A 55,841-nucleotide genomic window follows, 5' to 3' on the forward strand; every position below is an offset into this window, starting at 1 on the left:
AATCTGGGGCCGGGGCAGGTAGCGCCGGGCACCCAGCAGGAATTCCTCGTGACCATCGGCGATCGGGTTTTCTTTGAAACCGACAGTTCGTCGCTGACCGCGGAGGCCCAGGCCACGCTCGGCAAGCAGGCCGTCTGGCTCAACCGCTATCCGCAGTATTCGGTACAGATCGAAGGCCATGCCGACGAACGCGGCACCCGAGAATACAACATCGCCTTGAGCGCACGGCGCGCATCGGCGGTCGTCAACTTCCTGGTCTCGCAGGGTGTTGCCTCACAGCGCATCTCTTCGAAGGCCTATGGCAAGGAACGCCCGGTCGCGGTGTGTAACGATATTTCGTGCTGGTCGCAGAACCGGCGCGCAGTCACGGTGTTGGGCGGCAGGTAACGCCACCCCATCGAACTGGAGGCCTGGCGCCGGGTTCCAAATTGGGGCCCGGCGCTTTTTTGTCCAAATTCGCGTCTATCGACAGGGCTCCGGTGCGCGCATGTGCCTGGAAGCTGATTTGCGCGGCAAGTGATATGCGGGAAATGACGAGCGGGGGTCTTGCGATGACCGTGGGCATCAAAAGTGGCTGTTGGACCGGCCTGAGGCGGGTGGCGATGGTGCTGGCGCTCGCCGGGCCGCTGGCAGCCGTGCCGGTATGGGCACAGACCCGGGACCTGTCAGCGCTGCAAGGCGAATGGCAGGCGCTCAGCCAGCAAATGACCGACGCCACCCGCCAGCTCGAAGGCATCACCGGCCTGCATGCGGATTTGACCGCACAGATGCATGGCAATTCCCGGCTGGCCCAAAGCCAGGAAGGGGCGGCGATCAATGTCGGGCTCGACCAGCTTGGCGAGGAATTGCGACAACTGACCGGGACCATCGAGCAGATGCAGTTCCGCTTGCGCCAGCTCGAAACCCAGCTTGGCGAAGGCGCGGGGGGATCGGCTCCGGATCAATCCGCACCCGCTGAACCCGCGCCTGCTGAGCCCGGAATTACCGAGTCCGCACCTGCCGAGCCTGCGGATGATGATCCGGCCATTGACGAGAATGCGGGGCTTGCCCCCGACCGGCTTGAGCCGATCGACAATTCAGACGAACCACCTGCGCCCGACCAGCCGGCAATCGATCAGCCCGGATCCCAGGACAACCCTGCGCGGCTGAATGCCGGGCAGGTGATCGAGCCGCAATTCGATACGGCACCGCCGTCCCCAGACCCGCTCCTTGCCGAAGACCTGCCCGAAGACGATATCGAAGGCGATTTCGGCGCCCTGCTGCCCGACACGCTCGATGCGATCTTTGGTGCGGATTCGCTATCGACATCCGATCCGCTTTCCCTGCCGTCGGGCAATAGCGACATCATCCAGGAGGCGGATGCCGATGCCCAGTTCAATGCCGGCACCGAGGCGATTTCACGGCGCGACTATGCGTTCGCCGCCGATCAGTTCCGCCAGTTCATAGAATTGTTTCCTGCCGACCGGCGCGCGCCCCGCGCGACCAGCCTTCTGGGCGAGGCCCTGCTGCAGCGCGGCGAATATGCCGATGCGGCGCAGGTCTTTGTCGACGGGTACGAGACCTATCCGCAATCGGCGGAAGCCCCTTATCTGCTGGTCGGGGTGGGTGAGGCCCTGGCTGGTGCCGGACAGCGGGAAACCGCCTGCCGGACCTTCGAGGAAGTGCGGCGGCGATATCCTCAGCAACCCGATGCCCTCGCCGAGCGTTTAAGCGCAGCGCAGCGATCGAACAGCTGCTGAGAGGCCAAACAGGGAGGCAGGCATGGCGGGGTCTGCACAGACATCCAATCAACCGGACGACGATGCCCTGGCCGCGCTGTTTGCGCCGGTCGCGGATGAAGGCGTCCTGGCGCTTGCCGTATCCGGGGGTGCCGACAGCCTGGCGCTGATGATCCTGGCTGCGCGATGGCGCGACACAAGGCCTGAACCGCCAGCGATATTCGTGTTCACCGTGGATCACGGGTTGCGGGCCGAGGCGGCTGCGGAATGCGCCATGGTGCTGGGGAGGGCCGCCGAACTCGGTCTCGAGGCGGAGACGCTGCACTGGGAGGAGGGCGCTGCCACCAGCACGGGAATCCAGGCCAAGGCCCGCAAGGCCCGCTATGCCCTGATGAAGCAGGCCATGGCCGTGCGCGGTATCTCTCATTTGATGACCGGGCATCATTTCGATGACCAGGCCGAAACGGTGCTGATGCGGCTGGCGCGGGGGAGCGGATTGACCGGTGTGTCCGGCATGCGCGGCTTTGCCGAAGTCGAGGGCGTGAGCCTGTTCCGGCCTCTGCTGGGCCTGCGGCGTGACGAGCTCGAAGCCATCGTCAGGCAAAAAGGCTGGTTGCCCGCCGCAGACCCTTCGAATGAAGACGAGCATTACGAGAGGGTGCGCTGGCGCAAGGCGATGCCGGGATTTGCCGAAACGGGTCTTACACCGGAGCGGCTGGTGCTGTTCGCCGGGCGCGCGGCGCGGGCTGACGAAGCGCTCGATTTTTACACCGAGCGGGCCTTCACCGAATTGGTGGCCGTTGACGGGTTCGGCTGTGCAGCCATCGAACGTGAGGCGCTGTCGGCGCTGCCCAAGGAGACTTGCCTGAGACTGATCGCACGAGTGTGCGCAGAGGCGGGAGGTGTTGCCAATGCGCCGGACCTCTCCCAGATCGAGGCGCTTTGCGCCAGCCTTTGTGCCGGGGTTGAGTTCGCTGGCGAAACCCTGGGCGGCTGCCAGATCCTCGAAAAGGATCGCTGGGTCCTGATCCATCGCGAAGCGGGCCGGGTGTCCGGTGAAGAGATTACCGTTTCGCCCGGCGACAGGCTGGTCTGGGACGGGCGGTTCATGATCGCCCTCGAAGGCGAGGGTGCGCTCACCCTGCGATCCGGGCAGAATGTGACCCGCAGCGAGGCGGAAATGCTCGCCGGTCGCGGAATTGTGACAGCCATCGGTGCGCTGCAGGCGGCACCTGCCGCGTATAGGGGAGACACGTTGGTCGGGATCGGGCCGATCTCGAGCGACCCTGCGCTGACGATGCAGACCCTGATGGGCGCGCATCACGGGCCGCGGCAGTGACCGTCGGGTTTGAACGGACCAGTCTCAGGCGTTAACCCCTTGCCGGTGCAATGGCTTGGCGGGGGTGCGCCGATCGGTCATCTTCGCCGCCCTTGTAACGCTCGGGGCAGGGACTTACATTCGGAGCTAATCTGGCCATCCCCGGCCTTATGCGGGGTGGCGCACCGGTTCGGGAAGAACACATATGAACGGTAATCTGCGCAACTTCGCCATCTGGCTCGTCATCCTGGTTCTGTTGATGGGCCTGTTCAACGTTTTCCAGAACTCGGCGGGGCGCACACAAGCGGTCGAGAAATCCTACTCGCAGTTCATCCAGGAGGTGAATGCGGGGAATGTTTCCACCGTCACCATCACCGAGAACAAGGTCGCCGGCACGCTCGACAATGGCGACCGGTTCCAGACTATCCTGCCTGACAATGTCGACGTGGTGAGCCGGCTCGAGGCCCGCAACGTGCAGATCCGCGCGGCGGAGCCGGAATCGAGCCCGTTCTGGTCTATCCTTTTGTCGTCCTGGCTGCCTTTCATCGTCATTATCGCGGTGTGGTTCTTCTTCATCCGCCAGATGCAGGGCGGTGGCCGCGGCGGCGCGATGGGCTTTGGCAAATCGCGCGCCAAGATGCTCACCGAGGCTCAGGGCAGGGTGACCTTCGAGGACGTGGCCGGTGTCGACGAAGCCAAGCAGGACCTCGAGGAAATCGTCGACTTTCTGCGCGATCCTGGCAAGTTCCAGCGGCTGGGCGGTCGTATCCCGCGCGGCGTGTTGCTGGTGGGCCCTCCGGGTACCGGTAAGACGCTTCTGGCGCGGGCCGTGGCCGGTGAGGCCAATGTGCCGTTCTTCACCATTTCGGGTTCGGACTTCGTTGAAATGTTCGTCGGTGTCGGCGCCAGCCGGGTGCGCGACATGTTCGAACAGGCCAAGAAGAATGCCCCCTGTATCGTGTTCATCGACGAAATCGACGCCGTTGGCCGCCATCGTGGTGCTGGCCTTGGCGGCGGCAATGATGAACGCGAACAGACCCTCAACCAGCTGCTGGTCGAGATGGACGGGTTCGAGGCCAATGAAGGCATCATCCTGATCGCCGCGACCAACCGTCCGGACGTGCTCGACCCGGCGCTTTTGCGCCCGGGCCGTTTCGACCGTCAGGTCGTGGTGCCCAATCCGGACGTAACCGGCCGCGAACGCATCCTCAAGGTGCATGTGCGCAAAGTGCCGCTGGCCCCGGATGTGGACCTCAAGACCCTGGCGCGCGGGACCCCCGGTTTCTCCGGTGCGGATCTCATGAACCTCGTCAACGAGGCGGCGCTTCTGGCAGCGCGGCGCAACAAGCGCTTTGTCACCATGGCCGAGTTCGAGGACGCCAAGGACAAGCTGATGATGGGCTCGGAGCGCCGCACCCTGGTGCTGACCGAGGAAGAAAAGAAACTGACTGCCTATCACGAGGCCGGGCACGCCCTGCTTGCGCTGCACATGCCGGCGTCCGATCCGATCCACAAGGCGACGATCATTCCGCGCGGCCGTGCGCTGGGTATGGTGATGCGCCTGCCCGAACGCGACCAGGTCTCGCTGACCCGTGAGAAGTGCTATGCCGACCTCGCCGTTGCCATGGGTGGCCGTGTGGCTGAAGAAGAGATCTTCGGCGACGAAAAGGTGACCTCGGGCGCTTCCGCCGACATCAAGATGGCGACCGGGCTGGCCCGGGCCATGGCCACCGAATACGGCATGTCGGACAAGCTGGGGCCGCTGCTTTATGGCGATGCGCAGGACGAAGTGTTCCTGGGCCGCTCGATGATGCAGCGCAACACCCATCTGAGTGATGAAACCCAGAAGGTCGTCGATGCGGAGATCAAGCGCTTCGTGGAAGACGGTTACGACACAGCCCAGCGCGTGATCCGCGAAAATATTGATCAGCTGCACGCCATCGCCAAGGCGCTGCTGGAATTCGAAACCCTCAGCGGTACCGAAATCCGTGACCTGCTCGATGGCAAGCCGCCGGTTCGCGAGACCGAGGTCGAGGCCAAATCCTCGAAGTCCTCAGGCGTGCCTTCCGCAGGCAAGGGCGGGCGCAAGCCGGCCGAAGACAAAAAACCGGCGGGCGATGATGGCATGGAGCCGCAGCCCGAAGGCTGATACCGCCACCATTTTGATGATTGGAAAAGCCGTCCTTTGGGGCGGCTTTTCTTTTGTCACGCTGCATGCCATTGCCTAAGGTCCGGCGGAGCCGATGCAGGGGGGTATGAAGTTGTCCAAGACACTGAGTGGCGAATGCGCTTGTGGCGAAGTGCAATATGAGCTTGGCCGGGTGCCGATGTTTACCCATTGCTGCCATTGCCTCGAGTGCCAGCGGCAGACGGGCAGCGCCTTTGTGATCAACGGCCTGATCGAGACCGATCAGATCACCGTCAGCGGATTGGAGCCCGTGCCAGTGCCGGTACCCACGAGCTCGGGGCGGCAGCACGATGTCTATCGATGCCCGCGCTGCCAGACGGCGCTGTGGAGTGACTATGGCGGACGGTCCTGGCTGCGCTTCGTGCGGATAGGTACGCTTCACGACCCGTCCAGCGTCTCGCCGGACGTGCATGTTTTCGCCCGGTCCAAGCGGGATTGGGTGGGGCTGCCCGAAGATGTGCCAGTCTTCGACGTTTTCTATGACATGAAAGAGCTGTGGCCGTCCGAGGCCCTTGCGCGCCGGCAGGCGGCATCCGATGCCGCCAACGCAAATCACACGGACTGAGCGGACGGATTATCCATGGGCAAGCGCCTCGACACCAGGCACAAGGGGCTCGATGCCTATGCGCATCTGGCCAAGGTCTTCGGCGACACGCCATGGCTGCATTACGGGCTTTGGGAGCCCGGCGAAAATGTCAGCTTCCCCAATCTCAGGGCCGCTCAGGAGCGATATGTCGAGAGACTGATGGCGCTTTTGCCGCCAGCCCCGGCAAGGGTGCTCGATATCGGCGGCGGGACGGGCGAACTGGCGCTTCGGCTTATCGAGGCGGGCTATCAGGTCGATATGCTCACGCCGAGCGAGGTTCAGGCCGACATGGCGCGCGAAAAGCTCGGTGACCGGGCGCGGGTGTTCACCACCACGTTTCAGGGTTTCACCGAGCCGGGACCCTATGATGTGTGCCTGTTCTCGGAGAGTTTCCAGTATATCCCGCTTGAGGATGCCTTTGCAGGCATCGGCAGGGTGCTTGCGCCACGGGGCCATGTGGTGATCGCCGATTGCTTTCGCACCGAAGCCTATCGGGGTGGACGGGAACCGGGCGGCGGACATCGCTATTCGGCGTTCGAGGCCGGCGCCGAACAGGCGGGTTATCGCTTCCTCGCCAATGAGGATGTGACGGAGATGGCCGCGCAGACCATGGCACTCGACCAGAAATTCTATCGCGAGCTGGTTTCGCCTCTGCTGGGCCAGATCAATGAGGATCTCGAGGCACGCCGGCCAATCGTTCACGCCTTCATGTGGCTCGGGATCAAGCTGTTCATGCCCAAATCCGAACGCGAGAACTTTGCTGCCCGGATGAAGGCGGATTACCGATCACCTGAAAGGTTCAAGGCCGTGACGAGCTATCGCTTCGTCTCGCTCTCGCGGACCGGGTGAGCCTCGGTGGTGACACCGGTGATCAGTCGCGCACCCTTGCGGCGGGTGAGATAGGTCCAGAACCACTGCAACAACACCAGGGACGCTGCCCGCACACCGATGAGGAAGTAGATATGGGCGAGGCCCCAGAACCACCAGGCAGGCCAGCCGGTCAGTTTGAAGCGGTCGAGATCGACCACGGCGGAATGCCGGCCGATAGTCGCCAGGTTCCCGGCATGGCGGTATTTGAACGGTTTTGAGGGCTTGCCCGAAATGGTGGCCAGAATTGCCTTGGCGACGTACTTGCCCTCCTGCTTGGCGGCCGGGGCGATGCCGGGCACGGTTGCGTTCTCGCCGGGGCCTTGAGGCCAGGCGACAGCAGCAGCGTCACCGATGACGCGAATTTCCGGATGATCGGGCAGGGTGAGGTCGGCGCCGACCGCGATGCGGCCGCCACGCTCGGGCTTAGTATCCAGCCATTCAGCGGTGCCGTGGACGCCGACACCGGCCCCCCAGATGACCGTGGCTGCCGGAATGCGCGCACCACCGACGGTAACACCTTCGGCATCGATGTTTTCGACCATGGTGCCGGTGTGAACCTCGACCCCGAGCTTTTCGAGCGCTTGTCGGGCATAGGCGGAGAGGTCGTCCGACAGAGCCGGCAGGATACGCGGCCCGCCTTCGACCAGCACCACATTGGCGGCGCGCGGGTCGATCTGGCGGAAGTCGCGGGCCAGGGCCACCCGGGCCAGTTCGGCAATGGCGCCCGCCATTTCCACCCCGGTCGGCCCGCCGCCGATAATCACAAAGGTCAATTGGCGGTGGCGTTCGGCCTCGTCCGCCGCGGTCTCGGCGCGCTCGAACGCCAGAAGGATGTTGCGCCTGACGGTGGTGGCGTCGACCACAGTCTTGAGGCCCGGGGCATGGACCGGCCAGTCATCATGTCCGAAATAGGCATTGCCTGCGCCATTGGCGATGATCAGATGATCGTAGGGCACCGGCCCTTCGCTGGTCTCGACCGACTGGCTTGCCTCGTCGATGCCGGTGACCTTGCCCAGCACCACGCGAATATTGGCGGCATCGCGGAAGATCGAGCGGATCGGCCAGGCGATGTCGGCGGGGGACAGGTCGGCTGTCGCAACCTGATACAGGAGCGGCTGGAACAGATGGTAGTTCCGCTTGTCGATCAGGGTCACATCCACCGGCTTGCCGGCAAACTCCCGCGCAGCGGCGAGACCGCCGAAACCGGCCCCGATGATCACGATCTTCGGGCGCGCTGCTGTCGCGGTGTCGGTCATAAACTGTCCTCAGGGCGTCATGCGGGGCTGTGGGGAAGCTAACACCGCACAATGGTTCCGTCTCGTGCGCCTGATGCATAACGGGATTACCGTTTACGAAAAACCCAAGAGGCCCCTGCATTGCCGTATTCGCGGCGTTATAGTGGCGCGAATCACGGGAGCAGTGGCACCGGAGGCCGGTGCTCTCAACGAGTATGCGCGCGCGGGCCAGTCGCCGGCGCAAGCGGGGCAAATCAATGGGCAAATATTTCGGCACCGACGGCATTCGGGGACTGGTCAATGGCGGCAAGCTGACCCCCGAACTGGCCATGAAAACCGGCATGGCGGCCGGTCTCGTGTTCACCAATGGCGGGCGGCGCCATCGCGTGGTGATCGGCAAGGACACCAGACGGTCGGGCTATCTGCTCGAAAACGCGATGACGGCCGGTTTCACGGCAGCGGGTATGGATGTCTATCTGCTGGGCCCGATGCCGACACCGGCGGTGGCGATGCTGACGCGCTCGTTGCGCGCGGATCTGGGTGTGATGATTTCGGCCTCGCACAACCCGTTTGCCGATAATGGCATCAAGCTGTTCCGGCCCGATGGCTACAAGCTCGACGATGCGATGGAGAGCCGGATCGAGGCGATGATCGATCAGGACCTCGGACCCAAGCTGGCGCGCGGGCGCGAGATCGGGCGGGCCAAGCGGATCGAGGAAGCGCGCACCCGCTACACCGAATACGCCAAACGCACGCTGCCGCGGAACATCGATTTTACCGGGCTGCGCGTGGTGGTCGATTGCGCCAATGGTGCCGCTTACAAGACGGCTCCTGAAGCTCTGTGGGAACTCGGTGCCGAGGTGATCACCATCGGGGTGAACCCGGACGGGTTCAATATCAATGAGGAATGCGGCTCGACCGCACCCGAGGCGCTGCAGGCCAAGGTTCAGGAAGTGCGGGCCGATATCGGTATCGCACTCGATGGCGATGCGGACCGGGTGATCATCGTCGACGAAAACGGCGAAGTGGTCGATGGCGACCAGTTCATGGCTGCGGTAGCGCAGTTCTGGCACGAGCGCGACATGCTTTCAGGCGGCGGGATCGTGGCGACCGTGATGTCCAATCTCGGTCTCGAGCGCTATATCGAAGGCATCGGGTTGACCCTCGAACGCACAAAGGTCGGAGACCGGCACGTGCTCGAACGTATGCGCGAAGGCGGGTTCAATGTCGGCGGCGAGCAGTCCGGCCACATCATCCTCACCGATTTTACCACGACCGGCGACGGGCTGGTTGCCGCGCTGCAGCTGATGGCGCTCGTTCAGCAAAAGGCGCGGCCCGTATCGGAGGTCTGCCGGCTGTTCGAGAAGGTGCCGCAGCTCCTGCATAATGTGCGCTACGGCGCGGGCAGCCCGCTCGAGGATGACGGCGTGATCGCCGCAATTTCCGCTGGCGAGGACAAGCTCAAGGGGCACGGCCGGCTGGTCGTGCGCGCATCGGGCACCGAGCCACTGATCCGGGTGATGGGCGAAGGCGACGACGAGGACATGGTGGCCGCCATCGTGCGCGACATTGCGGGCGCGATCAGCGCCGCGGGCCGCGACGCGGCGGAGTAGGCAGGATCACGAGGGCGGACCACCCTCGACGTCCCGGACATATTCAATCTCCTCAAGCGGCAAGCTCGAATAGAAGAGCTCGCCTTGGTAACGTACACGCATGGCGAGGCTCGTCATGCCGGCATCACGGAACCGCTTGGCGGTGTCGAGGAAATAGTCGAGGCTCTCGATATCGTAGAGATCGACCCGGTCGATGATCATGCCGGGCACAAGCCAGTCGGCGCGCCGTTTGGCGCCTGCCGCAAGCCCGATGATCATCACGCCCTGCCTGGGATTGCCGAAACGGTCGCGAAGCAGTTGCGGCAGGTCTGTGACGCTGGCCACCTGGACCAGCCGTCCAGGATGCCAGCCGATATCGGGATAATGGGCACGAATGGCCTCGATATCATCGACCCGGCGCGAAAGGCTGGCAAGGCGCAGCTCTTCGGCCTCGGTCATTGATCCCAGTGCAAGCGACACTGAAACCGACGAGCCGCGGTCGACGTTGATGACGACCCGGTCTCCTGCCCGGAGCATGCTGAATATCGCCTCGAGGTCTGTCGGGTCAGAAACCGGAGTACCGTTGATTTCCGTCAGCACGTCACCGATGCGCAATTTGCCGTTCGCGGGGCCATCCCGCCGCACAGCCGTCACGACGACACCCTCCGACCCGCTTGTGGGGCGCAGATAGCCCGGAACCGCCCTCAACTTGGCGAGCTGCACGCCCATCCAGGGCGCCGTGGCGTTGGCGGTGTCGGCTCCCGGTGTGAGGCTGGCGGTTTGGGTTTCTTTTGCCGCGTCCTGTTTGGCCCAGATGTCGAGCGCGCGATCGAAAACCTGCCGGCCTTCGGTGCCAAGGCCCAGGGTCAGTATGGCCCGGTCGCCCGAACCGTAGATCAGCGGCACGTCAATCCAGTCGCGGTTCGCCAACAATGCCAGGTTTGCCGCGCCTTGTTCCGCCTCTGCCGTGAGCGCAAAGATCATGATGTTGTCGGTCACGGTGGCTGCTGCTCCGGCAAGGCTTTCGCCGACGGCGCTGGCCTCGTTCTTAAGGAGTATGCCGGGCATTTTGCGGACTGATCGACCGGCAAAATCGTCAGGGGGACTGATCCGGAAATCGACAAGCAGGTCTGCGGGCAGATCGGGGTCGACATTTCGGGAAAAGCGCAGTTCGGCCGTCAGTTTCCGGGCCGGTATGGCGATGTTGCCGGTGACGGAAGGATTGCCGTTTACGTCAATGCGGTAGGTCCATTCGAGCGTTCCGGCATAGGATGTGCCCGGTTCGTCGCCGGATGCCGTTTCCTCCAGCAGGAGGGCGCGGGGCGTTGCCGTGGCGTCAGGTGAAACCAGTTCCGCCAGCGCATCCGGGTTCAGTGCGGCGGTTTGAGCATCGATCTCTTCAGGCGCTTCTGCTACGGCCGGTGGCGGCACGACCAGCACCAATGGCGCCGTCAGGTCCTGCCGCGCGATTTCGGGGTTCTGGTCGGCGCCGGTCTCTTCGGCAACGGCGAGCCGGACCCGGGTGAAACTGTCGATCACGCGCTGGCCGGGTTCGGCCATATGGGCAGCAAAGGCGCGGGCAAAAGGACTGCCTTTGCCTGGCTCGCCATCGCTTGCGGTATCACCGAGCCGAGTGGAAAGACCCACAAAGACTGCATTGCCCAGGCCGCCGGGCAGGGGCGCCAGGCCCCTGCCGCTGCCCGCGCCGGCACGCACGCGCGGATCGTTTCGGCAGGCGTCGACGAAGATCAGGCTGGTTCTGGCGCTGGTCGACAGGCTCGTTACGATCTCGTCGAGCGGAATGCCCCCGGCACGGATGACCCGGTCAGAGCGCGAAGTGACATCCGCCGACGTCGACATCAGATAGTTGCGGACATTGATGCCGTCATTTACCGCAAAGCCGTGACCGGCAAAGTAGAAGGCGGCGATGTCGGCGCCCTCGGCCTTTTGTTCGAATTCGCGCAATGTCCTGTCGAACGTGGCGAGGTCGACATCGGTGACGGTGGTCACCTCGAAACCCATGCGTTCGAAAGCGGGCGCAACCAGTGCCGCGTCGGTTGCCGGGTTGGACAGCGGCGCCGCTTGATAAGCCGAGTTGGCGACAATCAGCGCCACGCGTCCGGCCGCAAAGGCGGGCGCGCATGCCAGCGCGATCAGCGCGGCGGCCAGCCATATGACAAAGATCCGGCCGAGCCTCATGGTCCCTCCATGCCCCTCCACTCGAGAGGCTAGGACAGGGCGCGGGCAGGGACAAGGGCCAGAACGTGCGAGGGGTTGGCGTCCGTCGACTATTCGCCGCCGGTCCACGAGGCGATGGCGTCATCGAACAGGGCCCGGCCTTCCGTGCCCATCCCCAGGGTCAGCACGGCGCGGCGGCTGGTGGCATAGACCAGCGGCAGGTCGATCCAGTCGAGCGTCGAGAGGCGCTCGATATTGGTGGCGTCGTCTTCCTCGAGCGCAGTCAGGGCATAGAGAAAGTCATTGTCGGCAATTGTTGCCGCCGCACCGGTCAGCGGCTTGCCCACGCCCAGCACATCGGGCTTGAGCAGGATCGCGGGCAGGGTGCTGATGGCTTCGTCCGCGAAGCCCTCCCCGATCTCGAACTCGATGTTGAAGATGAAGCGCGCGGGCAGGGACTCATCGGTGTTTTTCGACAGCCGCATGGTGCCGCTGATGCCGCGATCCGGCAGGTCGAATGCCCCGCTAATGACCGGGTTTCCGTCCGCATCGTCAAAGGACGTCCATTCGAGGTTGCCGACAAAGGCGGAGCGGGTTTCGGCATCAGCGTCTGGCTCTTCGATCAAGAGCGAGTGCACGCCGTCCAGTGCGCCGGATTGGGCAAGCTCCTCGACTTCCTGGCGCGGCGTGACGCCTGCCGAATTGGAGACAACGCCTGCCTGCTCGTCCTGTGCGAAGGCCGGTGCAGCGGCAAGTGAAAGAGCGGTGATGACTGCCAAAGCCGGGAGCTGGCGAAAACGCATAATGACCTCCAAATGCCCCGTGCGCGAAGCTAGGCCAGCAAGGGCCCGCATACAAGTGACGGTGTGTCTCACGCGGGAGGCGGGGGTATGATCTTCCTGCGCCGGAAAATGTTCTCTGCAATGGCAACCCCGCCCAGGATGACCAGAAAGCCCACATATTGCAGCGGATGCAGGCGCTCGCCGAGCATGATCGCCCCCAGCACGATGGCCGTGGCCGGGACCAGATAGTTGGACTGGGCGACAAAACCGGCGCTGGTACGTGCCACCAGCCAGAACAGGATGAGATAGGCGAGGAAGGTCGAGAAGGACCCCAGATAAAGCGCGCCGAACAGGGCCGGCCAGCCGATCGGTCCCGGCAGCGGCGCGATCAGTGCCGCGGCGATGGTGGTGGCGATGGTCGCGACGATGAGGATGCCAAACACCCGGGTCATGGGCGGGATCGTGCGCACCATGCGCCCCCCAATGGCATTGGCGGCATAGCCGGCGGAGCCGAGCAGCAGGGCGATAAACGGCGCCAGGCCGCCTCCCAGAGCATCGAGCGGGATTGGCTCGCGGGCGATGATGACCAGGCTGACACCGGCAAAACCCAGCAGAAAGCCGGTGAGCCTGAGGGGCGTGACCTTCTCCTCGGGCAGCAGGATGATCGAGGCCATCAGCACCAGGATGGGGTTGAAGGCCATCATCAGCCCGGCAATGCCGGAGGGGACATGCTGGGTGGCCCAGCCGATCAGAATAAACGGCGCCGCGGTACCGAGCAGGCCGACAGCGGTCAGCTGTCCCCATTCCCGGCTTCCCCTGGGCAAACGGATGCCAGCGACGAGCGCGAAGCCGATCATCAACGCTGTCGCGATACCCAGTCGGGCAGCCGCCAGCCAGTAGGGGCCGAAATCGCCAACGGCGAGTTTGATGCCGGCAAACGAGCCGCCCCAACACAGAACCAGCCCGGCAAAACCGAGCCAGTCGAGGGGACCACGATTGGCGGCGGGTGACGGCAGAGGGGATTCGGGCGCTTTGATCTTTGTCATTTTATTCAATTAATTCAATGAATTGACAGTGCATTAGGGTTAATTGTTTAGGTTAAGCGGCTTTTAACACAATCAAACGATAATTCCTGCAGGTTCAATTGCCCGATTGACCGAAAGGGACAGTAACATGCGTAAAATTCTGGCCATTGTGGCCTTGATCTTAGCGGCCGGCCTGGCCAGTGCCGCCCATGCGGCGGATATGCCCGAGCCGCCGGTCTACACCCCTCCGCCGCCCGATTATGGCTATGAGGGAAATTTCTATCTGCGGGGCTCGAAAGCGGTCAACGTGATGTGGGCCCGCTCAATCGACGACTGCTGCAGCTACGATGTCACCGAGCACGGATTTGGCTATTCGTTCGGCGCCGGCTTCGGTTATGAAACCGGTACCGGGCTGCGGTTTGACGCCACGGTCGACTATCTTACCAATTCCGGCCTGACCAGCTCCGACGGTCACGTCTTCACGCTGCGTTCGGCGCTCGTCCTGGCCAACGTCTATTATGACTTCGGTCTCGGCGGCGGTGGCGGCGGCTATGACGGCTATGGCTATTCCGAGCACTCTGCCGCTGCTGGCGGCTGGAACGGCTATATCGGTGCCGGTATCGGCAAGGCCTATCAGACGCTCGACGTCGAACATGGCGTGACCACCTTCCCCACCGGCACCCAGTGGTCCTGGGCCGCGGCCGGTATGGCGGGCGTGGCCTATGATTCAGGTAATTGGGTCACCGACCTCGGTTATCGCATGGTCTATATGCGCGGTGCCGCCTCGGGCGTGCCCGCTGACCCGAACGACCAGGTGTTCATCAACCATGCCTTCGCGCACGAACTTCGCGCGAGCCTGCGTTATCGCATCTACTGATTGTCAGGACCCTTTCCCGACAGAAAACGGCGCCTTCGGGCGCCGTTTTTCGTTGTGGGGGAAATTGTTGGTCTTTGACGTTGATCAAAACCCCCGTCGCACCGACATATTAGCAGTTGATGCAGCGCAGGAGGGTGCGATGGAAAGAAATGTGAAGGTGACCCAGAACGTATCTCTGGGTGTTCTTTGGATGATCGGGTGGCTTTTCTCGATCGGCTATCTGAAGCTCGGTTTCTGGATGGGCGTGCTGGCGATTTTCGTCTGGCCCTATTTCCTCGGCAGCCATTTCGCCGAAATCGCGCCGGGCTAACACCGGCGTTACTACCCTTTTGGCGGATGCGCCAAACTGCCGCTTGCCAAAGCGGGGCGACAGGCGTATCCCCGCCAGTGGGACACGCCTCCCCAACGAGGCGCGCCTATCTGAAAGGGTAGTCACATGACAGATCTTACGAAGCCGGACATCCGTCCGGCCAATCCCAATTTCTCTTCCGGTCCTTGCTCGAAGCGTCCTGGCTGGACGCCCGAATTCCTAACCCATGCGCTGCTTGGCCGTTCTCATCGCGCCAAGCCCGCCAAGGCCCGCATCCAATATGCCATCGATCTGACCCGCGAGCTTCTGGCGCTGCCCGAAGGCTATCGCGTGGGCATCGTGCCGGCGTCTGACACCGGCGCGGTCGAGATGGCGTTGTGGTCGATGCTCGGCGCCCGCGGCGTCGACATGTTGGCGTGGGAAAGCTTCGGTTCGGGCTGGGTGACCGATGTGGTCAAGCAGCTCAAGCTTGACGATGTGCGCACGCTTGAGGCGGGCTATGGCGAATTGCCGGACCTTGCCGCGGTCGATTGGACCCGCGACGTGGTCTTCACCTGGAACGGCACGACCTCTGGCGTGCGGGTGCCGAACGCCGACTGGATCCCCGCCGACCGCGAAGGTCTCGCCATCTGCGATGCGACCTCGGGCGTGTTCGCGCAGGACCTCGATTTCACCAAGCTCGATGTTGTGACCTTCTCCTGGCAAAAGGTGCTGGGCGGTGAAGGCGCGCATGGCGTGATCATCCTGTCGCCCCGGGCCGTGGAACGGCTCGAAAGCTATGCGCCGGACCGGCCGCTGCCGAAGATCTTCCGTCTGACCAAGGGCGGCAAGCTGATCGAGGGCATTTTCGAGGCTGCAACCATCAACACCCCGTCGATCATGGTCATCGAAGATGCGATCGACGCGATGGAGTGGGCCAAGACCATTGGCGGGCTCAAGGGTCTGCAAGCGCGGGCCAACGCGAACTTCAAGGCGCTCAACGACTGGGTCGAGAAGACCGATTGGGTCGCCAATCTGGCTGCCGATCCGGCAACGCGGTCGAACACCTCGGTGTGTCTCAAGATCGTCGACCCGGCGATTACGGCACTCGATGGCGATGCCCAGGCTGCCTTTGCCAAGGCCCTGGCCTCCCGGCTCGACAAGGAAGGCGTCGCCTACGATATCGGCGCCTATCGCGACGCGCCGGCGGGTCTCAGGATCTGGACCGGTTCGACGGTCGAGACATCCGATGTCGTCGCCTTGACCGGCTGGCTCGACTACGCCTTCGCCGCAGAGAAAGCCGCGCTCTAACCCTTTTGTCTTGTCGCGTTTCCGAACTGCAAAACGGGCGACCGCTTTTGCTGGAAACGCTCCATCTTTCATTCCAACCCCATCCTTCGACAAGCTCAGGATGAGGTTTGGTGTCAGCCCTCATCCTGAGCTCGTCGAAGGGCGAGGGCTGAGCACCGGCAAATGAGGAAAACTCCAATGCCCAAAGTTCTCGTTTCCGACAAACTCAGTGAAACCGCCGTCCAGATCTTCCGCGACCATGGGGTCGATGTGGATTTCCTGCCCGATGTGGGCAAGGACAAGGACAAGCTGCTTGAAATCATCGGCCAGTATGACGGCCTGGCGATCCGTTCCGCGACCCGGGTGACCGAGAAGGTCATCGAAGCGGCGACCAATCTCAAGGTGATCGGGCGCGCCGGCATCGGGGTCGACAATGTCGACATTCCGAAAGCCACCGCCAAGGGCATTATCGTGATGAATACCCCGTTCGGGAATTCGATCACGACCGCCGAACACGCGATCACCATGATGCTGGCGCTGGCCCGCCAGATTCCCGCGGCCGACGCCTCGACCCGCGCCTCGAAGTGGGAAAAGTCCAAGTTCATGGGTGTTGAGGTCACCAGCAAGGTGCTCGGCATTATCGGTTGCGGCAATATCGGTTCGATCGTGGCCGACCGCGCCCAGGGGCTGAAGATGAAGGTCATCGCCTTCGATCCGTTCCTGACCCCGGAACGCGCCCTCGATATCGGTGTCGAGAAAGTCGATCTCGACGAGCTGCTCAAGCGCGCCGACTTCATTTCGCTGCACACCCCGCTGACCGACGCGACCCGGAATATCATCTCGGCTGAAGCCATCGCCAAGATGAAGGACGGGGCCCGCGTCATCAACTGCGCCCGCGGCGGACTGGTCGATGAGGTTGCACTTAAAGATGCGCTCGAAAGCGGCAAGCTTGCCGGCGCGGCCATTGACGTGTTCCTCGAAGAGCCGGCCAAGGACAACCCGCTGTTCGATGCGCCGAATGTGATCTGCACTCCGCATCTTGGCGCTTCGACACAGGAAGCGCAGGAAAACGTCGCGCTGCAAGTGGCCGAGCAGATGTCGGACTATCTGATGAATGGCGGTGTCACCAACGCGCTCAACTTCCCCTCCATCACCGCGGAAGAAGCGCCCAAGCTGACCCCGTTCGTCAAGCTTGCCGAAATCCTCGGCAGCTTTGCCGGGCAGCTCACCGAGACCGCGATCTCCGAAATCCGGATCGAATATGAAGGCGCGGTGGCGGATCTCAACACCCGCCCGATTACGGCTGCGGCGGTGACAGGTCTTTTGAAGCCGCTGCTGGGCGATGTGAACATGGTCTCGGCCCCGGTGATCGCCAAGGATCGCGGCATGCATGTCGAGACCACCTCGCGTGAACAGCAGGGCGCCTATGAGAACTATGTGCGCCTGACCGTTGTCACCGAGCGCGGCGAGCGTTCGGTCGCCGGCACGGTGTTCTCTGACGGCAAGCCGCGCCTCATCCAGGTGAAGGGCATCAATATGGAAGCCGAGGTCACCCCGGACATGCTCTACATCACCAATGAGGACAAGCCGGGCTTCATCGGGCGGCTGGGCACGCTTCTGGGCGATGAGGACGTCAATATCGCGAACTTCAACCTCGGCCGTCTCGAGGCCGGCAAGGATGCGATCGCGCTTATCAATCTCGACAGCCCGCTGTCAGATTCCCAGCTCAAGTCGATCGAAGCCATTCCCGGGGTCAAGCAGGCCAAGCGGCTCACCTTCCCGGTCTAGTTCAACCTTCTCTCCCTCTCTCCCTTGATGGAGCGCGGTGACGGCCTGTCCGTCCCGCGCTCTTTTTTTGGGGGGCTGCGGTTGTCGTGGCCAGGGCATGGTTAACCAATGGTTACTTTGTGATTGCCCGCCGCCGCACGAATAGGCTAGTCAGAGTGACCTTAGAAGTTGGAGGACGCTATGAGGGCTTTGAAACTTGCAATCGTGACCGCACTCGGTCTGGGTGTCGCCGCCTGCCAGCCGGGCGACCCGTGCTATGACAATGAAGAAATCTGCGCGCTGCTCGCCGCCAAGGTGCTGATCGGTGGTGCACTGATCGTCGCCAATCATGAAGACGACAAGTATTCGTGAGCTGAAGCCGAATTCATCGCGCTTCACCAAGCCCCCGGTTTTCCGGGGGCTTTTTTATTCTCGAGGCCAGGGCTGTTGAAACGGCACAACAGGTACGAACGGAATGCCTTCGCGCCCTTGCGTGCCGGCCTGTTTTGGAGTTGGCTTGCATCCAGAACACCTCGGGAGGACGTCATGAGGGCATTGAAGCTAGCGGTGATCACCGCGATGGGTTTGGGGGTGGCAGCCTGCCAGCCCGGCGAACCCTGTTATGAAAAAGAAGAGATCTGTGCGCTGCTCGCGGCCAAGGTGATCATTGGTGGCATCCTGATTTCGTCGGCCGGCGATGAGGACGACGGTCCCTCCGAGGTCATCGTTATTGAATCGCCCGAAAACTGATTGAATCGACACTGTATCTCAGTAATTTGCCCCGACGATCTCGCCGGGGCATTTCTTTTGTGTCGCTTTAATTAATCGATCGGTTTTTCGTGTCTTGTCAGGATTTTGTTGGCGCTCTCTTGCAGCATAAGTTCAAATCCGGTAGTGGCGGACTGAGCCAATCAACTGGAGGACGCAATGAGGGCTTTGAAACTCGCCATCGTGACGGCACTTGGGCTTGGGGTGGCTGCCTGTCAGCCGGGCGATCCGTGTTACGACAATGAAGAAATCTGCGCTCTGCTGGCCGCTAAGGTCATCGTGGGCGGCATTCTGATTTCTTCGGCCAATGACGAAGAAGGGCAGGACAAGCTTCCGCCCCAGACGCAGGGGTGAGGCTGACCGGCCCCTGACATTTGCGACCCCCGGAACGATGTTCCGGGGGTTTTTGTTGCCCGGCGGCGGGCCAAAACTTGCGTATCACTCGTTCTCGGCAGGCGCGGCGGCGGGGCGGCGTGCGCCGGTCTTTCGGCTCGCAGCATACTCGGCCAGCACGATGCCAATCACGACCAGCACGAAGGCAAGGTAGTGATAGCTCTGCAGCACTTCACCGATGACAATGACCGACAAGATTGTGCCCATGACCGGAATGAGGTTAATGAACAGGCTTGCCCGGTTGGCGCCGATCCGCTCGACGCTCCAGGCGTAGCAGAGCTGTGACAGGATCGATGGGAAGATTGCGGTATAGACAACGATCATCCAGCCCTTCGGCGTGACCCGCGACAGGGAATCCGCCATCCCGGCGGTGCCGCCCCCGAAGCCGAGTTGATAGGCCAGGGCGGCGATCATGGCACCGAATGAACAAACCGCCAGAAAACTCATCCAGTGGATCGAGGGGCGGAACCTGAGCGCCAGCGAATAAAGCGTATAAACGACACAGGCGGCCAGGACCAGCGCATCGCCCTGGTTGACCGACAGGGTCAACAACCGGCCGAGGTCTCCGTGGCTGGCCACGAACAGAACGCCCAGAATGGTGATGAACACCCCGGCGATCTGCAAGAGGCGCGCGCGGACCCGGAAGACCAGGAAATTGCCCAGCATCACCATCACCGGGATCGAGGCCTGTTCGATCGAGACATTGAGGGCCGTGGTGAACAGCGGTGCCGTGTAGAGCAAGGCGTTGAAGGTGGCGAACCCGATGGCCCCGAACAGCAGCAGCATGATCAGCGTGCGCCGGATTTCGGGCCAGTCCTTGCGCAAATGCGGCCATGCCAGTGCGAATGTGACCAGCACGGCGCCGACGAAACGGGCGGAGGCCAGCATCAGGGGGTCGATCTCGCCGACGGCGAGTTTGCCCGCTACCGCATTGCCGCTCCAGAACAGTGGAGCGAGCATCAGGATGAGATAGGTGCCGGAGCTGATTTTGAGGCTGTCGGATGGGGTATGAGACATGGCATAGGCGTTTTGTCACAACAGCGCTTTTGGTGTACAGCCCTTTGGGCAAATCGGGCACAAACACCGGGTTGCAGGAATCGCACGGATAATGGCTATCCCGCTGGGATAAGAAGTTATCCGGACGGATAAATTCGGATCGCGTGAGGACTAAATGGCGAATGTGGTGGTTGTCGGCTCGCAGTGGGGCGACGAAGGCAAGGGCAAGTTCGTTGACTGGCTGTCGGAACGGGCCGATGTCGTGGTGCGCTATCAGGGCGGCCACAATGCCGGCCATACGCTCGTCATCGACGGGGTCGTCTACAAGCTCAGCCTGCTGCCCTCCGGTGTTGTTCGCGGTCAGCTGTCGGTCATTGGCAATGGCGTGGTGGTCGATCCGCATTTCCTTGTCGACGAGATCAACCGGCTGCGTGGGCAGGGGGTCACAATCACCCCGGACAATCTACGCCTTGCGGAGAATGCCCCTCTCATTCTGAGCCTGCACCGCGATCTCGACGCGTTCCGCGAGAATGCCAATTCGGGCCTCAAGATCGGTACCACCAAACGCGGCATCGGCCCGGCCTATGAAGACAAGGTCGGCCGGCGCTCGATCCGGGTGATGGATCTGGCCGAGCCCGAAACGCTGATGACCAAGATCGAACGCCTGCTGACCCACCACAATGCGCTCAGGCGCGGCATGGGACTGCCCGAGGTCGAGGCGCAGGTGATCTATGACGAGCTGATGGCGGTTGCCGACGACCTGCTGCCATTCATGGATCGGGTCTGGCATCTTCTCGATGCAAAGCGGCGCCAGGGCGCGCGAATCCTGTTCGAAGGGGCGCAGGGCGCACTGCTTGATAATGACCACGGCACCTATCCATTCGTAACCTCCTCGAATACGGTGGCCGGGCAGGCGGCGACCGGCTCCGGGCTGGGGCCAGGCTCGATCGATTATGTGCTCGGAATTACAAAGGCTTACACGACCCGGGTCGGGGAAGGGCCATTTCCGAGCGAACAGGATAACGAAACCGGTCAGTTTTTAGGCGAACGCGGCCATGAATTCGGCACAGTTACCAGTAGAAAACGACGGTGCGGGTGGTTTGATGCGGTGCTGGTTCGCCAGACTGTGAAGACCTCGGGCATTTCGGGGATCGCCTTGACGAAGATCGACGTGCTCGACGGTCTCGATGAGATCAAGGTCTGTGTCGCCTACGAACTCGATGGCGAACGGATCGACTATCTGCCTGCATCCATGGGAGCCCAGGCGAGGGTCAAACCGATCTACGAGACCCTTGAGGGGTGGAGCGAAACCAGCGCCGGGGCACGGAGCTGGGCGGATTTGCCGGCGCAGGCAGTCAAATATGTGCGCCATATTGAGGAGTTGATCGGGTGCCCTGTCGCGCTGTTGTCCACCAGCCCCGAGCGCGAAGATACCATTTTGGTACAAGACCCGTTTCAAGACTGATGAGAATTCGATAGAATTCCAACGGAACCAGTATCGAGTAGCTGATGGCGGATTACAAAGAGTTGTTGCGACGGGCCATAGCGGCCCTGCCGGAAAACAACGGGGCAGCGCGTCGAACTGTTTACGAAAAAGCCCGCGGAGCGCTGGTCGCACAGTTGCGCGCCATCGAGCCGCCTCTTCCTGCGCGCGATATCACGCAGCACCGGCTTAACCTTGAAGATTGTATTCGCCAAGTCGAGCAGGAAGCAACACAGTCGCTGCTGCGGCACCACGATAGTGACCCGGATGCAACGGAGCCGGATCTGGCCGAGGAACTGGTGCCCGAGCCGCAGCCGGTCCGCAATGTGCTGCATACGCGGCCCTCGGAAGTGGCCGAAGAGGCAGAAACCGGCGGCCACCCGGCATCCAACGGGCATGACCAGCATTCCGAACTGAAGTCTCAGCCGCCTGCGCCAAAGCCGGCGCCCAAACCGGCTCCGCAGCCTGCGCCGAAATCCGCGCCAAAGCCTCAGGCTGCGCCGCGCCCGGCACCCACGCCGGCGCCGGCCAAGGTTGCGACGGCCAATGCCCCGCGCCCCGCGCCCCAGCCCGCCCCGCAGTCAGGGGCGGCGACCGCCTCTGCGGTCCGGCTGGCGGAAGTGCCGGTTGTCGATTCCATCGAAGCGGTGATCGCCCAGTCCGAGATCGAGGATGAACCCCGTGCACGGGCCAAGCCGGCGCCGCGTCCGGCAGGGAATGACGAGGAGCCGCCCTCCGAACTGACTGCTGCGATCAGCGCCGCCATGTCGAGTGTGCGTGAAGTGGAGGTCGAGGATTCGCCGGTCGAGCGCGCCGAAACGCTTGATGACGACGACAATCCACAAGCTGCAATCGACCGGGCCATCGCAGCGCTTGACCGCGAGGCCAATTCGCCGACGCCGGACGAGCTCGAAGAAGAGGACGAGCCGGTTTACGACTATGAACCGGAGCCCGAGCCGGAGCCCGAGCCTGTGCGCCGGCCGGCTGCCGCACCGCAGCAGCAAGCCCAGCACACGCACCGGGTCGAAGAGCCTGAACCGCCGCGGCTCAATGAGCCGGTGGCCAGCGATCCGGGGCCGTCTGTTGAAGATTCCATATTTGCCGCCTTCCAGGAGGCACCTGAACCCCGGCGCGCGCCCGTCCAACGCGACGACGACCGGTTCGAAGCCTCGGTTGGTGCAGAATTCGCGGCTCAGGCCGATACCCAGGAAGGGGGCGGCCGCAACGGGCTGACGATCTTCCTTGTGGTCGTGGTCCTGTTGCTGGTTGGTGCTGGTGGCGCGGGCTTCTGGGCCTGGCGCGAAGGCATGGTCGATATTTCAGGGCTGATGGCCCAGGTGGCGGGTGGCGACGACTCCGGCGTCACCACGACCAGCGAACCCGAACCCGAGCCGACGACCCAGCAGGCCGAGACGCCGGTTCCCGCGAACACCCAGCCCTCGGGTAATACCAACCAGCAGGGCACCACCCAGGATGTCGCCGACCAGACCGCCGGTCCCAATACCGGTAGTGGCAAGACTGACGAGCGCCTGCCGGCTCAGGAGAGCGGCGTGCGGGTGATCGGGGAGTCAGCGCCGCAGGTGACCGACCCGGCCGAGGGCAATACCCAGGTGGGCCAGAACCCTGGCGAAGATACCGAAGTGGCCGATCTCGGCGACAGCGCCGATACGGCAGGCTTGCCGGACCCGGCGCTCTCAGTCGGCAGCCAGTCGATCCTGCTCGAAGAGCAAGGTGGCAGCGCCGGGCGTTCGACGCCATTCTCGGGCACGGTTGAATGGACGCGCGATGTCGATGAACTCGGCGAGCCAGTCATTCGCGGGGTTGCCAGCATTCCGGCGCGGAACCTGACCGTCGACCTCCTGATCCGCAAGAACTCCGATGATGCGCTGCCCGCCAGCCATCTCATGGAGATCAACTTCAATGTGCAGGAGAGCTTTGTGGGTGGCGGCATCGCCAGCCTGCCGGGCGTGCTGCTCAAGGATCAGGAACTGGCGCAGGGCAAGCCCCTTGTGGGCGCCTCGGCGCGGGTGTTCGACAATTCCTTCCTGTTCGCGCTCAGCGCCGACCAGGCCGACGAAACGCGCAATCTCGAATTGCTGTCCGGCCAGGAATGGGTCGATCTGCCGCTTGTCTACTCAACCGGCCGGCGCGCCATCATCACGCTCGAAAAAGGCGAAGAAGGTCAGTCGGTCTTTGATGGTGTGATGACGGCCTGGGGGAACGGCGGCTAGGCCGGCTTTCGCGACACCCCATCACTTTCAGCTTCGATAGCGGCCGGCACCAGCCGGCCGTTTTCCATTTCAAGGGTGCTGTCGGCGAGGGCGGCGATATCGTCCGTGTCGTGGGAGACAAGAATGGTGTGCCAGCCTCGTGTGCTCACCTTGTCACGAATGAGTGCGCGCATGTCCGCCGCGGTCTCCGGATCGAGCCCGGTGAGGGGTTCGTCAAGCAACAGGATCGGCTTGTCGCGGATGAGGGTGCGGGCCAGTGCTACGCGCTGCTGTTGACCGCCGGAGAGGCGCGAAGCGCGTCGATCCGCCAGGCCGCCGAGCCCGACCTCTTCGAGCGCCGCCTCGATACGCGCCCGGCCCTCGGGGCCGCGCAGTTCACCGGCAGGCAGGCCGAGGGCAATGTTGCGCGCGGCACTCAGATGATCGAACAGATTGCCGGACTGGAACAGGATCGACACCGGGCGGGCCTCGGGTGCGCGCGGCAGCAGATCTGCGCCGTCGAGGGTCAGGTTGCCCGATTTCGGCGTCCTGAAACCGGCGATCAGATCGAGCAGGGTCGATTTGCCAGAACCCGACCGGCCGATGATGCCGAGGATCTCGCCCGGCCCCACCGAGAGGTCGAAGGTGAAGGCAGGACCGCCGGGATAGGCAAATTCAAGGGCATCAAGCGCGAGCATGGGAGCGTCCTGCGATCAGGCGGGGAAGAACAAGGAAGACGAAGAGGGTCAACACCAGAAGCGCCATGGCGATGACCGCGGCGAGATCTGTGCGATAGGACCCCATGGCGCGGTACATCAGCCAGGGCAGGGTGGCGAAATCGGAGGTGCCGAACAAGGCGATCACGCCGAGGTCGCCGAGGGAGAAACAAAATGCAATGGCCGCGGCATAGCCGAGATCGGGGCGGATATAGGGCCATTCGACCGCGCGGAAGCGGCGCCAGCCGCTCAGACCGAGGCTCACCTGCAGCCGGGCGGTGCGGCGGGTGAGTTTTTCGAGCGCCGGGGCGATGGCCGAGGCGGAGAGCGGCAGGGCCAGAAGCGCATTGGCGAGAATGAGGACCGGCACCGCGAGTGTCTGCGGCGGGAAGCCGGCCAGGCGGGCAATCAGGAAGAAGCCAAGCGAGAGCACGACCGCGGGCATGGCGAGATAGGCGAAGCCCGGCAGGTTGATGAACAGTTTCATCAAGGAGCGGGTCTTGCCGGTGATGGTCTCGACAAGCGCAACATTGGCGCGAGCCAGGCCGAGGCACAGCGCCAGGGCGAGGCACAACACCGTGCTCAGCGTTGCGATGGCGAGGCTGGTCACCAGCGCGGTGATGAAGGCGGGGCTGACAAGGGCGGGCAATGTCTCCGGTCCGATGCCGCGCCACATGATGGCAAGCAGCGGCAGACCGAAACCGAGCCCGGCAAGGACGAGCACACTGCGCTGTAGCCAGCGCAGCGCGGCAGGATCGCGCCAGCGCCGAGGGGCGTCGCCCACCCCGATCATGGCACTGCCAACGGGAAAGGCATTCACGGGCACGATGACGATAAGACAGACGACGAGTTGGATGAGCGCCAGCCGGGCCGCGAGGGCGAGATCGAACTCGATCTTGGCGGCTTCATAGATCGCCACTTCGAACGTGGCGTTGGCCGGTCCGCCGCCCAGCACCAGCACGATGGCGAAGGATGTGAAACAGACCAGGAAGATGATGGCGGTCAGCCCGGGCAGGGCCGGCAGCATGGCCGGAAGGTCGAGGGTGACGAAGCGGCGCCAGGGGCTCAAACCCAGCGACTGGCCGAGCCGGAGTTGCGGGGACGGCAAGGCGTCGAGCCGGTTGGAGAAAATACGGGCGGCAAAGGATCCGTTGAGTACGACGTGGGCCACGAGGATGCCGTGCAGCCCGAATATGGTGCCGGGAAGGCCGAGCCCCATCGGGTCCAGCGCATGATTAACCCAGCCATTGCGGCCCCAGATGGCGATGACGCCGAACGCGATCACCAGGGCCGGGAGCACAAGGCCGGTCGAAAGGAAGGCGAGGAATAGCCGCCGGCCCGGAAAGGCGAGCCGGTTGAGCGCCCAGGCGATGGCCATGCCGACCGCAAGCGAGAAGACGACAGAGAGACCAGCCTGAACGAGGTTGCCGGCCAGGAGCCGCCATATGCCCGCATCCGCACTTGCCGTGATGGCGAAGCGCTCTGCCGCGGCGTAAAGGCTCCCCAGCACCGCCGCGATCAGGATGGCGATCGCGGCGGCGAGGGCTAGGCCGGCAGAGATGCGCAGGAATGCGCGGGTCATCTGGAACCTCTTGTCCGGGTGGTCCGGTGCTTATGGCTGATCAGCGAATACTGGCGAGGAATTCGTCAATATAGGCGTCGGCCTGTGCGTCGACCACATCGTCGGGCAGCATCAGCGCGTCCTCCGCAGGCAGCGGCTTAGGGAAGCCCTCGGGCAGGCCGCCGGCCGGCGTGGTCACCGGGAACATCCAGTTGGTGGTCGGTATTGCGGCCTGGCCTTCGGGCGATGTCAGATAGGCCATGAACTCGCGCGCCAGGTCCTTGTTGGGGGAGGAATTGAGAATGCCGGCCAGCTCGAGCTGGACATAATGGCCTTCCTCGAAGGTCGCGGCTTTGAAGCGGTCGTCCTGTTCGGCAATCAGGTGATAGGCCGGGGAGGTCGTGTAGGAGAGGACCATATCCGCCTCGCCGTCGAGGAACAGGGAATAGGATTCCGACCAGTCCTTGGTGACGGTGACGATATGCGGGCCGATTTCGTTCCAGGCTTGATTGGCTTCATCGCCATAGGCGGCCTTCACCCAAAGCACCAGACCAAGGCCGGGGGTTGAAGAGCGCGGATCCTGGATCACGATCTTGAGGTCAGGATCATCCTTGGCCAGTTCCTCGAAAGAGCCCGGCGGGTTCGGCATTTCTTCCGCGTTGTAGACAAAGGCGAAATAGCCATAGTCGAAGGGCACGAAATCCGGGCTCTGATAGTCGATCGGCAGGTCGAGGCTTGTCAGGTCAAGCCCGTGTGGCGCGAACAGGCCGGTTTTGAGGGCTTCGCCGGCGATCGAGGTGTCGAGGCCGAGCACGATATCGGCGGGGGTCGCTTCGCCTTCGAGTTGCACCTTGCGCAGCGCCCCGATCGAGGAATCGGCGCCGACGAAGCTGATGGTGCATTCGCAGGTCTTCTCGAAGCCTTGCTTGAGCGGCGCAGCAGGCCCCCAGTCGGCGGCAAAGGCGTCATAGGTATAGACGGTGAGGACCGGCTGATCCTGTGCGAGGGCCGGCTGGGCCATGATGGCGCCAGTGAGGATCGCGGGCAGGAGGGCAAGGTGTCTGGCGGGGAAACGCCGGTTCGTCTTGGTCATAATCACCCCTTGGTGTTGGCGATCATGAAAGCGGGACTTGTCCGGAGAATGTGCTAAAGGGCGTCACTGCCCTTCGGCTTGTCATCTCGGACTCCCTCCGCCAGCATGATCTGGTTCAGGTTCGATGGGTAAAGTCTCAGCCCCGGACTTGCGTTCGGAACACCCCAGCGAGATGCGGCCAGCATAGGCATTTGAAAGCGACTTGCAAGGGCATGTGTGGGAACGAACGGGAACAGGAGGAACCGCAGAGAATGGACGGGCCAGGTGAGAGCTGATTTCCCCCAAGGCTATCCGCTGACGGTGCTCGACCGACCGGCAATCGTTGTCGGCGGGGCGGCCTTCGACAAGAGGCTGCTCGACCGCCTGATGGCGCGCGGCTATCCGGTGATTGCCGCGGACGGTGCGGCGGATGCGCTTCTGGCGCAGGGCGTTTCGCCCGACTTTGTGGTCGGCGACATGGATTCGATCGCCGATCTTTCGGTGTTCGAAAAGCGCTCCCGGGTCATCGCGATCGAGGAGCAGGTGACAACCGATTTCGAGAAATGTCTCTATGCGGTGGCGGCGCCTGCTTATTTCGGGCTCGGGCTCACGGGACGGCGGTTCGATCACACGCTGACTGCGTTACATGTGGCGGTGCGGGTGGCCCACAGGGCGCCGCTGGTGATCTTTGACGAGACCGACCTGATGCTGGCGATCACCGGTTCTGTGGAACTGAATCTGGAGCGACGGCAGCGGGTGTCGATCTTTCCGCTTTCCCCGATCCGGTTCGAACGGTCCGAAGGGCTCACCTATCCGCTCGATGGCCTGACCCTTGCGCAAGGCGTGCGGGTGGGCACCTCGAATGAAGGCGGTCCGGGGCGCGTGCGCATCGAACCGGCGGAAGGCGAAGTGGCACCCTATCTCGTGATCCTGCCGATCGAGGATCTCGGGCCGGTTCTGGCGTTGCTTGATGGCGCGCCTGCGCCTGCCCATATCGAGGCCTGACGGAAAAGGAGGCCGGAGCATGAAAATCGGTGAAGCGGCGACGGCGTCGGGGCTGACCACCAAGACCATCCGCTATTATGAGGATGAAGGGTTGCTGCCGCGGCCGGACCGCCGGGAATCGGGTTACCGCGACTATGGCGATGCTGATGTCGAGCGCATGGTCTTCCTGCGCCGTGCGCGGGATTTCGGCTTTTCCCTCAAGGAGATGCGGGAGCTCTTGGGCATGCTCGAAGACCATCACCGGCGCGCCGGCGATGTGCGGGCGCTGACTGTCTCCCATATCGAGCGGCTGGACCGGCAATTGGCGGAAATGCGCTCCTTGCGCGCGCAACTTGCCGAGCTGACCGAGGCCTGCGCAGGGGGCGACAGCCATCACTGCGCCATTCTCGAAGTGCTGGCGGGCGGCAGGGTGGCACAGCAGCCTGCGGACAGCGCGGAACGCGCCGAAACCGAACACACGCCGGAGTAACCGCAAGCAGTCGCCCTTCACCTCGCCTTGGCCACTGCCCCATGCTAGAAGCGCGGCACAGGGCGCCGACAGATCCAAATTGAGGGGAAGACATGCTGTTGAAGGACAAGCATTGCGTCATCACCGGTGGCGCGGGCAGCATCGGGCTGGCCACGGCGCGAACATTTCTTGAAGAAGGCGCGAAGCTCACACTGATCGATCTTCGCCAGGCCGATCTCGACAAGGCGGTCGATGCGCTGGGAAACAGCGATCGCGTGCTGACTGTCGCTGCCGATGTGGGCGACGAGGCCGCGACCAAGGCCTATGTCGAGGCGGCGGTCGCGCGGTTCGGGCAGATTGATGTGCTGTTCTCCAATGCCGGTAATTTCGGCACCGTCGCCCCCATCGAGGATTATCCGACCGAGACTTTCGATAGCGTCCTGCGTGTGCATGTGCGCGGGGCGTTCCTTGCAGCCAAGAATGTGGTGCCGCATATGCCGGATGGCGGGTCGATCGTGATCACCTCTTCGGTGGCCGGCACGCGCGGCGACCCCGGTGTTTATGGCTACATCACCGCCAAGCACGCCCAGGTGGGGCTGATGCGGGTGCTCTCAAAGGAGCTGGCGGCACGGCGGATCCGGGTCAATTCGGTGCATCCGGGGCCGATCTCGAACGATTTCCAGCAGAATGTCGAAGACGACCTCTCCGGCGTCATCGGGCGCGATGCGACCGAGTTCTTCGACCAGCAGATCCCGCTCGGCCGCCATGGAACGGCAGATGAAGTGGCGCAGGCCGTGTTGTACCTTGCCTCCGACAAGGCGAGCTTCACTACGGGCGCGATGCTGATGGTCGATGGCGGAATGAGCGTCTAGGGGCGCGGGGCGGGCTGTTGGAGCTTTTGCCTTCCCACTGCCGAGCTCGGAATCAGGGGGGCGTACTGCGGCCGCCCCGATATCCGCGTCACCCTCGGGCTTGACCCGAGGGTCCATGAGGCGTTGCACCGGACGCCGCGTTCATTGGCGGGCCGTGACGTTTTCCCGCGTGTCTTCTCACCATGGATGCTCGGGTCGAGCCCGAGCATGACGAAAGAGAGTGTGGCGAGTTCGCACCCAAGATCTTCGACCTCACCCTTCGACACACTCAGAGTGAGGCCAACAGGGTGAAGCCCGAGGGAAGGGCGCCTAGGCCGGTTCGTGCTGGGCTTCGGCGGCAGCCTTCTTGACCGCTTCCTGCACCTTTTCGAAGGCACGGACCTCGATCTGGCGGATGCGTTCGCGAGAGACGTTGAATTCCTGGGCCAGTTCCTCGAGGGTGACCGGGTTTTCTTCAAGCCGGCGAGCGGTGAAGATGCGCTTCTCACGGTCGTTCAGGATGTCCATGGCGTCGGTCAGAAGGCCCATGCGCTCGTCATATTCCTGGCTGTCGCCGAGCCTGGATTCCTGGTCCGGTTCGTCATCGACCAACCAGTCCTGCCACTGGCTGGCGCCATCGTCGGCGCGCATCGGCGTGTTCAGCGACGCGTCGCCGGTGAGGCGCTGGTTCATCGACACCACGTCGGCCTCGGAGACATCGAGAGTGGTGGCGATCTGCTTGATCTGGTCGGGGTGCAGCGCCCCATCGTCGAGCGCGGCGATTTGGCCCTTGATCTTGCGCAGGTTGAAGAACAGGCGCTTCTGGGCGGCGGTTGTGCCGATCTTGACGAGCGACCAGGAGCGCAGAACATATTCCTGGATCGCGGCGCGAATCCACCACATCGCATAGGTCGCGAGGCGGAAACCCTTGTCGGGCTCGAAGCGTTTGACGGCCTGCATCAGGCCGACATTGCCCTCGGAGATCACCTCCGAAATCGGAAGGCCATAGCCGCGATAGCCCATGGCGATCTTGGCCACGAGCCGGAGATGGGACGTGATCAGTCTTTGCGCCGCATCAGGGTCCTCATGCTCCTTGTAGCGCTTGGCGAGCATGAATTCCTCATCGGCGTCGAGCATCGGAAACTTGCGGATTTCCTGCAGATAGCGGGACAGCCCGCTTTCTGCGCTCAGAACCGGCAAATTCGTCTGGGCCATTACGCACCCTTTCCCTCTGTCGGGCTCCGGGTTGCCCCCGGCAGCCTGAATCTCCGGCGCCCATAGCGGCGCGCCAGCCTTAACCTCGGCGCTAATATAGGTGCAAATTTGGCATTTTCACCCTGCCGGCGGAATTTTGCCCGTTGGCGCGCAAGGTTAGGTGATTTTCCCGCATCAGCGGGCGGTTTGGCAAGTCCTGTTCGCCGATCACCCGGTTTCGACAAGCGCTTCGACGAGTGCAGCCATCTCGGCGGGTAAATCGGTCTCGAATCGCATGACTTCCCCCGTGACAGGATGCTCGAAGGCAAGGGTTTTCGCGTGCAGGGCCTGGCGGCCAAGGGCGGCAAGGGCGGCTTGCGCCTCTTCGCTCAGCCGGTTCGACTTGGTGGCAAAGCCGGCGCCATAAAGCGTATCGCCAAGGAGAGGATGCCCGATATGGGCGAGATGCACGCGGATCTGGTGCGTGCGTCCGGTCTCGAGCCGGCATTCGATCAGGCTGGTTTCCGCTGGCGGCTGGCCGAAGCGGTCGGCCAGGCGGTAATGGGTAATGGCCTGACGGCCATTGTCATCCTTGAGCACCGCCTGTTTGAGCCGGTTGTGCGGCGCGCGGCCGATCCGGGTGTCGATGGTGCCGGCGGCGGGATTGGGTACCCCCCAGACGATGGCCGCATAGACGCGCTCGAGCGCGCCGGTGCGCCCGTGATCGGCGAACTGGGCGGCGAGGTGATTATGGGCGGTCTCGGTCTTGGCGACGACCATGACGCCGGACGTGTCCTTGTCGAGCCGGTGCACGATGCCCGGGCGGCGCACCCCGCCAATGCCAGAAAGGCTTTCGCCGCAATGGTGGATCAGCGCGTTCACAAGGGTGCCGGTTTCGCTGCCAGGCGCTGGATGCACCACCAGCCCGGCGGGTTTATCGATGACGATCAGGGCGTCGTCCTCGAACAGGATATCAAGCGGTATGGCTTCAGGCTGCGGGGTTGGATCGGCAGGCGGGGGCGCTTTCAAAACAAGGGTTTCGCCAGGTTTGACGCGGTGTTTGGGCTCGCTTATGGTCGCGCCGCCCAAGGTGACCGCGCCAGCGCGGATAAGGTCCTGGCAGCGGTTGCGGCTCATGTCGGGCATCAGCGCAGCGAGAACCACGTCCAGCCGTTTGCCGGCAACATCTTCGGTAATCGTGAACTCGTGCAGCAGGTCCGTGCCGGACTGATGCGTATCAAGGCCCGCCATTATGAGCGATCATCCTTCCCAAGCTTCTCCCGATACGCCCGAAGGCGCCGATGCCAATCCGGAGGCGGCTGCCGTCATCAAGCGGGCACGCCGGTCGTTCCTCGTCAGCATCGCGGTTCTGGTGTTCGGTCTTATGGCGGTCGCGGTCGCGCTTGTCTATCGGCTGAACCGGGAAGAGCCCGGCGCGGGCCCTTATGCGATCACCGAGATCGCGCTGCCGGCGGACGCAGAACTGGTTTCCGCCTCTGCGGGCGATGGCCAAGTGACGCTGACCTACCACGAGGGAGATGCGACGCGCATCCGCGTTGTCGATGGGCGCGACGGCACGGTAATCGCCGATATCGCGGTTATCGGGGAATAGGGCAGGCCCCGGCCTCAGTTACTGGGGCGCAGGTCGCGCAGGGCTTCCATGCGGCTTGAGACATCGCCTTCACGCGGGCCCTTGCCGTGGCCCTCGGAGCTCAGCTCGGCGACTTCCACGCCGTCGCCTGCATACTTACGCACTTTGTCGAACAGGCTTTCGTCGCTCGAGGCCGCGGGATCGCCATCAACCGCATAGATCAGCTTGCTGACCTCGGCGGCGATGTCGTTGAGCCGCTCGCGCAAATGCGCTTCCTGGATCCGGTCGCTGGCCCATTCATTGAGAATGGTTGTCTCGACCGATCCGACCATGCCGCGCAGTTTTTCCAGTTCCTCTTCCAGGGAGAGCTTTTCCGCCAAAAGGAGCTGGCGCTCCGCATCCGCGGGGTCTTCGGTGCGGCTGGCATCTTCGAGCAACGCATTGAGCTGGCTCTCGGCATTAGCCATGCGGGTCTCGGCCTGGGTCAACTCGGACGTCGCCGCTTCGGTCTCGGCCTCGCGCTCGGCAATCGCGTCGCGCATCTGGCGCACCGCGTCCTGGGCGCTGGCGCTCTGACGATCGGCGGCCTCCACGCGCTGCATCAATACCTGGGCCTGCTCTTCCAGGAAGTCTGCGCGGCCCCGTTCGGCATCGAGCGCATGCAACAAGTCTTCGACGTCCTGGGCGTATTCGCCGCTCAACCCGGCATCGCGGAATTCAGGGCGCAGCACGTTGGTCTGGCGCGGCGCGCCGGCGCGGCTCGAATTGAGCTGGTTGATCTTTTCGGAAAGATCTCGCTCGCGCTGACGCAGGCGATGCGACAGGTCGGCGCTGTCGCGTTCAAGCTCGTTGACGCGTTTGCGCAGGGTCTCTTCGCGGTCTTCGAGTTCGCGGATGATCTGGAGCTGTTCGTCGCGGTCGGCCTTGATCGCGGTGACCTCGGCCTTTTTGCGGTTGATGCCTTCCAGCTGGTCGCCCAGCCGCTTGCGCAGCGCCTCGACATTCATCTCGAGCCGGCGGGTCGACATGGCAAATTCGGCGCGCAGCTGATCCTTGTCGGCGCGGAATTCCGCGAGGGTCATCGGGGTGGCGGCCTCGATGCGTTTCTTGGTCAGCCGGACGGCACGGCGCCAGATCGAGGGCATGATCATCAGCGCCAAAACCCCGGCGGCCAGAAAGCCGAGGGCGAAATACATCACGTTTTCAACCAGCATCACGCACTCCCACAGGCGGTCCCGGCGCAGCCAGTACGGCCATCGTTCCAGCCTGCCACGCCCGGCGAAAAGGCTCTACTCGACCTTTTTGTTAACCTTAAGACAAAAGCGGCGCGTGGTCATCCCACGCTGAGGTGATGGCTGGCATCCATTCTCGCCGCTGGACAGGGTCTGCGAGCAGGCATAGTCTCCGCGCAACCCGACCAGCCAGCGGAAATTCGCCGCGCGGACTACTCCCATGTTCAGACCGATCCTGCAAACCGCGGCTCATGCGTCAGGCTGGTTCTGCCTCGCGATGGCGGCCGCCATGGCCGTGCCGATGAGCGTCGATCTGATCGACGGCAATTCCGACTGGCTGGTGTTCCTCAACGCCGGACTGATTGTGGGTACGATTTCGGGGTTGACGGTTCTTGCGTCGCGGGGGCGGATCGCGCCGTTTTCGCTGCGGCTCGGTTTCGTGCTGGTCAACGCCCTGTGGCTGACAACCTCGCTGGTTGCCGCGCTGCCGATCTATCTGTCCTCTGCCGAAATCGGGCTCGTCGATGCGCTGTTCGAGGCGGTTTCGGGCATGACGACAACAGGGTCGACGGTGCTGACCGGTCTCGACCGCATGCCGCGCGGCCTGCTGCTGTGGCGTTCGATTACGCAGTGGATGGGCGGGATCGGGATCATCGCCATGGGGCTGTTGCTGATGCCCTTTTTGCGCGTCGGCGGCATGCAGGTATTCCAGATGGAATCATCGAACCGGATCGACAAGCCGATGCCGCATTTCAAAGCGTTGGCGCAGGCGCTTGTCGGCCTTTATGTGCTGTTCACGCTGGCCTGCGCGGTCGGCTATGCGATGGCGGGCATGGATGTGTTTGATGCCGTCAATCACGCCATGACCACGGTTTCGACCGGCGGGTTTTCCACTCACGACGCCTCGATGGGCGGGTTCGGTGCGCCGGTGTTGATCGTGGCGACCGTTTTCATGCTGGCGGGCGCGCTGCCGTTCGTTGCGCTGCTGCGGGCCGTGGTTTCGCGCGACATCAGGCGGGCGCTCGACCCGCAAATGCCAGTCCTGTTCGGGCTGCTGGTGTTGCTTTCTGCCGGCGCAGCGGCCATGGCCCTCACGGCCGAGCATGGCCAGCCCGGCGACATGATCCTGGCGGCGACCTTCAATATCGTATCGGTTGTCACAACCACCGGATTTGCCTCGACCGACTATACCCATTGGGGGACCGCGGCGATCGGCATTTTCATGCTGGCCACATTTCTTGGCGGGTGCGCCGGCTCGACGAGCGGCGGAATCAAGACCTACCGGCTGATCCTGATGTTCGAATCGGCGAGCGTTGCGCTCAAGGAGCTGGTCTATCCCAATGGCGTGTTCGTCATCCGCTTCGGGCGCTCGGTCGTGTCCGACAGCGCGCTGCGGTCGGTCACGGTTTTCATCGCGGCGTTTTTCGGGGTGCTGCTCGTCTTCACGGTGGCGTTGATGGCCACCGGGCTCGATCTGGTGACCGCGTTTACCGGCACGTTGACGGCGCTGACCAATGTGGGGCCCGGCATGGGGCATGTGATCGGACCGGCGGGGAATTTCTCGAGCCTGCCGGACGCAGCCAAGCTGATGCTGGCCGCGGTGATGCTGTTGGGCCGGCTCGAAATCCTGACGGTGATGGTGTTGTTCAGCCCGGTGTTCTGGCGCCACTGATGCGCAGCGCCAGCTGAGGCGGCCTCAGACTCTGGGCGGTGGAGGCCGGATCGAACCGGCTTCTGATCAGAAGGGGTTCCAGGTCGCCTGCTGGGTGAACTTCAAATAGCCGACATTGACCCCGAGGCGGGCGCCGATGCCCGAACGGATCGGTACGACGTACACGCCGTTGCGGCGCATGACCGTCATGCCGAGACCGCCAATGGCGTAGGCGGAGCCATCCACACCGGGATAGCGGGTGTACACGTCGGAAACATTCGAAAGATTATAGACCAGCATCATGACGCGCGAGCCGTCGGCGCCGACATCGAAGCCCAGCGTCGGGCCCTGCCAGAAGATCGAATGCTGGCCGGCATTCTTGGTATAGAGCGTGCCATCCCCATAGCGCACGCCGCCGAAGAAGGCACCGGACCCTTCCTGGCCCAGTATATACCCATTGGGCAGGCCGTAATTGGCGACAGCGCGCTCGACCAGCGAAGCCAGCCCCTGGGCCACCTGACCGAAGAAGCGATGGCCGGTATCGACCAGTTCGTCCGAGGAATAGGTTTCCGAGACCGGCCCGTTCTGTGCGTAGGCGGGGGCCGCGGTGCCGGCGAGGCCGGCAATGATCAGAAAGACAGCGATCAGGCGCGTGAACATGACGGATTCCTTGGCTCGACTTTTCGGGTCCGGGGAGTTGGCGCCCGGCCCTGTTTTCGCCCACCGGTCGGTGATTAACCAAGGTCATACCCTTGGCGGTTAATCTCGGGCGGGCCGGGAGTGTCCCTAACGCGAATTGAAGGCAATGATGCGGCAAATGGGTAAACAAAGATTAACCCTGATCGCGATCGGGATGCTGGTTCTGGCCGGTTTATGGAGTGGTGCGGCCCTTGCGCAGGAGAGTGCGCAGCCGGCGGCGGAAGCTCCGATTCCCCATGGTGCGCGATATGTGGTCAATCCGTTGACCGGCGTCGCGCTTGGCGGCATGGACCCGGTTTCCTATTTCACCGATCCGGAGCCGCAACAGGGGCTACGGGATTTCGAATATGTCTGGGCCGGTGTGCCCTGGTACTTCTCGAGCGGCGCAAACCGGGCTGTTTTCATGGGTGCGCCCGAGGTTTACGCCCCGCAATTCGGCGGGCACGGGCTGACGGCGCTGGCGCGCGGATTCCTGTCAGATGGCAATCCGCGCATCTATGTCATCCACGCGCAGCGGCTGTTCCTGTTCTATTCGCGCGGCAATCGCGAGGCGTTCGAGCTCTCGAGACGCCAGACGCTGGAAGACGCCCAGGCCAACTGGGACGACCTGCTGGCCAATCCCCCGGTCGAATAGCGGGATCGGGGCACATTTTTCACGCGGGTGCCGGTTTGAGCGCCCGCAGCAAGTGGTTAGTATAACCGCTATTGATTCTCAGGCCCGGCGGCGGCGGCCCACCGGGCCGGTTGCATTCTTGTTGCAGTGTTGGCGCCGCGCATCGAAAGGGTTGGCCGATGGTCGATATCGTTGAACTCAAGGCCTCCGATCTGGCGGCAATGCTCTGCTCGCGGGTCTGTCACGATCTGATATCCCCGGTCGGGGCGATCGGAAACGGCCTGGAAGTACTCAACGACCCCGAACAGGCCTCGATGGCCGAATTCGCCAACGAGCTGATCGTCAAGTCCGCGGCCCAGGCGCGGGCCAAGCTGGAATTTGCCCGGCTGGCCTTCGGGGCGTCTTCGATGGCCGGTACGGAGATCGACACGCGGGATGCGGAGAAGGTTTCGATCTCGTTCTTTGAGGGCGAGAAGGCCGATCTTGAATGGAATATCGCGCCCGCGCTGATCCCGAAGACCAAGGTCAAGATGCTGCTCAATATGCTTTTGATCGCGGCCGGTTGCGTGCCGCGCGGCGGCACGGTCGTTGTGGCCGCGGAAGGCGGGGTTGGCGAGGAACGGTTCTCGATCACCGGAACCGGGCCGAAGACGCTGGTGCCGCGCGGCGTGCCGGACCTGCTGGCCGGAACGCCGGAGGATGGCCGGGTCGATGCGCAGGTGATCCAGCCCTTCTATACCGGCCTGCTGGCTCGGGAATCGGGCATGGAACTCTCGCTGACGCTTGAAGACGACAAGGTGAGCTTCACCGCGGTCCCCAAGGTCAAGATCGAAGCAGCGGGTTGAAAGCCCCGCTGGCCGGCGGTCGGTTTGGTTTAACCCCGTCTTATCGAGTTTGAGCGACACTGGGGCGCCGCAGGAATTGCGGCGCACCGTTCCGGTATTGCCGGTTCCGTTCCTGCCAGGAGACTTCAGATGAAAACCTGCCTTGTCGTCGATGACAGCTCAGTGATCCGCAAGGTCGCGCGCCGCATCATTGAGGACCTCGATTTTTCGGTCGACGAGGCGGAAGACGGGCAGGAAGCTTTCGAGAAGTGCCGGCGGGAAATGCCCGATGCGATCCTGCTCGACTGGAACATGCCGATCATGTCCGGGCTCGAATTCCTCAAGAGCCTGCGCAGCTATATCGGCGGGGACAAGCCCAAGATCGTGTTCTGCACGACCGAGAATGATGTCGGGCAGATCGCCATGGCGCTCAAGGCCGGGGCGAACGAATACATCATGAAGCCCTTCGACCGCGAAATCCTCGAGAACAAGTTCCTCGAACTCGGCATCGAGTAGGGCGCCGGGACCATTCAGGTCAAATTGCAGATCCGGCGGGTAGCCTGAAACCTTCGGCGCACCGCCCCGCACCGCATGCCCTGTAAGCGGCGGAGGCGGATCTGCCGGTGGCGCTCAACGCAAAAACGCGTTCAACGCTAATCGCTTAGCGGCGGCCGTAGACTTCGTCGAAGATGTGGTCGACCAGCCCGCCACGCACCAGGCCCTGCTTTTGCAGTTCGGCATCGCTGAGCTCGGAAAAGCGGCGATACATGCCGGAGGCCTGCTTGGCGCGGCCGATATCGGCGAGAATGTCTGCAACGACAGAGAACATGTTGTGATTGGGCATGGCGGCCATCCTTGTTTGAATGCGCCGCGATCATCGCGCCATGCGCTCAAGTGAGATAGGGGGCAATCCGCCAACCAGCCATGCGGTCCAAGCATGGCACGCGCCGGCTCTGTCCGCCACATCAAAGGAAAACGCCCCGCATCGGGGATGCAGGGCGTTCAATCCGGTAGGAATGACCTGTGTGGTCAGGCGCTTTCGGAAAGCTCGGTCTCATCGGGCTCGCGCAGCACATAGCCGCGGCCCCAGACCGTCTCGATATAGTTCTTGCCGCCAGTGGCCACGGACAGTTTCTTGCGCAGCTTGCAGATGAAGACGTCGATGATCTTCAGCTCCGGCTCGTCCATGCCGCCATAAAGATGGTTGAGGAACATTTCCTTGGTCAGGGTCGTGCCCTTGCGCAGGGAAAGCAGCTCGAGCATCTGATATTCCTTGCCGGTCAGATGCACACGCTGGCCACCGACTTCGACGGTCTTGGTGTCGAGATTGACGGTGAGATCGCCGGTGGTGATGACCGACTGGGCGTGGCCCTTGGAGCGGCGCACAATCGCATGAATGCGGGCGACCAGCTCATCCTTGTGGAAGGGCTTTGTCATGTAGTCGTCGGCGCCGAAGCCGAGACCGCGAACCTTGTCCTCGATCCCTGCCAGACCGGACAGGATCAGGATCGGTGTCTGAACCTTCGCCACGCGAAGGGTGCGCAATACCTCATAGCCGCTCATATCCGGCAGATTGAGGTCGAGCAGAATAATGTCGTAATCGTAGAGCTTGCCAAGATCCACGCCTTCCTCACCCAGATCGGTGGTGTAGACGTTGAAGCTCTCGGATTTGAGCATCAATTCAATGCTCTGTGCGGTCGCACTGTCGTCCTCGATCAGGAGTACCCGCATTTCAATCCCCTTGTCGCTCGTTCCTACCTGGAACCTCGAGGGCGCGGCATTTTCTGTGCCTGCGGCCCATCATTGACCCTTACTGGGTATGATTCGAAACTAGCCTCAACTAGTTAACAAAGTTTAATTCGCATCTGCAATATGCGGCACATCTGTGCCAGAAAATGCCATAAGTGACTGAAAATAAAGGATTTATTGGATATTAATTTCTTAATTTTTTGGTTTAAGAAGACGTTTCAACCGACTCTGCTGACTCAGTGAATTGAGGGTCTGGAGGGCCGGGCGGGAAACGTCAAAAAAGCGCAAAAAAATCGCGAAAAACCGCGAAAAACCACGGCCCGACCCCTGATCGTTAACGCTTTGCGGTAAAGGAATGGTTACCCTTAACCGAATCATTGCGAAGGCCGCAACGTGAAGTCCCTCATCGCGGACATCGATAATATCGAACCGGCCGAGATTTACGGCCGTGTGAAGACCGTCCAGGGGCTCCTGGTGGAGATCGTCGGGCCGACCCAGGAATTGCGGGTTGGCGGGCGTGTCGTCATCGAGACCCAGGCTGGCGGGCGGCTGATGTGCGAGATTGTCGGCTTCGAGAACGACCGTGCCCTGTGCCTGCCCTTCGGGCCGCTCGAAGGCGTGCGGCTCGGCTGCAAGGCGATCTTTCTGTCGCATGACGGCGCGGTACAGCCGAGCAATGAATGGCTCGGCCGGGTGATCGACGCGAATGGCGATCCCATCGATGGCAAGGGGCGGGTGCCGCTGGGCAATATCGCCTATCCGCTACGCGCCGGGCCACCGCCGGCGCATGAGCGGGCGCGGGTCGGTCCGCCCATCGATCTCGGGGTCAGGGTGCTCAACACCTTCACCACCTGTTGCGACGGACAGCGCATGGGCATCTTTGCCGGCTCGGGGGTCGGCAAATCGGTGCTGATGTCGATGCTGGCGCGCAATACCGATGTCGATGTGGCGGTGATCGGGCTGATCGGCGAACGTGGGCGTGAAGTCCAGGAGTTCATCGAGGACAATCTTGGGGAGGCGGGGCTGCACCAGTCGGTAATCGTCGTCGCGACCTCGGACGAGCCGGCGCTGATGCGGCGTCAGGCGGCCTATATGACGCTGACCCTTGCCGAATATTTCCGCGACCAGGGCAAGCGCGTCCTGTGCATGATGGACAGCCTGACCCGTTTTGCCATGGCGCAGCGCGAGATCGGGCTGGCGACCGGGGAGCCGCCGACCGCCAAGGGCTATCCGCCAACGGTGTTTTCCGAGCTGCCAAGGCTGCTTGAACGGGCCGGGCCCGGGCTTAAAAACTCGGGCTCCGTTACCGGCTTGTTTACCGTTTTGGTTGAAGGTGATGATCACAATGAGCCGATTGCGGACGCTGTCCGAGGCATTCTCGATGGGCACATTGTAATGGAGCGTGCGATCGCGGAAAGGGGACGTTACCCCGCGATCAATGTCCTGAGGTCCATCTCCCGGACCATGCCGGGTTGCGTGCCGGTCGACATGCAGCCGGTATTGAGCGTGGCGAGGGAGTACATGTCGGTGTTCGCCGACATGGAGGAGCTGATCCGGCTGGGTGCCTATCGCGCCGGATCGGACCCGAAGGTGGACAGGGCCATCTCCATTCAGCCGGCGCTGGAGGCGTTTATGAGCCAGGGCCGCGAGGAGAGGACGTCGATTGCCGAGGGCTATCAGATGCTCGCCGGCGTGATTGCCGGCCTCGAGGGTAACGAGGCAGACGACTTGGTGGAGTAAGGAGTACAAGTCATGAAGTCGCGCAGCGAGAGCCTTATACGGCTCAAGAAATTCCAGGTGGACGAGAAGCGGCGTCAGGTCGCCCAGATTGAATCAATGGTCGCCGATTTCGAGCGCATGGCCGCCGAACTCGACCATCAGATCGAGGTCGAACACCAGAAAACCGGCATCACCGATGCCAATCACTTTGCCTATTCGACCTTTGCCAAGGCGGCGCTGGTGCGCCGGGACAATCTTCTGGCATCGGCCAACGATATGCGGGAAAAGCTCGAACCGGCACAGGACGAGCTGGCCGAAGCAGTCGAAGAGCTCAAAAAGGTCGAATTGCTCGATGCGCGTGAACATGCGCGTGAGGATGCCGAGCAACAGCGGATCGAGCAGGCCGAAATGGACGAGATCGGCCGCCTGCGGCACACGCGCTGAACGGATTACTCCTTACATCCGAAATCCTGCATCCGAATATCAAGGCCGGCGTTTCGCCGGCCTTTTTTCTTTGGCGGTGGCCCGTGGGCTCAAAGCGAACGCAGGACGCCAAGATCGAGGGTCAGGCCCGCGCTTGCCAGAAGCGCGACGGCCCAGAGGCCGATGAAGATGGCGACGGTCCTGCGGCCGAGGCCAAGGCGCAGGAGGACCAGAGGTCCCATGATCCAATAGAGCTGGCCAGTCACCAGCCCCGGGAAATAACCCAGCTTGAGCACGCTCCACATCAAATGTGCGATGGCGTTGCCCAGTGCACCATAGACGACAAAGAACAAGGCCGGGGCCAACAAGCCGGGCTGACGGGCATACCAAACCAGCAAGGGGCTTATCAGAAAGGCGAAATAGCTCACCATATTGATCAGCACGAAAACCGGATCGGTGATGACACCGCCGCCATAAAGCAGGCCGAACTGGCTCTGAAAGCCAGTGATGAATTCCTCGGCGAAATGCAGAAACTGAATAGCGAGGGAGGCGAGATAGACCGGCAGCACCCGCTCCGCCGGCGGTAGTTCGAAACCGGTGCGGTGCATATGGATCATCAGCCCGGCGGCGAAGGCGAGGCCGGGCAGAAAGGTGACCCAGAGGGCGTAACCGGGGCTGGCGAAGAAAAAGATGGTGGCCGCCACGGTGCTGATGACAAGCCCGATCGCGAGATCGCGGCGGGTGATGGTGAGAGGGGTACTCATAGGACTTTGCTTTCACGGGTGAGCATGGATACGAAAAAATCGAGATGCTGGCCTGTCAGGGCATCGGCACGGAGGTGATCCTTGCCGCTGGCCTCGGGCGAGCCGAAGGTGGATTTGAGATTGGAGAGCGGAGCGAGATAGAGCCATGCGAGGTACTCGGCCTCTGCGGGCAGGCTGATCTCGCCAGCATCGGCATAGGCGATGAGCAATTCTGCCAGCGCCTCGACCGCGCCGCGCACCCAGTGCGCAGGGCCTTCGCCGGTCGTCTCGCGCAGGACCGAGGGTTCACGGAGCGAGATGAGATAGAGCTGGAGGTGCCGCGGGTCGCGCCAGGCCTGGGAGAGCTCGCTCGAAAAGCGCGTCATCGCCGCGGTGAAGTCCAATCGCGAGGTCGCCGAAAGGATATGCGCCACAATGCGGGAGACGACGCCGGGTCCGGTGTCGGTGAGGATGGCGCTAAACAGGTCGTTCTTCGAGATGAAGTGGTTGTAAAGCGAACTCTCCCGGATCCCGGCATTGCGGGCGATGGCCCGGATCGAGGCACCGGCAAAGCCCTTTTCGGCGAATAGCGGCAAGGCCGCCTCGATGATGCGCTGACGGGTATTCTGCTGTGTGTCGTTCATGACGTCGTCCCAAAAGAACCGAATGTGATTGCCGCCCCGGCGGGCGGGCCGGCGATACCAAGGGCCCTGCGACACCAGAGGCCTTGCGACACCAGAGGCCTTGCGACACCAGAAGCCTTGCGATGCCACTGGCCTGCAAGGCCGCCCAGGCGATGGCACAGCCTGCGATCCCGCTGGCCTGCAAGGCCGCCAAGAGTTGGCGCAGCCGGCGATCCCGCCATGTCAGGGGCCGGCCTTGCCGGTACCTCCGCAACCCGAAGCTATGCCCTTCCAGCGCCACCCCAGCGCCAGAGGATGGCCCGGATCTGGACATAACGAACGAACGTTCGTTAGTCAACTGTCTAGAGTTGGTTTGTTTATGGGCGGGAGGAGGCGCGGGAGGAGGCGCGGCGAGACGAGTGCACACGGGCCTGCAGTGGGCGTGTCCGCATGCCGGGGCACGCCGGGTCCACGGGGCACAAAAAAAGGCCGGCTTGCGCCGGCCATTGGAGGGGTCTCGGATTACCCAGTGGAAATCATTGTTCAACTCACGGGCGCGGGGCCACGACTTCGGGCAGGTCTGGCGCTTCTGCCGTGTCGGTTGTCATGCTCGCCTTCTTCTTGACGCGCTCGGGATCGGGGATCGGCATCGATACCGGGAAGGCCATGGCCCGGGCCAGATCGATCGCCATCTCGGTCAGCTCGTCGACAGAGAAATCCTCGTTCCCGGCCACGATCTCCGTCGTGCCGTCGGGCACGGGGGCACAGATATCGAGGCTGTGCTCCATTGCCCTTGCGAATTTCGCATAGGTTTCGGGGGTGGGGCGCGGCGTCGTTTCTTGCTGCGTCCCGGTTCCCGAGCCTTTTTTCTGGTGCGGTTTCGACGCCATCATGCTTGCTGGATCGGCCAGCGGCTTTCGGCCGGCAAGTCGACCATTCGGCCGATCTGTTCACGGTCGAGGGTGAAGTCGCAAAGCAGTTTCCGCTCGCGGGTCTTGTGCAGGTTGAGCTTCTTGGCCACGCCGGCAAAGCCGAGCTTGGCCAGGGCGCCGACGCCGTTGATTTCGGTCGAACCCGGGGTCCAGCCGAAACGGCGGCGCAGATAGCCATTGGTGAAATGCACGCCATAGGAGCGCAGGGCTTCGGGGGTGAAATACTCGGTGGTGATGGAGACGTTCAGCCCGTCGAGATTGTCGACCCGGTGGGGGGCGTTGAGCTCCCAGGAAACGGCCATGCCCGGATCGAGATCATGGGCGATGGCGTCCTTGTCCCATTCGGGATTGTAGGCCAGCTTCTCCTCGGTCTCGCGCAGGATGATGGCCTCGCGGGATTCGTCGGGCAGATGCTGCTTGTTCTTGGCGTCGTAGATCCAGACGCGCTTCTTGCCGCGCAGGTGCCACAGGCAGATCATCGGAATGTCGGCGTGATAGAGCACGCGAGCCCCCGGTGATGAGATCAGCAGCGAGGATGACCGGCGCGAGGTCTTGAGCCCGGGTGTCGTGGCCTCGAGTTCCTCGAAAGCATCGTTGACCAGCTTGTCATATTGCCGGGCAACGACGTCGAAGCGGCGCAAATTCATCCAGAACTTGCCGTTCTTGATCGCCTCGAGGATTTCCTTGCCCGACAGATCGGACGGATCGCCATGCCGCCACACCTGGCGGGCGCCATCCACGATCATGGTGTCGAACATGAAATATTCGCGCGGATAGCGGTCGATCAGATCCGCCAGGGCATCGTCGGTGAACAGCCCGCTATCGAGCATGTTGTGCTTGACCGACACAAGGTCGCGGCCAAAGGTGCCGCCACCTACCACTTCAGTGAGATTTCCCATCTTCGCCTCGTAACGCCTGTCCCAATTGGCTGGCCCGGTTTTCCGGTGCCGTATTCAGGCTGAAAATACAGGAGGCGTTGCGCTCTGGCGGTTAACAGCGGCGCGAGGAGAAGGGCTTTCGCGGATCAAGGTAAAGAAGCGGCGGGCAAACTCGGTAAAGTTTTATGTAATCGCCGGCCGCGCGGGCCCGTCGGCGGCACCCCGATCAGATGCTGCCGACAGTCTTGAGTTTGGCGCGGGGGTGGACCTCGTTCTGGCTCATGACCACGGTCTGGGGCCGGAAGCGTTCGACGATCGAGCGGATGTGGTGCCGAAGGCTGGGCGATGTAATGAGAACGGGGATCTCGCCGAGCTGGGCCGCATTCTCATAGGCGCCCTGCACCTGGTGGATGAAATCATGGAGCTTGGAGGGCGCCATGGCCAGATGCCGGTCGGCGCCTTCGCCCACCATGGCGGAGGCGAATTCATGCTCCCAGTTGGGCGAAAGGGTCAGGATCGGCAAAGTGCCGTCCGGGCCGGAGTTCGAAGCGCAGATCTGGCGGGCAAGGCGGACACGCACATGCTCGGCGATGCCCTGGGTGTCGCGGGCCCCGGCGACTTCGGCGATGCCTTCGAGAATGGTGGACAGGTCGCGGATCGAGACCCGTTCGGAGAGCAGCATCTGCAGGATGCGCTGAATCCCGGAAATCGAGATCTGATTGGGAACGAGGTCCTCGACGAGCTTTTGCTGGTCCTTGGGCAGTTCCTTGAGCAACTCCTGCACCTGGGCATAACTCAACAGGTCGGCGACGTTGGACTTGATGACCTCGGTCAGATGGGTCGAGATCACGGAGGCCGGGTCGACAATGGTGAAGCCCTGCATTTCGGCTTCGTCGCGCAGGGCCGCGTCGACCCAGGTGGCGGGCAGGCCGAAAGTGGGCTCGATGGTATGAGTGCCAGGCAGCTTGATCTCGCCGCCCATGGGATCCATCACCATGAACTGGTTGGGGTGGACCTGGCCGGCACCGGCCTCCACCTCCTTGATGCGGACCTTATAGACGTTGGGCTCAAGCTGCATATTGTCAAGGATGCGCACCGACGGCATGATGAAGCCCATCTCGGTCGCGAGCTGGCGCCGCAAGGCCTTGATCTGTTCGGAGAGCCGGTCGGTACCCGCCTCGTCTTCCTTGACCAGCGAGAGAATGCCGTAGCCGAGCTCGAGCTTGAGATCGTCCATGCGCAGGCTTTCGGTGATCGGGGCCTCTTCCTGCTTGGCCTCGGTGGCGGCCTGCTGCGCCACGCTTTCGGCGATCTCCTTTTGCGCGGCCTCGGCCTTGGCGCGGCGCGCGCGGAAGGCGAGATAGCCGGTGATCCCGGACAGTGCGAGGAACGGAATGACCGGCATGCCGGGCAGGATCGCCATCAGGGCCATCACGACCGACGACATGCCGAGCGCCCGGGGATAACCGGTGAACTGTGCCGCCAGCGCCTTGTCGGCGGCGCCGGTCACACCGGCCTTCGAGACCAGCAGGCCGGCAGCGGTTGAAACGATCAGGGCAGGGATCTGGCTGACAAGCCCGTCGCCGACGGTCAGCAGGGTGTAGTTGTTGCCGGCTTCGGCGATCGAGAGGCCCTGCTGGCCCATGCCGATGATGATGCCGCCAACGATATTGATGAAAGTGATCAACAGCCCGGCGATGGCGTCGCCGCGCACGAATTTCGATGCACCATCCATCGAGCCGAAGAAGGAGCTTTCGTCCTCAAGGGTCTTGCGGCGGTCGCGGGCGGTGGTCTCGTCGATCAGGCCGGCGCTCAGATCGGCGTCGATCGCCATCTGCTTGCCGGGCATGGCATCGAGGTTGAAGCGGGCGGCGACTTCCGCGATGCGGCCCGAACCCTTGGTGATCACGACGAAATTGACGATGATCAGGATCGCGAAGACGATGATCCCGATCACGAAATTCCCGTTCATCACGAAGTTGCCGAAGGCCTGGATCACCGAGCCGGCGGCGTCGGTTCCCTGGTGGCCATTGGCGAGGATCAGACGGGTCGAGGCGAGATTGAGCGCCAGCCGCATCATGGCGGCGATCAGCAGAACCGTTGGAAAGGCCGAGAATTCGAGCGGGGTCTGGATGAACAACGCGGTCATCAGGATGAGGACCGAGAACACGATCGAAATCGCCAGCAACATGTCGAGCATGATGGGCGGCATCGGCAGGATGAGCACGACCAGAATGGCCAGCACCGCCACCGCGAGCGCGATGTCGGACTGACGCAGAAGGTTCGCGATGTCCTTGAAGGACGGAACGAACGAGGCGCCGCCGGGGCGGGGCGCCTGGTTGGCCGTGTCAGACATAAAGGGTTTCCTGTCGCGCCATCATGGGGCTGTTCATCCTAGGCGGCGCTTGAGCGCTGTTCGCCGGGGCCGGGAACGCTGACCCCTTCATCGGTGTATTGGTTGAGCTTGTTGCGCAGGGTGCGGATCGAAATGCCGAGAATATTCGCGGCATGGGTGCGGTTGCCCAGGCAATGATCGAGCGTATCCAGGATCAGGTCGCGTTCGACATCGGCCACGGTGCGCCCGACAAAGCTGCGTGAAATGGTTTCAGCCGCGGCCACGGCCTGGGCCGCGACGGCATCGCCACTTTCCGGCCCTCCAAGGCTCCCGCCATCGGGGGTGAGAATCGCCTCGGGGGTAATCTCGTCTTCGGTGGCCAGCAGCACGGCGCGATGCAGGGTGTTTTCAAGTTCGCGGACATTACCCGGCCAGCGGGCCGCGGTCAGCCGGGTGCGCGCTTCTTCGGAAAGCGGGCGCGCCGGCACACCATTGGCTTCGGCATATTTTTTGATGAAGTGATCCGCCAGCATGATCACATCGCCTGGCCGGTCGCGCAGCGCCGGCATCTTCAGATTGACGACGTTGAGCCGGAACAGAAGGTCTTCGCGGAAACTGCCTTCGCGCACGGCTTCTGCGAGGTCGCGGTTCGAGGTGGCGATGATGCGGATATCGACGGATACCGGCTTGGTGCCCCCGACCCGGTCGATCACCCGTTCCTGGATGGCGCGCAGCAGCTTGGCCTGCAGGCGGGCATCCATTTCCGAGATTTCATCGAGCAGCAGGGTGCCGCCATGGGCTTCCTCGAACTTGCCGACGCGGCGGCTGACAGCGCCGGTAAAGGCGCCCTTTTCATGCCCGAAGAGTTCAGATTCGAGCAGGTTGTCGGGGATGGCGGCGCAATTGATCGAGATGAAGGGCTGGGCGGCGCGCTTGGAGCGGGCGTGCAGGTATTTGGCCATCACCTCCTTGCCGGTGCCGCTTTCCCCGGTGATCAGCACGCTGGCATCGGATGGGGCGACCTGGTCGGCCAGCTTGACGATGCGCGCCATCGAGGGATCACGGTATAGAAAATCGCTCGACTCGCGGGCCACGGCGGCGATGACGGCGGCGATCAGCTCCGCATCGGGGGGCAGGGGGATGTAGTCCTTGGCCCCGGCGCGGATGGCGTTGACGGCGGCGGCCGCATTGCTTTCGGTGCCGCAGGCCACCAATGGTACATGGATCCGCTCGGCCTCGAGCGAGGCGATCAGTGCAGGGATGTCGATCATGACATCGGCGAGCAGCAGATCGGCGCCGCGCCCGGCCCGCAGGCTCGCAAGCGCCACCTCGATGGTATCGGCGTGGGCTACCTTGGCGCCACCATCCATGGCGAGTTTGGTCGCCTGGCTTAGTTGGCCTTCCAGTGCGCCGATGATCAGAAGCCGCATCGGTTGTCTCCCTCGTGCCGGCTCAGCCGGCCTTGATGATTTCAGTCATGGTGATGCCGAGCTTGTTCTCGACGAGCACGATTTCGCCACGCGCCACCAGACGGTCGTTGACATAGATGTCGATGGCCTCACCGACCTGGCGGTCGAGTTCGAGGACGCTGCCGACATCGAGTTTCAAAAGATTGGCGACCGGAATGCGGGTCCGGCCAAGAACGGCGGAAATGCGCACCGGGACATCAAAGACCGCCTCGAGATCGGCGGCGGTCTTGTCGCCGGGCATCACATCGACATCGTCATTGGCATCGGGGGACATTTCCTCAAGGCCCACGCCCTGGTTGGGATCCTCGCCCGGTCCGCCGGGTTCGTTTTCGTCGCTCATTGCTCAGTTTCCCCGGCCGGCGCGGTGGCGCCGGCTGTTTCGGTGTCGGGGCCGGTTTCGCCCGCCGGGCGATCGGCCATGATGAAGCGGTGAAGCTTCTTGTTGATCTCGGCTGAGATCGCCTCGCTGTCCCGGGCGATCCCGCCTTCATTCCATTCAATGCGTCCGTCACCCAGAAGGATGTCGGGATCGCCCATGATCACCAGCCGGCCGGCATAGCCGCGTTCGCTGGCATGCTGTTCCGCCATCTGCTTCACGGCATCAGCGATGTCCGGATGGCAGCGGATTACCACATGCGGCGCGCGCTCGAGCGAGGCCAGGCAATCGCGCCACAATGCTTCGAGTTCGGCAACCGGTTCGCGCACCACCAGATGGGCGGCGAGCCGGCGGGCAACGGAGGCGGCCAGTTCCACCGCCTCGTCCCGATGATTGCGTTCGCGCTGGGCCATGGCCTCGACAAGGTTGATCCCGTTTGTCGCCAGCTTGTTGGCCGCCTGCGCCAGGGCCTCGGCGGCCTTGACGGTGGCGCTCTTTTCGCCGGCTGCGTGGCCTTCGGCATAAGCCTGCTGGCGCGTCTGCTCGATGAGGGCGTCGAAATCCTCCTCGGCCAGCGTGCGCGTGCGCTTGCGGACCCGTGCAAGGTCGCGGTCGAACTGGAATTTCTCGGGCTGCGCAGCGCTCGACATTTAGGCCACCATCTCCTCGTCCCCGCGGTTTTTGGAAATGACGATCTCGCCGCGTGCAGAGAGGTCCTTGGCGATGTTGACGAGCTTGGATTGCGCTTCGTCGACATCCTTGAGCCGAACCGGGCCCATGGCTTCCATGTCTTCCTTGAGGTTTTTGGCGGCGCGGGCCGACATGTTGCGGAAGAAGTAGTCCTTGGTGGCGTCGTTGGCGCCCTTGAGCGCGAGCGAGAGTTCGCCCTTTTCGACCGATTGCAGCAGGGTCTGGATCCCCGCGCTTTCGAGATTGGTCAGATCGTCGAAGGTAAACATCAGCGCCTTGATGCGGTCGGCGGATTCTCGGTTCAGTTCCTCGAGAGAGGTGAGGAAGCGCGCCTCGGTCTGGCGGTCGAAGGCGTTGAAGATGTCGGCCATCTGCTCGTGGCTGTCGCGGCGCCGGGTGTGCGAAAGCGTCGACATGAACTCTGTACGCAGGGTGTTCTCGATCTTGTCGAGGATTTCCTTTTGCACCGGTTCGAGCGCCAGCATGCGCGCGACCACATCCATGGCCAGTTCCTCGGGCAGAGAGCCGAGAACCCGGCTGGCGTGATCCGTCGTCAGCTTGGAGAGAACCACCGCGACTGTCTGCGGATATTCGTTCTTGAGGAAACTGGCGAGCACGTCTTCCTGAACGTTGGAGAGCTTCTCCCAGATATTGCGGCCGGCGGGTCCGCGGATTTCTTCCATGATGGAATCGACGCGTTCCGGCGAAAGGAAAGACAACAGCAGGCGTTCGGTGGAATCCGCGTTGCCTGACAGTGAACCGTTCGAGGTCAGCGAGGTGACGAAATTCACGAACAGGTCGTCCAGCATCTGTTGGGTGATCGGGCCGAGATTGACCATGGCGCGCGACAGCTGACGGATCTCGATCTCGTCGAGTTCCTCGAAAATTGGCCGCCCGAAATCGGGGCCAAGCGCCAACAGAACGACAGCAGCTTTCTCGTCGCCGTTCAGTTCGCGGTGGGCCGCGTTCTTCTCAACGATCAGCTTGCCATTATTGGCGTTCATTGTTGCCGGAGCTTGCGACATAGACGTTCTGCGGACCCTTATGCTGCCTGGTTCAGCCAATCACGGATGATGAGGGAGGCCTGTTTGGGATTTTCTTCCACCAGGCTGCCGACGCGCTGGATGGTCTTGAACTGGGCCTCGCCGAGCTTCGATGCCTTGTCCATCCACTCATTGTTTGCCTGCGCCTGCGCCTCGGCCTTGGGATCGACCTGGGGGAGTTCCATGTCGTCGCCCATTTGTTCTCCGCCCTCTGCATACATCATGGCTTGCTGACCGCCGGGCAGGGCAACAGGTTCGGGTTCGGGTTCAAGCACCCGCCGCACCAGCGGGCGCATGATGAAGAAGACGAGCGCCAGGGCGATCAACAGGGTTACCGCCATCTCCGCGCCAGACATGATGTCGTCGCGGGTGAAGTCGAACAGGCTGGCCTCTGACGGGGGCAGCTGCAGGTCGGGACGTTCGGCGAACTGGAGATTGACGACCTCGACCTGATCACCGCGGCCTTCTTCAAAACCGATGGCCGAGCGCACCAGGGATTCGATCTGGGCCAGTTCCTCGGCGGAGCGCGGGGTGTAGGTCGCGGAGCCCCCTGCGTCCGAGACATAGGTGCCATCGACCACTACTGCGACCGAGAGGCGTTTGATGGCGCCGGCCTCGGTCACCACGGTCTGAGTGGTCTTGGAGATGTCGTAGTTGATGGTCTCCTCGGTGATCGAGGATTGCTGGGTGTTGGCCCCGGCCGCGTTGTTGCCGCCCTCGGAGCCGGGCAGTTCATTGGCGACCGAGACCGCACCATCGGTGCCGCCACCTGAAGCCGCATCGCTCGATTCCCGGGTCTGGGCTGAGCGCACGACCTGACCATCGGGATCGTAGCTCTCGGTGGTCTGGGTCATGCGATTCATGTCGAGTTCGGCGGAAACCTGAACCCGGGCACGGCCCGGCCCGACGACGTTCGAGAGCATGTCCTCCAGTCGCTGCCGGGTCCGGTTCTCGAAGGCAAGCGTGCGTTCTTCGTAAAGGCTGGCGACGGCGGCGCCTTCTTCGCCTGTGGTGCCGGTGGCCAGGAGCTGGCCGGAGGCATCGACGATCGAGACCTGGTTCGGGGTCAGGCCTTCAATAGCAGAGGCGACAAGGTGCTGCACGGAGCGGATCTCACCCGCGGAAAGGGCGCCGCGAACCTCCAGAACAATCGAAGCGGACGGGGCCTTGGCTTCACGCCGGAACAGTTCCCGTTCGGGAATGACCAGATGCACTCGGGCAGAGCGCACGCGGGTCAACGAAGCGATGGTGCGGGCCAATTCGCCTTCAAGGGCGCGCAGTTTGTTGACGTTTTGCACGAAGCTCGTGGCGCCAAGCGTGTTCTGCTGGTCGAAGATTTCGTAACCGACCTGGCCGCGGCTCGGCAGGCCGGATTCGGCGAGGCTCATGCGCACGGTCGTGATCTGGTCGCGCGGCACGAGAATGGAATCACCTTCGCCGCGCAATTCGTAAGGAATATTGAGGCGCTTGAGTTCGCCGACGATGGCGGCGGAGTCGTCGAAATCGAGACCGGTATAGACTGGCGCCATCTGCGGAGCGGTGAAGCGCAGGATCAGAAAGGCGAAGAAGCCCAGCAGCATCACCGTCACCACGCCCATGGCGGCGACGCGGGCGATGCCCAGGCGATTGAGGAATTCCATAAAGCCGTTCACTACCTACAAGACCCTCATGTCCACGGGCGAAGCACCCGTCACTCCCAACCTCGTAGGCAAAAATTACCTAGCGGGTGGTAAACAAGGTCTTAACTATCTGTAGCAATTTGCGAACGGGGGGCAGAAACTGCCTTGAGGCGGGGCTTTGCGGGCACGAAAAAAGCCCGCCTGGAAGGGCGGGCTGATCTCAAATGACCTCGGGTGGGGCCGTCAGTTTTCCCGATAGTGCTGGATCCATGTGGTGCGAAGCCCGGCAAGCCCATGCTTGTCGATCGCAGCCTGCCAGTTCAGAAACTCGTCAACGCTCAACGTGTAACGCTCGCAGGCCTCTTCAAGGCTCAACAAACCTCCACGGACAGCAGCGACGACTTCAGCCTTGCGGCGGATTACCCAGCGCTTCGTGTTTTTCGGCGGAAGGTCGGCAATCGTTAACGGACTGCCGTCCGGGCCAATGACATACTTCACGCGCGGACGCATCGATACGGTCATTTTACTCTCATACTCAACCTGACCATAACCTTCCCTCACACTAGCCCTTCTGACTTAAGAAAGAGCTAAGCGAGCGGTTAGATTCAGTTAAGAGTTTGAGAGCGAAGCTTTTTTCGACGCGGGTAGGGAAATGGCGTGGTCCGGCGGCCTCACGCGGGGCCGCCGCAAAGCCCGATCAGTTGGCCGAGACGGAATTCACACTCGACATCTTCACGCGTGCGCCGCCCACGATCAGGATCGGTTCGTAGGAGCCGAAGTCCACGCCATCGACGACGCCGGTGGTCTGGGTCGAGACGGGCACATACTGGCCTTCCTCATTTCGGGCATCGATGGTGATGGAGTAGGTGCCGTCGCCGGCCGAGGTGCCGTCATTGGTGACGCCATCCCAGACATAGGTGTTCTCGCCGGCCCCCAGGGAGGTCTGCTCGGAGAAGACCGTGCGCCCGGACTGGTCGCGGATCGAGATATAGGCCTTTGGCGCGTCGGCCTGCAGCGAGTAGCTCCATTCCGCCTGCCCGCCGCTCAGTTCGGAATTGGCGCCCGAGGCGGTGACGGTCTTGCCGATGAAGCTGGTCGCCTGGGTCTGGCCCACGCTCTGATTGGCCAGGATCAGGGCCTCCAGATACTCATTGGTCTTGAGCTGCTGTTCGACCGAGGTGAACTGAACCAGCTGCTGAGTGAACTGGTTGGTGTCGAGCGGCTCCAGCGGGTTCTGGTTCTTGAGCTGGGTCGTCAGGATCGACAGGAAAGTGTCGAAATTTTCCGCGATCGAGGCCTTGGATTTGTTCAGGCCCGCCGAGGTGGTGGTGGCGCCTGATGCGGAGAGGGCGTCGAGGGGCATAATGGCCTCCTAAACCGAGATGTCGAGTCCGCCTGGCCGGACGGTGCCGCGATAGATCGCGGTCGCGGCTGCAGGCGCGTTGGGTTCGCGTTCGTCAGAGGATCCGCCAAAGACCGGATCCGAGCGGCCCTGATCCGAACCATTGCCGGCACCGTTTCCGGCGCCGTCCTGATCCTGTCTCAGGGAGAATTCAAGGGATGCCTGCTTGCCATTCAGTCCGGCATCGGCGAGGGCCCGTTCGAGTGCGCGCTGGTCGCGCATCAGCAGGTCGAGGGTTTCGCGTTTGTCGACGGTGAGGCGGGCCGTGACCTTGTCCCCGTCCATATCGAGCCGCACATCGATGCGGCCCATTTCCGGCGGGTCGAGCCGGATCTGGAACCGGTTCATGCCGTTGGTGACCTGGCGGGCGATCTCGACTGCGATCGAGGGCACGGAGAACTGCGACAAGGCCTGATGGACCGGGGTGCCGGCCCCGGCGCGGGCGGCAAGGGCGCCTTCGAACTTGAGGCCCATCTGGCTCGCGTCCGGTACCGCACCGCTGCCGGGCTGGGCCATGGCATCGGACATGGCGCCATTATTGGCCTGCGCCGAGCCATCGGGACCGGGGGCAGACGGGGCGGTCCCCGGGGGCGGCCCACCCTGTGCCTTGCCGTCCGCCACGCCCGGGCGGGCATGGTCGGAGCGTTGCGCGGGATCGGGCCTGGCGCCGATCTCGGGGCGGTTCGCCTCACCTTCGGGGTTTGGTTTTGCCTTTGTGTCGGGTGAGGTCAGCCCGGCAGGCAGATTGGCATTCAGATCCGGCTTACCGATCTGGCTCGCGTTCGGGTCGGCGGCCTTTGTCAATTCCGTGCGCGCATCGGCGCTCTGGCCAACGCCTTCACCACGCAAGGCCTGACGGAAGGTCTTGAGCTGTTCCATGAGATTGTCGAGGTCGCCGCCAAGGTCGCCATCGGCATTGGTGCCGGCGCTGCGGGCCAGTTCGGCGAGTTTCTTGGCGGCCAGTTCCAGCTTGTCGCCGAGCTGCTCAAGCGGGCGCGCATCGCCGTCGATTTCTCCCGTCGCGCTGGTGCGGCCAAATCCCTTGAGTGCTTCGGCAGCGTCGGCGAGTTCGCGCATAGCCATGAGCTGGGCCTTGGGAAGGCGTGTGGCATCGGTGGCAGCGCCATCGCCATCTGCGTTGGCACCCAGACCGGGCAGGCCGGCTTCACCCATGGCGCGTTCGATAGCCTTGCCGGCGACATTCACAAGTCCGTTGAAGCCGTTAATGGCTTTCAGCGTGCCGGCGAGGCCGGGCTGGGTCCTGACGGCAGCCAGGGCCTTGTCGAGCCGGGATACCAGGGTCAGCGCCGTATCGAGATCAAAGGCAGGCGTTTGTCCGCCTTCGCCATCAGCGCCGGGTTCGGCATTCTCCTCACCGGAAGCCTGCTTGATATAGGCGAGCAGATCGCTGATCGCGTCCGTCAGCTCGGTGAGAATGGCTGCCGGGCCTGTTTCGCCGTCATCCCCGGACGTTTCCTGGGTGCCTTCGGCCTGTTGCCGGGCGATCAGTTCGGCGATCTGTTCAGGCGTCAGCAGGTTGAGGTCTTCGAGCGGGATGGCCTCGCCATTGATGGCGATTCCGCTCAACAGCCCGTTGCGCTGCTGGGCGCCGGCCGATCTGCCGCCGATGCCGAGATTGAAGTGACCTTCGCTGGTCCGGGAGGGGTTGCCCTCGGGCCTGCCCATCAACCCTTCAAGGACCGCGGCAAAACCGGCCATCGCGTTCTTGTTGCCCAAGCCCTTGCCGCCAAGCGCATCACCGGCAGATTTGCCGACGGCTTGGAGCTGGGGGCTCTGTAATAGGGCGCTGAAGTCGATCACTGTTGCCGGTTCCGTCTCGCCATTGGTTTGGGCGCAATAACTCACTGAGATCAAAGCAAGCAGCTTGCCAGTTCTGGGGAAGGGGAAATAATTTCGCTATTACAGAAGCTTACGGCGTCATGTGACGGGGCGTCTGTCGCTGCGACCCGCGCCGGGACGGCAAAATGTGCCGGGCAAGCGGCAGATGCTACCGGGGCGAGGGGCCTGCATGATTGATGGCCGGGCCGGTTTGAGCTAGACAGGCGCATCCATTGGCCCTTGAACCCAATCGGAACGGAAATGCGCAACTCACTTGAAATCGCCAAGCCGCCCGCAGAAACGCGCGTCGTGGTCGCCATGTCCGGTGGCGTCGACAGCTCGGTCGTGGCCGGCATGCTGGCTGCCGAAGGCTATGAGGTCATCGGGGTCACGCTTCAGCTCTATGATCATGGTGCCGCGACCCATCGCAAGGGCTCGTGCTGCGCCGGTCAGGACATTCACGATGCGCGCCGGGTGGCCGAGGCCCTCGGCTTCCCGCATTACGTGCTCGACTATGAAAGCCGCTTCAAGGATTCGGTTATCGAAGACTTCGCCGACAGCTATCTGCGCGGCGAGACGCCCATTCCCTGCGTCACCTGCAACCAGACGGTGAAGTTCGAAGACCTTTTGACGGTTGCCAGGGGTCTCGGCGCGGACTGCCTGGCGACGGGTCACTATATCCGCTCCGTGGAGGAGGATGGCCGCCGCGTTCTGAGGCGCCCGGTCGATGATACCCGCGACCAGAGCTATTTCCTGTTTGCCACCACCCAGGAACAGCTTGATTTCCTGCGTTTTCCGCTCGGCAGCATGACCAAGGACGAAACCCGCAAGCGGGCGATGGATATGGGGCTTGTGGTTGCGGCCAAGCCGGACAGCCAGGACATCTGCTTTGTGCCCGAAGGGCGCTATACCGATGTCATCGAAAAGCTGCGTCCCGAGGCGATGGAGCCCGGCGATATCGTCCATCTCGACGGGCGGG

At 62.9% G+C, this 55,841-nt stretch carries 54 protein-coding genes and 1 riboswitch (2 of these 55 running past the window's edge); of the genes, 27 read left to right on the forward strand and 27 right to left on the reverse strand.

Going from position 1 to position 55,841, the window contains the following annotated elements; all coding sequences use genetic code 11:
• The 6 genes from pal to G489_RS0103470 form a co-directional block, all read left to right on the forward strand.
• Positions 1–387, forward strand: the 3' portion of a protein-coding gene (gene pal, locus G489_RS0103445; protein WP_029040341.1) for a peptidoglycan-associated lipoprotein Pal. The gene continues 144 nt to the left of window position 1, outside the view; the window shows 387 of its 531 coding nt (coding positions 145–531); its start codon lies beyond the left edge, outside the window; the stop codon is at positions 385–387.
• 164 nt (positions 388–551) lie between these two features.
• Positions 552–1,739, forward strand: coding sequence for a tol-pal system protein YbgF (gene ybgF / locus G489_RS0103450; RefSeq protein WP_162142400.1), 1,188 nt, complete (start codon positions 552–554; stop codon positions 1,737–1,739).
• A gap of 22 nt (positions 1,740–1,761) precedes the next feature.
• The gene (gene tilS / locus G489_RS18930) at positions 1,762–3,057 is read left to right on the forward strand and encodes a tRNA lysidine(34) synthetase TilS (RefSeq protein ID WP_051332277.1); all 1,296 of its coding nucleotides are present in this window, start codon (positions 1,762–1,764) and stop codon (positions 3,055–3,057) included.
• 184 nt (positions 3,058–3,241) lie between these two features.
• Positions 3,242–5,185: an ATP-dependent zinc metalloprotease FtsH gene (gene ftsH / locus G489_RS0103460; RefSeq protein ID WP_029040343.1), complete on the forward strand. Its 1,944-nt coding sequence runs from the start codon at positions 3,242–3,244 to the stop codon at positions 5,183–5,185.
• A gap of 106 nt (positions 5,186–5,291) precedes the next feature.
• Positions 5,292–5,789 carry a GFA family protein gene (locus G489_RS0103465; protein ID WP_342667629.1) on the forward strand — a complete coding sequence of 166 codons (498 nt, stop codon included), beginning with the start codon at positions 5,292–5,294 and terminating at the stop codon, positions 5,787–5,789.
• 15 nt (positions 5,790–5,804) lie between these two features.
• Positions 5,805–6,659: an SAM-dependent methyltransferase gene (locus tag G489_RS0103470; protein WP_029040345.1), complete on the forward strand. Its 855-nt coding sequence runs from the start codon at positions 5,805–5,807 to the stop codon at positions 6,657–6,659.
• On the opposite strand, the gene G489_RS0103475 is transcribed toward G489_RS0103470, so the two are convergent.
• Positions 6,626–7,936 (reverse strand): NAD(P)/FAD-dependent oxidoreductase, encoded by a 1,311-nt coding sequence (locus G489_RS0103475; RefSeq protein ID WP_029040346.1) that lies wholly within the window; start codon positions 7,934–7,936, stop codon positions 6,626–6,628. The two genes, G489_RS0103470 and G489_RS0103475, sit on opposite strands and share 34 nt — an antisense overlap.
• Before the next feature lie 236 nt (positions 7,937–8,172).
• On the opposite strand from G489_RS0103475, the gene glmM reads away from it, so the two are divergent.
• Positions 8,173–9,528: a phosphoglucosamine mutase gene (glmM, locus tag G489_RS0103480; RefSeq protein WP_029040347.1), complete on the forward strand. Its 1,356-nt coding sequence runs from the start codon at positions 8,173–8,175 to the stop codon at positions 9,526–9,528.
• Positions 9,529–9,534: 6 nt separating this feature from the next.
• On the opposite strand, the gene G489_RS0103485 is transcribed toward glmM, so the two are convergent.
• The 3 genes from G489_RS0103485 to G489_RS0103495 all read right to left on the reverse strand — a co-directional run bounded on the left by G489_RS0103485 (position 9,535) and on the right by G489_RS0103495 (position 13,513).
• Positions 9,535–11,706: a caspase family protein gene (locus G489_RS0103485; protein ID WP_029040348.1), complete on the reverse strand. Its 2,172-nt coding sequence runs from the start codon at positions 11,704–11,706 to the stop codon at positions 9,535–9,537.
• Between the two features lie 89 nt (positions 11,707–11,795).
• A complete protein-coding gene (locus G489_RS0103490; RefSeq protein WP_029040349.1) occupies positions 11,796–12,488 on the reverse strand; it encodes a hypothetical protein in 693 nt (230 codons plus the stop codon).
• A gap of 68 nt (positions 12,489–12,556) precedes the next feature.
• Positions 12,557–13,513: a DMT family transporter gene (locus G489_RS0103495; RefSeq protein ID WP_029040350.1), complete on the reverse strand. Its 957-nt coding sequence runs from the start codon at positions 13,511–13,513 to the stop codon at positions 12,557–12,559.
• A gap of 127 nt (positions 13,514–13,640) precedes the next feature.
• Here G489_RS0103495 and G489_RS0103500 point away from each other — a divergent pair, with 127 nt between their 5' ends.
• The 7 genes from G489_RS0103500 (at position 13,641) to G489_RS0103530 (ending at position 18,837) form a co-directional block, all read left to right on the forward strand.
• A complete protein-coding gene (locus tag G489_RS0103500) occupies positions 13,641–14,369 on the forward strand; it encodes an outer membrane protein (RefSeq protein ID WP_029040351.1) in 729 nt (242 codons plus the stop codon).
• A 139-nt stretch (positions 14,370–14,508) separates the two neighbouring features.
• Positions 14,509–14,679, forward strand: coding sequence for a hypothetical protein (locus tag G489_RS22645; RefSeq protein ID WP_169727621.1), 171 nt, complete (start codon positions 14,509–14,511; stop codon positions 14,677–14,679).
• Positions 14,680–14,805: 126 nt separating this feature from the next.
• A complete protein-coding gene (locus G489_RS0103510) occupies positions 14,806–15,969 on the forward strand; it encodes a phosphoserine transaminase (protein WP_029040352.1) in 1,164 nt (387 codons plus the stop codon).
• Positions 15,970–16,146: 177 nt separating this feature from the next.
• Positions 16,147–17,736 (forward strand): phosphoglycerate dehydrogenase, encoded by a 1,590-nt coding sequence (gene serA / locus G489_RS0103515; protein ID WP_035871424.1) that lies wholly within the window; start codon positions 16,147–16,149, stop codon positions 17,734–17,736.
• 180 nt (positions 17,737–17,916) lie between these two features.
• Positions 17,917–18,087 carry a hypothetical protein gene (locus G489_RS22380; RefSeq protein WP_155889306.1) on the forward strand — a complete coding sequence of 57 codons (171 nt, stop codon included), beginning with the start codon at positions 17,917–17,919 and terminating at the stop codon, positions 18,085–18,087.
• Between the two features lie 174 nt (positions 18,088–18,261).
• Positions 18,262–18,465, forward strand: coding sequence for a hypothetical protein (locus G489_RS0103525; RefSeq protein ID WP_029040354.1), 204 nt, complete (start codon positions 18,262–18,264; stop codon positions 18,463–18,465).
• Between the two features lie 177 nt (positions 18,466–18,642).
• Positions 18,643–18,837, forward strand: a complete 195-nt coding sequence (locus tag G489_RS0103530) for a hypothetical protein (RefSeq protein WP_029040355.1) — start codon at positions 18,643–18,645, stop codon at positions 18,835–18,837.
• A gap of 84 nt (positions 18,838–18,921) precedes the next feature.
• On the opposite strand, the gene G489_RS18935 is transcribed toward G489_RS0103530, so the two are convergent.
• Positions 18,922–19,893, reverse strand: coding sequence for a DMT family transporter (locus G489_RS18935; protein ID WP_051332278.1), 972 nt, complete (start codon positions 19,891–19,893; stop codon positions 18,922–18,924).
• Positions 19,894–20,047: 154 nt separating this feature from the next.
• Here G489_RS18935 and G489_RS0103540 point away from each other — a divergent pair, with 154 nt between their 5' ends.
• Both G489_RS0103540 and G489_RS0103545 read left to right on the forward strand, forming a co-directional pair.
• Positions 20,048–21,337 (forward strand): adenylosuccinate synthase, encoded by a 1,290-nt coding sequence (locus tag G489_RS0103540; protein ID WP_029040356.1) that lies wholly within the window; start codon positions 20,048–20,050, stop codon positions 21,335–21,337.
• 44 nt (positions 21,338–21,381) lie between these two features.
• A complete protein-coding gene (locus G489_RS0103545; protein ID WP_035871425.1) occupies positions 21,382–23,586 on the forward strand; it encodes a hypothetical protein in 2,205 nt (734 codons plus the stop codon).
• On the opposite strand, the gene G489_RS0103550 is transcribed toward G489_RS0103545, so the two are convergent.
• From G489_RS0103550 to thiB, 3 genes are read right to left on the reverse strand one after another with little or no spacing between them, the layout of a single operon-like run.
• Entirely contained in the window at positions 23,583–24,263 is a 681-nt protein-coding gene (locus G489_RS0103550) for a thiamine ABC transporter ATP-binding protein (RefSeq protein ID WP_029040358.1), read from the reverse strand. The genes G489_RS0103545 and G489_RS0103550 overlap by 4 nt on opposite strands.
• On the reverse strand, positions 24,250–25,863 hold the full coding sequence (locus G489_RS18940) for an ABC transporter permease subunit (protein ID WP_051332279.1): 1,614 nt from the start codon (positions 25,861–25,863) through the stop codon (positions 24,250–24,252). Before G489_RS18940 ends, G489_RS0103550 begins: the two co-directional genes overlap by 14 nt.
• Before the next feature lie 40 nt (positions 25,864–25,903).
• Entirely contained in the window at positions 25,904–26,935 is a 1,032-nt protein-coding gene (thiB, locus tag G489_RS0103560; RefSeq protein WP_029040359.1) for a thiamine ABC transporter substrate binding subunit, read from the reverse strand.
• Positions 26,936–27,010: 75 nt separating this feature from the next.
• Positions 27,011–27,112, reverse strand: a riboswitch (TPP riboswitch).
• A gap of 87 nt (positions 27,113–27,199) precedes the next feature.
• Here thiB and G489_RS18945 point away from each other — a divergent pair.
• The 3 genes from G489_RS18945 (at position 27,200) to G489_RS0103575 (ending at position 29,239) form a co-directional block, all read left to right on the forward strand.
• Positions 27,200–27,919, forward strand: coding sequence for a thiamine diphosphokinase (locus G489_RS18945; RefSeq protein WP_051332280.1), 720 nt, complete (start codon positions 27,200–27,202; stop codon positions 27,917–27,919).
• A gap of 19 nt (positions 27,920–27,938) precedes the next feature.
• Complete coding sequence (locus tag G489_RS0103570; protein WP_029040360.1) at positions 27,939–28,388, forward strand: MerR family transcriptional regulator; 450 nt, start codon at positions 27,939–27,941, stop codon at positions 28,386–28,388.
• A 92-nt stretch (positions 28,389–28,480) separates the two neighbouring features.
• Entirely contained in the window at positions 28,481–29,239 is a 759-nt protein-coding gene (locus G489_RS0103575) for an SDR family NAD(P)-dependent oxidoreductase (RefSeq protein WP_029040361.1), read from the forward strand.
• A 309-nt stretch (positions 29,240–29,548) separates the two neighbouring features.
• Here the strand turns inward: G489_RS0103575 and rpoH are convergent, their stop codons facing one another.
• Complete coding sequence (gene rpoH, locus G489_RS0103580) at positions 29,549–30,433, reverse strand: RNA polymerase sigma factor RpoH (RefSeq protein WP_029040362.1); 885 nt, start codon at positions 30,431–30,433, stop codon at positions 29,549–29,551.
• A 207-nt stretch (positions 30,434–30,640) separates the two neighbouring features.
• Positions 30,641–31,663 (reverse strand): RluA family pseudouridine synthase, encoded by a 1,023-nt coding sequence (locus G489_RS18950; protein ID WP_051332281.1) that lies wholly within the window; start codon positions 31,661–31,663, stop codon positions 30,641–30,643.
• A gap of 1 nt (position 31,664) precedes the next feature.
• Here G489_RS18950 and G489_RS0103590 point away from each other — a divergent pair, with 1 nt between their 5' ends.
• On the forward strand, positions 31,665–32,024 hold the full coding sequence (locus G489_RS0103590) for a DUF6476 family protein (protein WP_029040363.1): 360 nt from the start codon (positions 31,665–31,667) through the stop codon (positions 32,022–32,024).
• A gap of 14 nt (positions 32,025–32,038) precedes the next feature.
• Here the strand turns inward: G489_RS0103590 and G489_RS0103595 are convergent, their stop codons facing one another.
• Positions 32,039–33,217 carry a coiled-coil domain-containing protein gene (locus G489_RS0103595; protein WP_035871429.1) on the reverse strand — a complete coding sequence of 393 codons (1,179 nt, stop codon included), beginning with the start codon at positions 33,215–33,217 and terminating at the stop codon, positions 32,039–32,041.
• A gap of 238 nt (positions 33,218–33,455) precedes the next feature.
• Between G489_RS0103595 and G489_RS0103600 the strand changes: the two genes are divergently transcribed.
• A complete protein-coding gene (locus tag G489_RS0103600; RefSeq protein WP_245578803.1) occupies positions 33,456–34,907 on the forward strand; it encodes a TrkH family potassium uptake protein in 1,452 nt (483 codons plus the stop codon).
• 66 nt (positions 34,908–34,973) lie between these two features.
• On the opposite strand, the gene G489_RS0103605 is transcribed toward G489_RS0103600, so the two are convergent.
• A complete protein-coding gene (locus G489_RS0103605; RefSeq protein WP_051332282.1) occupies positions 34,974–35,546 on the reverse strand; it encodes a DUF1134 domain-containing protein in 573 nt (190 codons plus the stop codon).
• A 157-nt stretch (positions 35,547–35,703) separates the two neighbouring features.
• Between G489_RS0103605 and G489_RS18955 the strand changes: the two genes are divergently transcribed.
• From G489_RS18955 to G489_RS0103620, 3 genes are all read left to right on the forward strand, one after another.
• Positions 35,704–36,219, forward strand: coding sequence for a YHS domain-containing (seleno)protein (locus G489_RS18955; RefSeq protein ID WP_051332283.1), 516 nt, complete (start codon positions 35,704–35,706; stop codon positions 36,217–36,219).
• Positions 36,220–36,377: 158 nt separating this feature from the next.
• Positions 36,378–37,043 carry a histidine phosphotransferase ChpT gene (chpT, locus tag G489_RS18960; RefSeq protein WP_035871433.1) on the forward strand — a complete coding sequence of 222 codons (666 nt, stop codon included), beginning with the start codon at positions 36,378–36,380 and terminating at the stop codon, positions 37,041–37,043.
• A gap of 129 nt (positions 37,044–37,172) precedes the next feature.
• Positions 37,173–37,538 (forward strand): response regulator, encoded by a 366-nt coding sequence (locus tag G489_RS0103620; RefSeq protein WP_029040367.1) that lies wholly within the window; start codon positions 37,173–37,175, stop codon positions 37,536–37,538.
• A 145-nt stretch (positions 37,539–37,683) separates the two neighbouring features.
• Here G489_RS0103620 and G489_RS0103625 read toward each other — a convergent pair whose 3' ends face one another.
• Together G489_RS0103625 and ctrA are read right to left on the reverse strand one after the other, a co-directional pair.
• Positions 37,684–37,866: a hypothetical protein gene (locus tag G489_RS0103625; RefSeq protein WP_035871435.1), complete on the reverse strand. Its 183-nt coding sequence runs from the start codon at positions 37,864–37,866 to the stop codon at positions 37,684–37,686.
• Positions 37,867–38,051: 185 nt separating this feature from the next.
• Positions 38,052–38,753 carry a response regulator transcription factor CtrA gene (ctrA, locus tag G489_RS0103630; RefSeq protein ID WP_029040369.1) on the reverse strand — a complete coding sequence of 234 codons (702 nt, stop codon included), beginning with the start codon at positions 38,751–38,753 and terminating at the stop codon, positions 38,052–38,054.
• A gap of 411 nt (positions 38,754–39,164) precedes the next feature.
• Here ctrA and fliI point away from each other — a divergent pair, with 411 nt between their 5' ends.
• Complete coding sequence (gene fliI, locus G489_RS18965; protein WP_035871437.1) at positions 39,165–40,511, forward strand: flagellar protein export ATPase FliI; 1,347 nt, start codon at positions 39,165–39,167, stop codon at positions 40,509–40,511.
• 12 nt (positions 40,512–40,523) lie between these two features.
• Positions 40,524–40,934 carry a flagellar export protein FliJ gene (gene fliJ, locus G489_RS0103640; RefSeq protein WP_029040370.1) on the forward strand — a complete coding sequence of 137 codons (411 nt, stop codon included), beginning with the start codon at positions 40,524–40,526 and terminating at the stop codon, positions 40,932–40,934.
• Between the two features lie 89 nt (positions 40,935–41,023).
• Here fliJ and G489_RS18970 read toward each other — a convergent pair whose 3' ends face one another.
• The 13 genes from G489_RS18970 to G489_RS0103705 all read right to left on the reverse strand — a co-directional run bounded on the left by G489_RS18970 (position 41,024) and on the right by G489_RS0103705 (position 54,844).
• Positions 41,024–41,677 carry an HXXEE domain-containing protein gene (locus tag G489_RS18970; RefSeq protein ID WP_051332284.1) on the reverse strand — a complete coding sequence of 218 codons (654 nt, stop codon included), beginning with the start codon at positions 41,675–41,677 and terminating at the stop codon, positions 41,024–41,026.
• A complete protein-coding gene (locus G489_RS0103650) occupies positions 41,674–42,300 on the reverse strand; it encodes a TetR/AcrR family transcriptional regulator (protein ID WP_029040371.1) in 627 nt (208 codons plus the stop codon). Before G489_RS0103650 ends, G489_RS18970 begins: the two co-directional genes overlap by 4 nt.
• Positions 42,301–42,827: 527 nt before the next feature.
• Complete coding sequence (locus G489_RS0103655) at positions 42,828–43,172, reverse strand: hypothetical protein (protein ID WP_035871438.1); 345 nt, start codon at positions 43,170–43,172, stop codon at positions 42,828–42,830.
• On the reverse strand, positions 43,169–44,110 hold the full coding sequence (locus G489_RS18975) for a hypothetical protein (protein WP_051332285.1): 942 nt from the start codon (positions 44,108–44,110) through the stop codon (positions 43,169–43,171). The genes G489_RS0103655 and G489_RS18975 overlap by 4 nt, the downstream gene beginning before the upstream one ends.
• Before the next feature lie 205 nt (positions 44,111–44,315).
• Positions 44,316–46,445, reverse strand: coding sequence for a flagellar biosynthesis protein FlhA (gene flhA, locus G489_RS0103665; RefSeq protein WP_029040373.1), 2,130 nt, complete (start codon positions 46,443–46,445; stop codon positions 44,316–44,318).
• A 38-nt stretch (positions 46,446–46,483) separates the two neighbouring features.
• Entirely contained in the window at positions 46,484–47,854 is a 1,371-nt protein-coding gene (flbD, locus tag G489_RS0103670) for a sigma-54-dependent transcriptional regulator FlbD (RefSeq protein WP_029040374.1), read from the reverse strand.
• 22 nt (positions 47,855–47,876) lie between these two features.
• The gene (fliN, locus tag G489_RS0103675; protein ID WP_155889321.1) at positions 47,877–48,167 is read right to left on the reverse strand and encodes a flagellar motor switch protein FliN; all 291 of its coding nucleotides are present in this window, start codon (positions 48,165–48,167) and stop codon (positions 47,877–47,879) included.
• Positions 48,168–48,229: 62 nt separating this feature from the next.
• Positions 48,230–48,919: a FliH/SctL family protein gene (locus G489_RS21585; RefSeq protein ID WP_029040376.1), complete on the reverse strand. Its 690-nt coding sequence runs from the start codon at positions 48,917–48,919 to the stop codon at positions 48,230–48,232.
• Entirely contained in the window at positions 48,920–49,984 is a 1,065-nt protein-coding gene (gene fliG / locus G489_RS0103685; RefSeq protein WP_155889307.1) for a flagellar motor switch protein FliG, read from the reverse strand.
• Positions 49,985–50,001: 17 nt separating this feature from the next.
• Positions 50,002–51,642 carry a flagellar basal-body MS-ring/collar protein FliF gene (fliF, locus tag G489_RS0103690; protein ID WP_035871439.1) on the reverse strand — a complete coding sequence of 547 codons (1,641 nt, stop codon included), beginning with the start codon at positions 51,640–51,642 and terminating at the stop codon, positions 50,002–50,004.
• A 222-nt stretch (positions 51,643–51,864) separates the two neighbouring features.
• A complete protein-coding gene (gene sciP / locus G489_RS0103695) occupies positions 51,865–52,143 on the reverse strand; it encodes a CtrA inhibitor SciP (RefSeq protein WP_029040379.1) in 279 nt (92 codons plus the stop codon).
• A 175-nt stretch (positions 52,144–52,318) separates the two neighbouring features.
• Complete coding sequence (locus G489_RS0103700; RefSeq protein WP_029040380.1) at positions 52,319–52,984, reverse strand: flagellar hook assembly protein FlgD; 666 nt, start codon at positions 52,982–52,984, stop codon at positions 52,319–52,321.
• A gap of 9 nt (positions 52,985–52,993) precedes the next feature.
• A complete protein-coding gene (locus G489_RS0103705; protein WP_035871441.1) occupies positions 52,994–54,844 on the reverse strand; it encodes a flagellar hook-length control protein FliK in 1,851 nt (616 codons plus the stop codon).
• Between the two features lie 279 nt (positions 54,845–55,123).
• Between G489_RS0103705 and mnmA the strand changes: the two genes are divergently transcribed.
• Positions 55,124–55,841: the 5' portion of a tRNA 2-thiouridine(34) synthase MnmA gene (gene mnmA, locus G489_RS0103710; protein ID WP_029040382.1), read on the forward strand. The gene runs 434 nt beyond the window's last position; only the first 718 of its 1,152 coding nucleotides appear in the window; it begins with the start codon at positions 55,124–55,126; its stop codon lies off the right edge, out of view.

Origin of the sequence: Cucumibacter marinus DSM 18995 (assembly GCF_000429865.1) — a bacterium.
Lineage (GTDB): Bacteria > Pseudomonadota > Alphaproteobacteria > Rhizobiales > Devosiaceae > Cucumibacter > Cucumibacter marinus.

Bases quoted from the DNA above. Each gene is read 5' to 3' on its own strand.
- ftsH (WP_029040343.1), top strand. From the start codon at position 3,242: ATGAACGGTAATCTGCGCAACTTCGCCATCTGGCTCGTCATCCTGGTT.
- G489_RS0103595 (WP_035871429.1), bottom strand. From the start codon at position 33,217: ATGCTGGTTGAAAACGTGATGTATTTCGCCCTCGGCTTTCTGGCCGCC.
- G489_RS0103575 (WP_029040361.1), top strand. From the start codon at position 28,481: ATGCTGTTGAAGGACAAGCATTGCGTCATCACCGGTGGCGCGGGCAGC.
- G489_RS0103530 (WP_029040355.1), top strand. From the start codon at position 18,643: ATGAGGGCTTTGAAACTCGCCATCGTGACGGCACTTGGGCTTGGGGTG.
- fliN (WP_155889321.1), bottom strand. From the start codon at position 48,167: ATGTCCCCCGATGCCAATGACGATGTCGATGTGATGCCCGGCGACAAG.
- flbD (WP_029040374.1), bottom strand. From the start codon at position 47,854: ATGCGGCTTCTGATCATCGGCGCACTGGAAGGCCAACTAAGCCAGGCG.
- rpoH (WP_029040362.1), bottom strand. From the start codon at position 30,433: ATGGCCCAGACGAATTTGCCGGTTCTGAGCGCAGAAAGCGGGCTGTCC.
- tilS (WP_051332277.1), top strand. From the start codon at position 1,762: ATGGCGGGGTCTGCACAGACATCCAATCAACCGGACGACGATGCCCTG.
- G489_RS0103625 (WP_035871435.1), bottom strand. From the start codon at position 37,866: ATGCCCAATCACAACATGTTCTCTGTCGTTGCAGACATTCTCGCCGAT.
- G489_RS22645 (WP_169727621.1), top strand. From the start codon at position 14,509: ATGGAAAGAAATGTGAAGGTGACCCAGAACGTATCTCTGGGTGTTCTT.
- fliJ (WP_029040370.1), top strand. From the start codon at position 40,524: ATGAAGTCGCGCAGCGAGAGCCTTATACGGCTCAAGAAATTCCAGGTG.
- G489_RS18935 (WP_051332278.1), bottom strand. From the start codon at position 19,893: ATGTCTCATACCCCATCCGACAGCCTCAAAATCAGCTCCGGCACCTAT.
- G489_RS0103570 (WP_029040360.1), top strand. From the start codon at position 27,939: ATGAAAATCGGTGAAGCGGCGACGGCGTCGGGGCTGACCACCAAGACC.
- serA (WP_035871424.1), top strand. From the start codon at position 16,147: ATGCCCAAAGTTCTCGTTTCCGACAAACTCAGTGAAACCGCCGTCCAG.
- G489_RS18970 (WP_051332284.1), bottom strand. From the start codon at position 41,677: ATGAGTACCCCTCTCACCATCACCCGCCGCGATCTCGCGATCGGGCTT.
- G489_RS18955 (WP_051332283.1), top strand. From the start codon at position 35,704: ATGGGTAAACAAAGATTAACCCTGATCGCGATCGGGATGCTGGTTCTG.
- fliG (WP_155889307.1), bottom strand. From the start codon at position 49,984: ATGTCGCAAGCTCCGGCAACAATGAACGCCAATAATGGCAAGCTGATC.
- G489_RS0103470 (WP_029040345.1), top strand. From the start codon at position 5,805: ATGGGCAAGCGCCTCGACACCAGGCACAAGGGGCTCGATGCCTATGCG.
- G489_RS0103485 (WP_029040348.1), bottom strand. From the start codon at position 11,706: ATGAGGCTCGGCCGGATCTTTGTCATATGGCTGGCCGCCGCGCTGATC.
- G489_RS0103500 (WP_029040351.1), top strand. From the start codon at position 13,641: ATGCGTAAAATTCTGGCCATTGTGGCCTTGATCTTAGCGGCCGGCCTG.
- G489_RS0103475 (WP_029040346.1), bottom strand. From the start codon at position 7,936: ATGACCGACACCGCGACAGCAGCGCGCCCGAAGATCGTGATCATCGGG.
- G489_RS0103495 (WP_029040350.1), bottom strand. From the start codon at position 13,513: ATGACAAAGATCAAAGCGCCCGAATCCCCTCTGCCGTCACCCGCCGCC.
- G489_RS18975 (WP_051332285.1), bottom strand. From the start codon at position 44,110: ATGGGAAATCTCACTGAAGTGGTAGGTGGCGGCACCTTTGGCCGCGAC.
- G489_RS0103490 (WP_029040349.1), bottom strand. From the start codon at position 12,488: ATGCGTTTTCGCCAGCTCCCGGCTTTGGCAGTCATCACCGCTCTTTCA.
- ctrA (WP_029040369.1), bottom strand. From the start codon at position 38,753: ATGCGGGTACTCCTGATCGAGGACGACAGTGCGACCGCACAGAGCATT.
- G489_RS22380 (WP_155889306.1), top strand. From the start codon at position 17,917: ATGAGGGCTTTGAAACTTGCAATCGTGACCGCACTCGGTCTGGGTGTC.
- G489_RS0103545 (WP_035871425.1), top strand. From the start codon at position 21,382: ATGGCGGATTACAAAGAGTTGTTGCGACGGGCCATAGCGGCCCTGCCG.
- G489_RS0103540 (WP_029040356.1), top strand. From the start codon at position 20,048: ATGGCGAATGTGGTGGTTGTCGGCTCGCAGTGGGGCGACGAAGGCAAG.
- G489_RS0103620 (WP_029040367.1), top strand. From the start codon at position 37,173: ATGAAAACCTGCCTTGTCGTCGATGACAGCTCAGTGATCCGCAAGGTC.
- ybgF (WP_162142400.1), top strand. From the start codon at position 552: ATGACCGTGGGCATCAAAAGTGGCTGTTGGACCGGCCTGAGGCGGGTG.
- G489_RS21585 (WP_029040376.1), bottom strand. From the start codon at position 48,919: ATGTCGAGCGCTGCGCAGCCCGAGAAATTCCAGTTCGACCGCGACCTT.
- flhA (WP_029040373.1), bottom strand. From the start codon at position 46,445: ATGTCTGACACGGCCAACCAGGCGCCCCGCCCCGGCGGCGCCTCGTTC.
- G489_RS0103590 (WP_029040363.1), top strand. From the start codon at position 31,665: ATGAGCGATCATCCTTCCCAAGCTTCTCCCGATACGCCCGAAGGCGCC.
- G489_RS0103605 (WP_051332282.1), bottom strand. From the start codon at position 35,546: ATGTTCACGCGCCTGATCGCTGTCTTTCTGATCATTGCCGGCCTCGCC.
- G489_RS0103465 (WP_342667629.1), top strand. From the start codon at position 5,292: ATGAAGTTGTCCAAGACACTGAGTGGCGAATGCGCTTGTGGCGAAGTG.
- sciP (WP_029040379.1), bottom strand. From the start codon at position 52,143: ATGACCGTATCGATGCGTCCGCGCGTGAAGTATGTCATTGGCCCGGAC.
- G489_RS0103525 (WP_029040354.1), top strand. From the start codon at position 18,262: ATGAGGGCATTGAAGCTAGCGGTGATCACCGCGATGGGTTTGGGGGTG.
- glmM (WP_029040347.1), top strand. From the start codon at position 8,173: ATGGGCAAATATTTCGGCACCGACGGCATTCGGGGACTGGTCAATGGC.
- G489_RS0103655 (WP_035871438.1), bottom strand. From the start codon at position 43,172: ATGATGGCGTCGAAACCGCACCAGAAAAAAGGCTCGGGAACCGGGACG.
- thiB (WP_029040359.1), bottom strand. From the start codon at position 26,935: ATGACCAAGACGAACCGGCGTTTCCCCGCCAGACACCTTGCCCTCCTG.
- G489_RS18950 (WP_051332281.1), bottom strand. From the start codon at position 31,663: ATGGCGGGCCTTGATACGCATCAGTCCGGCACGGACCTGCTGCACGAG.
- G489_RS0103700 (WP_029040380.1), bottom strand. From the start codon at position 52,984: ATGCCCCTCGACGCCCTCTCCGCATCAGGCGCCACCACCACCTCGGCG.
- G489_RS0103600 (WP_245578803.1), top strand. From the start codon at position 33,456: ATGTTCAGACCGATCCTGCAAACCGCGGCTCATGCGTCAGGCTGGTTC.
- G489_RS0103510 (WP_029040352.1), top strand. From the start codon at position 14,806: ATGACAGATCTTACGAAGCCGGACATCCGTCCGGCCAATCCCAATTTC.
- fliF (WP_035871439.1), bottom strand. From the start codon at position 51,642: ATGGAATTCCTCAATCGCCTGGGCATCGCCCGCGTCGCCGCCATGGGC.
- chpT (WP_035871433.1), top strand. From the start codon at position 36,378: ATGGTCGATATCGTTGAACTCAAGGCCTCCGATCTGGCGGCAATGCTC.
- G489_RS18940 (WP_051332279.1), bottom strand. From the start codon at position 25,863: ATGACCCGCGCATTCCTGCGCATCTCTGCCGGCCTAGCCCTCGCCGCC.
- G489_RS0103650 (WP_029040371.1), bottom strand. From the start codon at position 42,300: ATGAACGACACACAGCAGAATACCCGTCAGCGCATCATCGAGGCGGCC.
- G489_RS0103550 (WP_029040358.1), bottom strand. From the start codon at position 24,263: ATGCTCGCGCTTGATGCCCTTGAATTTGCCTATCCCGGCGGTCCTGCC.